At 64.5% G+C, this 57671-nt stretch carries 48 protein-coding genes and 1 tRNA gene (2 of these 49 cut by a window edge); 20 read left to right on the forward strand and 29 right to left on the reverse strand.

Translation table 11 applies throughout. The annotated features are described in order from the left end of the window. The 5 genes from iscR to E1N52_RS07115 all read right to left on the reverse strand — a co-directional run. Window positions 1-24 carry the 5' portion of a Fe-S cluster assembly transcriptional regulator IscR gene (gene iscR, locus E1N52_RS07095; protein WP_042264865.1) on the reverse strand. Its footprint begins 510 nt before the window's first position, so only the first 24 of its 534 coding nucleotides appear in the window; its start codon is at window positions 22-24; its stop codon lies beyond the left edge, outside the window. A 155-nt stretch (window positions 25-179) separates the two neighbouring features. Next, window positions 180-662 carry a low molecular weight protein-tyrosine-phosphatase gene (locus tag E1N52_RS07100; protein ID WP_133181455.1) on the reverse strand — a complete coding sequence of 161 codons (483 nt, stop codon included), beginning with the start codon at window positions 660-662 and terminating at the stop codon, window positions 180-182. 107 nt (window positions 663-769) lie between these two features. Beyond that, entirely contained in the window at window positions 770-1000 is a 231-nt protein-coding gene (locus E1N52_RS07105) for a hypothetical protein (RefSeq protein ID WP_069265523.1), read from the reverse strand. A gap of 159 nt (window positions 1001-1159) precedes the next feature. Then, a complete protein-coding gene (locus tag E1N52_RS07110; RefSeq protein WP_133181457.1) occupies window positions 1160-2596 on the reverse strand; it encodes a lactate utilization protein B in 1437 nt (478 codons plus the stop codon). A 101-nt stretch (window positions 2597-2697) separates the two neighbouring features. Beyond that, window positions 2698-3420, reverse strand: a complete 723-nt coding sequence (locus tag E1N52_RS07115; protein WP_133181459.1) for a (Fe-S)-binding protein — start codon at window positions 3418-3420, stop codon at window positions 2698-2700. Between the two features lie 190 nt (window positions 3421-3610). Here E1N52_RS07115 and E1N52_RS07120 point away from each other — a divergent pair, with 190 nt between their 5' ends. After that, entirely contained in the window at window positions 3611-4411 is an 801-nt protein-coding gene (locus E1N52_RS07120) for an IclR family transcriptional regulator (protein ID WP_028204180.1), read from the forward strand. A 69-nt stretch (window positions 4412-4480) separates the two neighbouring features. Here the strand turns inward: E1N52_RS07120 and E1N52_RS07125 are convergent, their stop codons facing one another. The 3 genes from E1N52_RS07125 to pbpG all read right to left on the reverse strand — a co-directional run bounded on the left by E1N52_RS07125 (window position 4481) and on the right by pbpG (window position 6722). Next, window positions 4481-5005: a helix-turn-helix transcriptional regulator gene (locus tag E1N52_RS07125; protein WP_133181461.1), complete on the reverse strand. Its 525-nt coding sequence runs from the start codon at window positions 5003-5005 to the stop codon at window positions 4481-4483. A 3-nt stretch (window positions 5006-5008) separates the two neighbouring features. Continuing rightward, the gene (locus E1N52_RS44805) at window positions 5009-5296 is read right to left on the reverse strand and encodes a hypothetical protein (RefSeq protein ID WP_133181691.1); all 288 of its coding nucleotides are present in this window, start codon (window positions 5294-5296) and stop codon (window positions 5009-5011) included. Between the two features lie 241 nt (window positions 5297-5537). After that, window positions 5538-6722 carry a D-alanyl-D-alanine endopeptidase gene (pbpG, locus tag E1N52_RS07135; RefSeq protein WP_133181462.1) on the reverse strand — a complete coding sequence of 395 codons (1185 nt, stop codon included), beginning with the start codon at window positions 6720-6722 and terminating at the stop codon, window positions 5538-5540. A 714-nt stretch (window positions 6723-7436) separates the two neighbouring features. Here pbpG and E1N52_RS07140 point away from each other — a divergent pair. Further along, complete coding sequence (locus E1N52_RS07140) at window positions 7437-8009, forward strand: phasin family protein (protein ID WP_133181464.1); 573 nt, start codon at window positions 7437-7439, stop codon at window positions 8007-8009. 230 nt (window positions 8010-8239) lie between these two features. On the opposite strand, the gene lpdA is transcribed toward E1N52_RS07140, so the two are convergent. The 3 genes from lpdA to aceE all read right to left on the reverse strand — a co-directional run bounded on the left by lpdA (window position 8240) and on the right by aceE (window position 14550). Then, the gene (gene lpdA / locus E1N52_RS07145) at window positions 8240-10009 is read right to left on the reverse strand and encodes a dihydrolipoyl dehydrogenase (RefSeq protein WP_133181466.1); all 1770 of its coding nucleotides are present in this window, start codon (window positions 10007-10009) and stop codon (window positions 8240-8242) included. A 95-nt stretch (window positions 10010-10104) separates the two neighbouring features. After that, window positions 10105-11775 carry a dihydrolipoyllysine-residue acetyltransferase gene (gene aceF, locus E1N52_RS07150; protein WP_133181467.1) on the reverse strand — a complete coding sequence of 557 codons (1671 nt, stop codon included), beginning with the start codon at window positions 11773-11775 and terminating at the stop codon, window positions 10105-10107. Window positions 11776-11853: 78 nt separating this feature from the next. Beyond that, window positions 11854-14550 (reverse strand): pyruvate dehydrogenase (acetyl-transferring), homodimeric type, encoded by a 2697-nt coding sequence (aceE, locus tag E1N52_RS07155; RefSeq protein WP_133181469.1) that lies wholly within the window; start codon window positions 14548-14550, stop codon window positions 11854-11856. Window positions 14551-14845: 295 nt separating this feature from the next. Here aceE and fixL point away from each other — a divergent pair, with 295 nt between their 5' ends. The 4 genes from fixL to E1N52_RS07175 all read left to right on the forward strand — a co-directional run bounded on the left by fixL (window position 14846) and on the right by E1N52_RS07175 (window position 21429). Next, window positions 14846-17359, forward strand: a complete 2514-nt coding sequence (gene fixL / locus E1N52_RS07160) for an oxygen sensor histidine kinase FixL (protein ID WP_133181471.1) — start codon at window positions 14846-14848, stop codon at window positions 17357-17359. Then, the gene (gene fixJ, locus E1N52_RS07165) at window positions 17356-18003 is read left to right on the forward strand and encodes an oxygen response regulator transcription factor FixJ (protein ID WP_042264842.1); all 648 of its coding nucleotides are present in this window, start codon (window positions 17356-17358) and stop codon (window positions 18001-18003) included. Before fixL ends, fixJ begins: the two co-directional genes overlap by 4 nt. Before the next feature lie 225 nt (window positions 18004-18228). Continuing rightward, complete coding sequence (gene folD, locus E1N52_RS07170) at window positions 18229-19083, forward strand: bifunctional methylenetetrahydrofolate dehydrogenase/methenyltetrahydrofolate cyclohydrolase FolD (protein WP_133181473.1); 855 nt, start codon at window positions 18229-18231, stop codon at window positions 19081-19083. A 246-nt stretch (window positions 19084-19329) separates the two neighbouring features. Further along, window positions 19330-21429, forward strand: a complete 2100-nt coding sequence (locus tag E1N52_RS07175) for a M3 family metallopeptidase (protein ID WP_133181475.1) — start codon at window positions 19330-19332, stop codon at window positions 21427-21429. 83 nt (window positions 21430-21512) lie between these two features. Here the strand turns inward: E1N52_RS07175 and E1N52_RS07180 are convergent, their stop codons facing one another. Together E1N52_RS07180 and dinB are read right to left on the reverse strand one after the other, a co-directional pair. Next, the gene (locus tag E1N52_RS07180; RefSeq protein ID WP_133181477.1) at window positions 21513-22799 is read right to left on the reverse strand and encodes an amidohydrolase family protein; all 1287 of its coding nucleotides are present in this window, start codon (window positions 22797-22799) and stop codon (window positions 21513-21515) included. Between the two features lie 113 nt (window positions 22800-22912). Continuing rightward, complete coding sequence (gene dinB, locus E1N52_RS07185; protein WP_133181479.1) at window positions 22913-24109, reverse strand: DNA polymerase IV; 1197 nt, start codon at window positions 24107-24109, stop codon at window positions 22913-22915. A gap of 141 nt (window positions 24110-24250) precedes the next feature. Here dinB and E1N52_RS07190 point away from each other — a divergent pair, with 141 nt between their 5' ends. Further along, window positions 24251-24958, forward strand: coding sequence for an aspartate/glutamate racemase family protein (locus E1N52_RS07190; protein WP_133181481.1), 708 nt, complete (start codon window positions 24251-24253; stop codon window positions 24956-24958). Between the two features lie 95 nt (window positions 24959-25053). On the opposite strand, the gene E1N52_RS07195 is transcribed toward E1N52_RS07190, so the two are convergent. Beyond that, window positions 25054-25130 (reverse strand) — tRNA-Met (locus tag E1N52_RS07195). Window positions 25131-25268: 138 nt separating this feature from the next. Next, window positions 25269-25811, reverse strand: coding sequence for a PadR family transcriptional regulator (locus E1N52_RS07200; RefSeq protein ID WP_133181483.1), 543 nt, complete (start codon window positions 25809-25811; stop codon window positions 25269-25271). Between the two features lie 188 nt (window positions 25812-25999). Between E1N52_RS07200 and E1N52_RS07205 the strand changes: the two genes are divergently transcribed. Beyond that, window positions 26000-26989 carry an NAD(P)H-dependent flavin oxidoreductase gene (locus tag E1N52_RS07205; RefSeq protein WP_133181485.1) on the forward strand — a complete coding sequence of 330 codons (990 nt, stop codon included), beginning with the start codon at window positions 26000-26002 and terminating at the stop codon, window positions 26987-26989. Window positions 26990-27053: 64 nt separating this feature from the next. Here E1N52_RS07205 and E1N52_RS07210 read toward each other — a convergent pair whose 3' ends face one another. After that, a complete protein-coding gene (locus tag E1N52_RS07210) occupies window positions 27054-27674 on the reverse strand; it encodes a 2-hydroxychromene-2-carboxylate isomerase (protein ID WP_133181487.1) in 621 nt (206 codons plus the stop codon). A 100-nt stretch (window positions 27675-27774) separates the two neighbouring features. On the opposite strand from E1N52_RS07210, the gene E1N52_RS07215 reads away from it, so the two are divergent. After that, entirely contained in the window at window positions 27775-28503 is a 729-nt protein-coding gene (locus E1N52_RS07215; protein ID WP_133181489.1) for an SDR family oxidoreductase, read from the forward strand. 83 nt (window positions 28504-28586) lie between these two features. Next, complete coding sequence (gene xth, locus E1N52_RS07220) at window positions 28587-29372, forward strand: exodeoxyribonuclease III (RefSeq protein WP_028204196.1); 786 nt, start codon at window positions 28587-28589, stop codon at window positions 29370-29372. Window positions 29373-29381: 9 nt separating this feature from the next. Here the strand turns inward: xth and E1N52_RS07225 are convergent, their stop codons facing one another. From E1N52_RS07225 to glnA, 4 genes are all read right to left on the reverse strand, one after another. Continuing rightward, complete coding sequence (locus E1N52_RS07225; RefSeq protein ID WP_133181491.1) at window positions 29382-31475, reverse strand: prolyl oligopeptidase family serine peptidase; 2094 nt, start codon at window positions 31473-31475, stop codon at window positions 29382-29384. A 117-nt stretch (window positions 31476-31592) separates the two neighbouring features. Then, window positions 31593-33173, reverse strand: a complete 1581-nt coding sequence (gene ntrC / locus E1N52_RS07230) for a nitrogen regulation protein NR(I) (protein ID WP_133181492.1) — start codon at window positions 33171-33173, stop codon at window positions 31593-31595. 75 nt (window positions 33174-33248) lie between these two features. Further along, the gene (gene glnL, locus E1N52_RS07235) at window positions 33249-34391 is read right to left on the reverse strand and encodes a nitrogen regulation protein NR(II) (protein WP_133181494.1); all 1143 of its coding nucleotides are present in this window, start codon (window positions 34389-34391) and stop codon (window positions 33249-33251) included. A 231-nt stretch (window positions 34392-34622) separates the two neighbouring features. Continuing rightward, complete coding sequence (gene glnA, locus E1N52_RS07240) at window positions 34623-36038, reverse strand: type I glutamate--ammonia ligase (protein ID WP_133181496.1); 1416 nt, start codon at window positions 36036-36038, stop codon at window positions 34623-34625. 465 nt (window positions 36039-36503) lie between these two features. On the opposite strand from glnA, the gene E1N52_RS07245 reads away from it, so the two are divergent. Then, window positions 36504-36968, forward strand: a complete 465-nt coding sequence (locus E1N52_RS07245) for a rhodanese-like domain-containing protein (protein ID WP_133181498.1) — start codon at window positions 36504-36506, stop codon at window positions 36966-36968. Between the two features lie 106 nt (window positions 36969-37074). Here E1N52_RS07245 and E1N52_RS07250 read toward each other — a convergent pair whose 3' ends face one another. The 4 genes from E1N52_RS07250 to hrpA all read right to left on the reverse strand — a co-directional run bounded on the left by E1N52_RS07250 (window position 37075) and on the right by hrpA (window position 44782). Continuing rightward, the gene (locus E1N52_RS07250; protein ID WP_133181500.1) at window positions 37075-37932 is read right to left on the reverse strand and encodes a competence/damage-inducible protein A; all 858 of its coding nucleotides are present in this window, start codon (window positions 37930-37932) and stop codon (window positions 37075-37077) included. Window positions 37933-37967: 35 nt separating this feature from the next. Next, a complete protein-coding gene (locus E1N52_RS07255) occupies window positions 37968-38801 on the reverse strand; it encodes an EI24 domain-containing protein (RefSeq protein ID WP_133181501.1) in 834 nt (277 codons plus the stop codon). 195 nt (window positions 38802-38996) lie between these two features. Next, the gene (locus tag E1N52_RS07260; protein ID WP_133181503.1) at window positions 38997-40022 is read right to left on the reverse strand and encodes a YVTN family beta-propeller repeat protein; all 1026 of its coding nucleotides are present in this window, start codon (window positions 40020-40022) and stop codon (window positions 38997-38999) included. A gap of 146 nt (window positions 40023-40168) precedes the next feature. Continuing rightward, window positions 40169-44782 carry an ATP-dependent RNA helicase HrpA gene (gene hrpA / locus E1N52_RS07265; protein ID WP_133181505.1) on the reverse strand — a complete coding sequence of 1538 codons (4614 nt, stop codon included), beginning with the start codon at window positions 44780-44782 and terminating at the stop codon, window positions 40169-40171. 23 nt (window positions 44783-44805) lie between these two features. Here hrpA and argA point away from each other — a divergent pair, with 23 nt between their 5' ends. The 3 genes from argA to proP all read left to right on the forward strand — a co-directional run bounded on the left by argA (window position 44806) and on the right by proP (window position 48629). Further along, window positions 44806-46197, forward strand: coding sequence for an amino-acid N-acetyltransferase (gene argA, locus E1N52_RS07270; RefSeq protein WP_133181507.1), 1392 nt, complete (start codon window positions 44806-44808; stop codon window positions 46195-46197). Window positions 46198-46239: 42 nt separating this feature from the next. Beyond that, window positions 46240-46515, forward strand: coding sequence for an oxidative damage protection protein (locus tag E1N52_RS07275; RefSeq protein WP_069268157.1), 276 nt, complete (start codon window positions 46240-46242; stop codon window positions 46513-46515). 656 nt (window positions 46516-47171) lie between these two features. Next, window positions 47172-48629, forward strand: a complete 1458-nt coding sequence (gene proP / locus E1N52_RS07280; RefSeq protein WP_425468023.1) for a glycine betaine/L-proline transporter ProP — start codon at window positions 47172-47174, stop codon at window positions 48627-48629. A gap of 68 nt (window positions 48630-48697) precedes the next feature. On the opposite strand, the gene E1N52_RS07285 is transcribed toward proP, so the two are convergent. The 5 genes from E1N52_RS07285 to E1N52_RS07305 form a co-directional block, all read right to left on the reverse strand. Then, entirely contained in the window at window positions 48698-49186 is a 489-nt protein-coding gene (locus tag E1N52_RS07285; protein WP_133181511.1) for a metallophosphoesterase family protein, read from the reverse strand. Window positions 49187-49227: 41 nt separating this feature from the next. After that, window positions 49228-49602, reverse strand: coding sequence for a cupin domain-containing protein (locus tag E1N52_RS07290; protein ID WP_133181512.1), 375 nt, complete (start codon window positions 49600-49602; stop codon window positions 49228-49230). 10 nt (window positions 49603-49612) lie between these two features. Then, window positions 49613-51016, reverse strand: coding sequence for an FAD-containing oxidoreductase (locus tag E1N52_RS07295; RefSeq protein WP_133181514.1), 1404 nt, complete (start codon window positions 51014-51016; stop codon window positions 49613-49615). 376 nt (window positions 51017-51392) lie between these two features. Then, window positions 51393-51602 carry a hypothetical protein gene (locus E1N52_RS07300; RefSeq protein WP_133181516.1) on the reverse strand — a complete coding sequence of 70 codons (210 nt, stop codon included), beginning with the start codon at window positions 51600-51602 and terminating at the stop codon, window positions 51393-51395. 238 nt (window positions 51603-51840) lie between these two features. Beyond that, window positions 51841-52455: a glutathione S-transferase family protein gene (locus E1N52_RS07305; protein WP_133181518.1), complete on the reverse strand. Its 615-nt coding sequence runs from the start codon at window positions 52453-52455 to the stop codon at window positions 51841-51843. Here E1N52_RS07305 and E1N52_RS07310 point away from each other — a divergent pair. From E1N52_RS07310 to E1N52_RS07335, 6 genes are all read left to right on the forward strand, one after another. Then, window positions 52439-52690 carry a hypothetical protein gene (locus tag E1N52_RS07310; RefSeq protein WP_133181520.1) on the forward strand — a complete coding sequence of 84 codons (252 nt, stop codon included), beginning with the start codon at window positions 52439-52441 and terminating at the stop codon, window positions 52688-52690. The genes E1N52_RS07305 and E1N52_RS07310 overlap by 17 nt on opposite strands. 254 nt (window positions 52691-52944) lie before the next feature. Beyond that, a complete protein-coding gene (locus E1N52_RS07315) occupies window positions 52945-53193 on the forward strand; it encodes a hypothetical protein (RefSeq protein WP_042264780.1) in 249 nt (82 codons plus the stop codon). Window positions 53194-53665: 472 nt separating this feature from the next. Next, a complete protein-coding gene (locus E1N52_RS07320) occupies window positions 53666-53938 on the forward strand; it encodes a hypothetical protein (RefSeq protein ID WP_028204216.1) in 273 nt (90 codons plus the stop codon). A gap of 1022 nt (window positions 53939-54960) precedes the next feature. Next, entirely contained in the window at window positions 54961-56028 is a 1068-nt protein-coding gene (locus tag E1N52_RS07325) for a LacI family DNA-binding transcriptional regulator (protein ID WP_133181522.1), read from the forward strand. Between the two features lie 196 nt (window positions 56029-56224). Beyond that, on the forward strand, window positions 56225-57259 hold the full coding sequence (locus tag E1N52_RS07330) for an ABC transporter substrate-binding protein (RefSeq protein WP_133181692.1): 1035 nt from the start codon (window positions 56225-56227) through the stop codon (window positions 57257-57259). A gap of 20 nt (window positions 57260-57279) precedes the next feature. Continuing rightward, window positions 57280-57671, forward strand: the beginning of a protein-coding gene (locus tag E1N52_RS07335; RefSeq protein ID WP_133181524.1) for an ABC transporter permease. It continues 433 nt past the right edge of the window; only the first 392 of its 825 coding nucleotides appear in the window; it begins with the start codon at window positions 57280-57282; the stop codon falls past the right edge of the window.

Genomic DNA, 57671 nt, shown 5'->3' on the forward strand with positions numbered 1-57671 from the left:
ACGGCCTTTGGTGGTGAGTCTCATGATGTATGGGAACCGCAATTCTCGACAATTTTCGTCAAGTATAAATACATGACTAGTTTAGTCAAGTATCAACGTCGCGATCTGGGTTATTAGGTGCGCAGCGAATCGCAAAAAATGGCGCGATTTCTGCATTCGGCAGATCCGCGCCGCTCATCTCAATCCGCCAGTTGCGGACGCAATGCGGCGAGCAGACCCGCGCAGGCGGCCTCGCACTGATCGAGCACCGTTTCGAAGCCCGCGTCGCCGCCGAAATAGGGATCGACCACGACGCGCGTTTCGGCCTGCGGCGCGAATTCCATCAGCAGGCGGATCTTGTCGCGCTCGCTCGCCGGGCAAAGCACCTGGAGCGCGGAGACGTTGGCGTCGTCCATCGCCACGATCAGATCGAAACGGCGAAAATCTTCCGCGGCGATCTGCCGGGCGCGCAACGGCGCGAGCTCGTAGCCGCGCTGACCGCCTGCACGCTGGGCGCGCTCGTCGGGCGCCTCGCCGATATGCCAGTCACCCGTGCCTGCCGAATCGATCTCGACGCGCCCCACCAGCCCCGCCTCGTCGACGAGACGCAGCATCACGGCCTCGGCCGTGGGCGAGCGGCAGATATTGCCAAGACAAACGAAGCAGACAGAAACCTTTTTCATTCGTGGGGGCTGGGCAGCGAGAGGCGTTCAGCGTGCGGCGGCGAATCTCAAATTATACAAAGCACGCGAGGTACGCGCTGCGCGGCGCGTTGGCGCCGGCGCGATCATCAGATCGCGTTCGAGCGCGGCAGCGTTGCGATGCCGTTCATCGCCTTCACCGGCGTCTTGCCTTCGCTACCCACGAGACCATACGACACGGCGCGCGCGAGTTCTGCCGTTACCTGATCGGCAGCGAGCGGCATTTGCTGCTCGGCGGTCTTCCACGCATGGATCCATGCGATCACCGCGAGCGGCACGATCAGCGCCAGCGGCCAGTACACCGTTATTTTCTTTCTCATGATGCGACTCTCTATCGACTGTGAAGCGACAGGTGCGGACGCACTATCGCCAGTCGAGATGATATAGAGAGTCGCAATCAGGAAAAACCCGGTCCGGATGAACACACTGTTGCGCCAGATTAAATAGTCGGCAAACCAGACTTGACCGATGCGCGCCCGTCAGGCCTGCTCGGGGCGCTTCGTCGTGTCCAGATGCGTGTGCCGCGCCGCGTACAACTCGCGAAACGTGCGGCCGACCGGCGCGGGCATGTCGCGCCCGTTGCTCCAGCCGTGCGCGAATGGCAGCTTGCGAATGAGCCTGGCCTGGCCGCCCATGCGCTCCAGTATCCGCACGCCGAGTTTGGTGAGCAGCGCGTAGGCAGTCGGGTGCAGCGCGAGCCAGCCCCAGGCCGCAAGCGCCGCGCGCTCGCGCCACGGGCGCAGATGCCGCTCCGTCTGCTTCTCGCGCAGTTTGCGCAGCAAGTCCGAAAGCGGGATGCCCACCGGGCAGACACTGTTGCACTCACCGCAGAGCGTAGCGGCCTGCGGCAGATCGAGCGTCTTTTCGAGACCGACGTAGCTTGGCGTGAGCACGGAGCCCATGGGCCCCGGGTAGACCCAGCCGTACGCATGGCCACCCACCTTCTGATAGACCGGGCAGTGATTCATGCACGCCCCGCAACGGATGCAGCGCAGCATCTCCTGGAATTCGCCGCCGATCAGGCCCGTACGGCCGCCGTCCACGAGCACGACGTACATGTGCTTGGGGCCGTCCCGATCTTCGGGGCCGCGCGGGCCCGTGAGAACCGAGAAATAGTTCGACGTGGCCTGCCCCGTCGCCGAACGCGGCAACAGACGCATCGCTGTGGCGAGGTCTTCGAGCGTGGGCAGCACCTTCTCGATGCCCGTCACCGCCACATGCACGCGCGGCATCACCGTGCACATGCCCTCGTTCCCCTCGTTGGTCACCAGCACGACCGAGCCGGTTTCCGCGACGAGGAAGTTGCCGCCCGTCACGCCCATGTCCGCCGACAGAAAATGCGGGCGCAGCACTTCGCGCGCCTCGCGGGTCATGTCGGGGATTTCGGTCAGGCGCGGCTTGTCGTGCGTCTTCGCGAAGAGATCGGCGATCTCGTCTTTGTCCTTGTGGACGACGGGCGCAATGATGTGGCTCGGCGGCTCGTTGTCGTTGATCTGCAGGATGTACTCGCCCAGATCGGTCTCGATGGACTGCACGCCCATCTCCGCGAGCACCGTATTGAGCCGCATCTCCTCCGAGACCATCGACTTGGTCTTGATGACCTTGCGCACGTCGTGGCGCCGCGCGATGTCCGCGACCAGTTTCGCCGCATCTTGTGCCGTTTCCGCGTACAGCACGGTCACGCCGCGCCGCGTTGCCTCGGTCTCAAACTGCTCGAGCCAGACATCGAGACTTTCCAGCGCACGGTTGCGGCGCGCCTTGAGCGCCGCGCGCGTGGCGGGGAAATCGATCGCGGTGATCGCCTCGGCGCGCGCCGAGACGAACTTGGTCGAAAGCTTCTTGAGGTTGTGCTGCAGACGCTGATCGGCCAGCTTCTGACCGGCGCGCGCCTTGAACTGCATCGATTGGACTTGCATGGCGTGAGGGCGATGTTGAGCGGTGTTCGGCGAGGTTTGGGGTCGAAGTCTGGGCTATTTGCGCATGCCGGGCGAAAGGAGCGACGGCAGCCGCCGGCGCATCACACGTCGCCGGCCAGCACTTGCGCGATGTGCAGCACGCGCGTGGCGGTGTCGCCGGTGCGGCGCAAACGCCCTTCGATATTCAACATGCAGCCGAGGTCGCCGAGCACCACCGCGCCCGTGCCGCTCGCCTGAACATTCGCGCATTTCTCGTCTGCAATGGCCGTCGAGATGTCGCCATACTTCACCGCAAAGGTGCCCCCGAAGCCGCAGCAGTGCTCGCAGTCCTTCATCTCGCGCACTTCAATACCGCGCTGGGCGAGCAACGCGCGCGGCTGCGCCTTGACCCCAAGTTCACGCAGCCCCGAACACGAGTCGTGATAGGTCACCGGTCCGCTGAACTCCCCCTGCGGCAGCGTGACCTTGGCGACGTTCACGAGGAAATCCGTGAGTTCGTAGACGCGCTCGCGCAATTTGCCATAACGCGCCATCAATTCCGGGTCGTCGCGAAACAGATCGCCATAGTGCACGCGAATCATCCCGCCGCAAGAACCCGAAGGGACGACGAGATAGTCGAATTGCTCGAATTCGCGCAGCGTCTTTTCCGCGAGATCACGCGCAATGGCGCGCTCGCCGGAGTTGTACGCCGGCTGGCCGCAGCAGGTTTGCGCAGGCGGCACGATGACTTCATAGCCCGCCTCTTCGAGCAATTTGAGCGTCGAAAAGCCAATTTCCGGACGCATCGTGTCGATGAGGCAGGTGACGAACAAACCGACTCGCATGGGGACTCCTCGTTAAAACCGTCCCCGATTATCCGCTGTTTCGCCGCCATGACCAACGCCGGTCTGCTCCTCCCTCGCCGGTTGCGCGCGATGCCGCAGCGCAGCGCGAGTCTTGGTCCTGGCGCTTACTTTTTTCACAATACGAGATACAATGCATTTTCCGCCTCACGCGTCAAACGAATCTGAACTCATGAGCGACACCCATCCAGATCCGAAGACCTCGATTCAGGTGATCGAGCGCATGATGCGTCTGCTGGACGCGCTGGCCGCGCACAGCGACCCTGTCAGCCTGAAGGAACTTGCGCAGCGCACCGAACTGCATCCTTCGACTGCGCACCGCATCCTGAACGATATGGTGAGCTGCCGTCTCGTCGACCGCTCCGATCCCGGCACTTACCGGCTTGGCATGCGGTTGCTCGAACTCGGCAACCTCGTGAAGGCGCGGCTTTCGGTGCGTGACGCGGCGCTTACGCCGATGCGCGAACTGCACCGTCTCACGGGCCAGACGGTCAACCTCTCCGTGCGCCAGGGCGACGAGATCGTCTATATCGAACGCGCCTATTCGGAGCGCTCGGGCATGCAGGTGGTGCGCGCGATCGGCGGCCGGGCGCCGCTGCACCTCACTTCGGTCGGCAAGCTCTTTCTCGCCGCCGACGAAGCGAACCGCGTGCGCGCCTACGCCACGCGCACCGGCCTGTCGGGCCACACGCGCAACAGCATTACCGACCTTGGACGCCTCGAGCGCGAACTTGCCCACGTACGCCAGCAATTCTGCGCACGTGACAACGAGGAGCTTGAACTGGGCGTGCGTTGCATCGCCGCCGGCATCTACGACGACACCGGCAAGCTGGTGGCGGGCCTTTCGCTCTCGGCGCCCGCGGACCGCCTGCAGGATTCGTGGCTCGGCCAGTTGAGCAAGACGGCGCTCACGATTTCGGAGTCACTGGGCTATCACCCGGAGCCCGCTGAAGGCAACGTGCAACCCGCCTGAAGTCGGGCCGAAGCTGAATCGAGAAGAGCGGAGGCGTGGCCTCCGCTTTTTTTTGGCTCGCCGTCGGCCTCACGCAACCACTTCACCGAGCTTCCGGTTCAGCTTCGTATCGAGGTGGCGCGCCTCTTTCGCCAGATTCACCTGCTTTGCCGTTTGCGCCGTTTCCAGCAGCGCCGAGTCGATGCTGTATGCGTCGCGCCCCGCCAGCCAGGCCAGGATGTCGCTCAGATGCCAAAGCGACGAATTGCCCTCGTGCACGGGCTGAGGAAATTCCGCTGCGTGCCCGAGCATCAGCTTGCGCATGTTCTGGCGGGACATGCCGGTCAGGTCGGCGGCATCGGTCAAGCCGACAAAGTCCGGTGCGGCTTCCACGAGGCGCGCGGTAGGCACCGCCTGCTTGACGTCCTGCAGCGCCGAGTAGATTGCCGACCATGCGCTCGCGCTCTCGCGCGAGAACGTCAGCGCGATGCGACCGGGCAACCCCACACCGATCGTCGCGTCGTCGCAGCCTGCAACGGCGAGGCGCTCCACGAGATCTTCGTGATCGCTGTCTTCGGTTGCCAGTTGGTACTTGAGAGTGAACAGGTAATTCATGAGCTACTCCGGCGCTTCGGCGGCCGCACACGCAGTTGCCGCGTTGATACGATGTGTCGTGCAATTGTCGACCACGCGTTTGAGCACATAGGCGTGATTGCCCGCATTACGCGGCGTGCTCCAGATGCTCGTGATGCAGAATTCCCCGCAACGACAGGCAGCATCGTTGTATGGGCAGTACATTCGTCCCCACGCGTGCCGATTGCCCTTACCTGGTTGAACTAACCAACCTCGTTTCTCCGCATGAACAAGCACGGCTTCGATCTCTTTTTTCGGGTGCGATCGCCTCATCGACAAACTCAGTGTATGAATCGTTAGGATGATTGTCAATTGACAACCATCAAAGCCTGGCATTGCCGCGCCTTGAAGTCAGGCGAGATTGGACGCCAGGTCACGTTTGTCTGAGCAATGTTGCCGATCAACCAAACGACGAGATAGTCCGCCGATCGTCATAGAACGAACGGCGCGCGACAGAAAGCAAAACGCCCCGCAGTTGCGGGGCGTTTGTCGGGTGAATCCGAAGAGGCGGAGATCAGGTACCAGCGCCGCCTGCATCGGCGCTCGTAATGCGCGGCTGCTGGTCGGCGCCGCCATTGTCGAGCCACGTGCGCACGCGCGTTGCATCCGCGAAGCGCGAGTACTTGCCGCTCGAATCGAGCAACACCATGATCACCGGACGATTGTGAATCGTCGTCTGCATGACGAGGCACTCACCCGCTTCGTTGATGAAGCCCGTCTTCTGCAAACCGATGTCCCACGACGCATTGCGGACCAGCGCATTCGTGCTGTTGTAGGCGAGATTGCGCTTGCCCGTGAACACGTCGTAGCTGCGGTCGGTCGAGAACTGGCGAATCATCGGGTACTGGTAAGCCGCGTTCACCATCTTCACGAGGTCACGCGCCGTCGAGACGTTGTGGCTCGTGAGCCCCGTGGAATTCTCGAAGTGCGTATCGGTCATGCCGAGTTGCTTCGCCTTCGCGTTCATCGCCGCGATGAACGCCGGACGGCCGCCCGGGTAATAGCGCGAGAGCGCCGCCGCCGCGCGGTTTTCCGACGCCATCAGCGCGATGTGCAGCATGTCCTCGCGCGAAAGCACCGAACCCACCGAAAGACGCGAGCCCGTGTTCTTCTCGTAGTCGCGGTCTTCGTCCGTGACTTCGATCTGTTCCGAGAGCGATTCCTTCGAGTCGAGCACGACCATCGCGGTCATGAGCTTCGAGATCGAGGCGATCGGCACGACGGCGCGCGAGTTCTTGTCGAACAGCGGCTCGAGCGTGTTCTGGTCGACCACGTACGCCACGCCCGAACGCAGCATCAGCGAGTCGGGCGTCTCATGCAGACCGAACGCCTGACCGACGGTCGGCTGGCGCGGTTCGAACGCGACACGGCGCACCGCCGAATGATGGCGGCCGTTCATCGTGTAACTGACGCGGCGTTTCTTGGCCACCGGACGCGCATCGTCGTCTTTTGCGGCGACGGTACGGGTTGCGCCCGCCTTCTTGGTGGCCTTTGCCGTTTCCGGCTCAGCCTTCGCAACCTTCTTGGTGGCTTTTTTCACCTTGGCCGTTTTGGCCGGTGCAGCGTCTTGCGACGCAGCAAAGGCGCCCTCAGGCGCCACGAGCGTCGCACTGATCGCAACGGAAATAGCAACCGACAATGCGGTGCTGATAACCGACGACGGCATCAGTGAGAACGACAGGAGCTTGTCGGATTTCATTGGTGTTCTTGATGGAGCGGCGGGATCGTTCGCCAAGTGTAGTAAAACCACGAAAAATTCGCAAATTGAAGCACTTATAGGCGCTCATTAAACCGAAGTATGACCTCCGATTGAGCTTGCCAATGCACTTCCCGCATTCGATGGAGTCAGACAATTGCCAAGCCACTCCTCTCGCCGCGACGCCGCTCACTGATAACGTTTGCGGCACACGCAAAATGCGCTTGCTGCGTTAACGGCGTTCGTCGTAGGAACTTGAACTGAGGAAAAAACGGGTGAGATTTGTCTGACCACCAGTGCCGCCGTGCCGCGCGACGCGCGTTCGACCGCAATGGATCATTAACGTTCCATGTAGGAATTCGGTGGACGCACCCAGGTGAAATCCCATAGACACGTTCATGCGATCCATGCCGCATCTTGCCAGAAGCGGCGTCTGCGCGCTTGCCCCGCCCTGCTCGCCGCCTCGCCAATTCGCCGCGAGCCCTACGCAGCGGGGCATTGGCGCGGTTGTCGCAGCTGCGACATGCGCGAAGCATAAGTGTTTGTTTAATAATAAATTATCGACATTGTGCGACGCACCAAAAGACCTTGACTTTCTTCTGGAGCATCCTAAAATCGAGTCAATGTTGCGACGCACAACGCGAGCGACAGAGCACCAGCGCCGTGCCACTTACTTCAGGCGACCCACGAAGGCCGCCGACATACAGGAGCGTAAACATGAGTCTGCTGACCCCTGAGCAATTCGCCGCTGCCCAGAAAGCCAACTTCGAAACCCTGTTCGGCCTCACCAACAAGGCATTCGAAGGCGTGGAAAAGCTCGTCGAATTGAACCTTCAGGCCGTCCGCTCGAATCTGGCGGAATCGCAGGAACACGCCCAGCGCGCACTGTCGGTGAAGGACGCGCAGGAATTCCTGGCCCTGCAAACGAGCTATGCCCAGCCGCTGACCGAAAAGCTGCTGTCGTATGGCCGTCATGTGTATGAAATCGCCTCGGCCACCCAGGCTGAGTTCGCGAAGGTTGCCGAAGCCCACTACGAAGAGCAGAACCGCAAGGTTCAATCGCTCGTCGACAACGTCGCGAAGAATGCGCCGGCTGGCTCGGAAACCGCGGTTGCCGTGATCAAGTCGGCCATCAACGCCGCGAACACGACCTACGAAACGGTTCACAAGGCCACGAAGCAAGCCGTGGAAATGGCGGAAAGCAACTTCAACGCCGCGACCGCTGCTGCGAGCAAGGCTGCCGCCCAGGCATCGCGCTCGGCTGCCGCTTCGGCCAAGAAGACTGTCTAACGTTGTCGATTGAACCGGTGCGTGCGCTGAAGCAGCGGCGCACCGGGCGCCGGGTCTGAACGCTCCGGCATGCCGCCCGGCATGTCACTTGCCCGGTCGCCGACCGGGAATCTTTTTTACGCTCCGGCGCCTCTCGTAGCACATACCGCAGAACCCAAAAGCAAACGGCGCACCCCTCGCGGAGTGCGCCGTTTCTTCATGCGCGCCGCAACGAGCGGCGCGGCACGAACTTACTTCTTCTTCTGCGGCGGCAGATCGGTACAGACGCCTTCGTACAGCTCGGCGGCCATGCCGATCGACTCGCCCAGCGTCGGGTGCGGGTGAATCGTCTTGCCGATGTCGGTCGCATCCGCGCCCATTTCCACCGCGAGGCAGACTTCGCTGATGAGGTCGCCCGCATTCAGGCCGACGATACCGCCGCCGATCACGCGATGCGTCTCTTCGTCGAAGATCAGCTTCGTGAAGCCTTCATCGCGGCCGTTGGCGATCGCGCGGCCCGACGCGGCCCACGGGAACACCGCCTTGCCGTACTTGATGCCTTCGGCCTTGCACTGGTCTTCGGTCTTGCCGGCCCACGCCACTTCCGGATCGGTGTAGGCCACCGAAGGAATCTGCAGCGCGTCGAAGTAAGCCTTCTCGCCGTGCGCCGCTTCAGCCGCCACGTGGCCTTCATGCACGGCCTTGTGCGCGAGCATCGGCTGGCCGACCACGTCGCCGATCGCGAAGATGTGCGGCACGTTGGTGCGCATCTGCTTGTCGACTTCGATGAAGCCGCGATCCGTCACCGCCACGCCGGCCTTGTCCGCGCCGATCTTCTTGCCGTTGGGCGAGCGGCCCACGGCGACCAGTACGAGGTCGTAGCGCTGCGGCTCGGCCGGCGCCTTCTCGCCCTCGAACGACACGTAGATGCCGTCGTCCTTCGCCTCGGCCTTCGTCGTCTTGGTCTTGAGCATGACGTTCGCGAAGCGCTTCGCGTTGTACTTCTCCCAGACCTTCACGAGATCGCGGTCCGCGCCGGCCATCAGGCCGTCGAGCATTTCCACGACCTCGATCTGCGCGCCGAGCGTCGCGTAGACGGTAGCCATTTCCAGACCGATGATGCCGCCGCCGATCACAAGCATCTTCTGCGGAATCTGACGCAGTTCCAACGCGCCGGTCGAATCGACCACGCGCGGATCTTCCGGCATGAACGGCAACTTCACGGCCTGCGAGCCCGCAGCGATGATCGCCTGCTTGAACTTGACGATCTTCTTGCCGTTCTCGCCCACCACTTCCATATGGTTCGGATCGAGGAACGCGCCCACGCCCGTCACGACTTCGACCTTGCGCGCCTTCGCCATGCCGGCGAGGCCGCCCGTGAGCTTCTTGACGACGCCCGACTTGAAGTCGCGCAACTTGTCGAGATCGATCTGCGGCTTGCCGAACGTGATGCCGTGCGAGCCGAGCGCTTCGGCTTCGTCGATCACGAGCGCCGTGTGCAGCAGCGCCTTCGAAGGAATGCAGCCCACGTTCAGGCACACGCCGCCGAGCGTCGAATAACGCTCGACCAGCACGGTCTTCATGCCGAGGTCGGCGGAGCGGAACGCCGCCGAGTAGCCGCCGGGGCCCGCGCCGAGCACGAGCATGTCGCATTCGACATCGGCGCTGCCGCTGAAGCTGCCGGCTTGCGGTGCCGGCGCTGCTGCCTTGGGTGCTTCAGCCGCCTTCGGTGCTTCGGCAGCCTTGGGCGCTTCAGCCTTCGGAGCCGGCGCAGCCGCAGCTTCCGACGCTTCGACCAGCGCGATCACCGTGCCCTGCGAAGCCTTGTCGCCGGCCTTGATTTTCACTTCCTTGACGGTGCCCGCGACGTCGCTGGGCACTTCCATCGTGGCCTTGTCCGATTCGAGCGAGAGCAGCGTCTGCTCCTTCTCGATGACATCGCCCGCCTTGATATTGACTTCGATGACGTCGATGTCCTTGAAGTCGCCGATATCCGGCACTTTCACTTCGACGAGACTCATGGTGTCCCCTACCCCTAAAGGATGACCGGCCGCGCCTGCCGCAGCGCGCACGTCGTGGACGTGCGGCGCGGCGGCGCGAGCCGGTCAGATCGGTTTTACAGAATCACGCGGCGGAAATCGCCGAGGATCGAAGCGAGGTACGCGTTGAAGCGCGCGGCAGCTGCACCGTCGATCACGCGGTGATCGTACGAGAGCGACAGCGGCAGCGTGAGGCGCGGCACGAACTGCTTGCCGTCCCACACCGGCTTCATCGCGCTCTTCGACAGGCCGAGGATCGCCACTTCCGGTGCGTTGATGATCGGCGTGAAATGCGTGCCGCCGATGCCGCCGAGCGACGAGATCGAGAAGCAGCCGCCTTGCATCTGGTCCGGCTTGAGCTTGCCTTCGCGTGCGAGCTTCGACAGATCGGCCATTTCCTTCGCGATGTCGACGAGACCCTTCTTGTCCGCGTCGCGGATCACCGGGACGACGAGGCCGTTCGGCGTGTCGGCGGCAAAACCGATGTGGTAGTACTGCTTGAAGACGAGGTTGTCGCCGTCGAGGCTCGCATTGAACGCCGGGAACTTCTTGAGCGCCGCGACGCAGGCCTTGATGACGAACGCGAGCATCGTGAACTTCACGCCCGCCTTCTCGTTTTCCTTGTTCAGCTGAACGCGCAGCGCTTCGAGGTCGGTGATGTCCGCTTCGTCGTTGTTCGTGACGTGCGGGATCATGACCCAGTTGCGGTGCAGGTTCGCGCCGGAGATCTTCTTGATGCGCGACAGCGGCTGCGTGTCGATCGGGCCGAACTTCGTGAAGTCGACCTTCGGCCACGGCAGCAGGTTCAGGCCCGCGCCGCCGGCAGCCGGTGCGGCTGCTGCGCCGGCCGGCGCTGCGAGCGCACCCGTCATCACGCCCTTCACGAACGCGGTGACGTCGTCCTGGGTGATGCGGCCCTTCGGACCCGTACCCGACACGCGGGCAACGTCCACGCCGAGTTCGCGCGCAAACTTGCGCACGGACGGCGATGCATGGCTCGGACGGCGCGTGCCGCCTTCGCCTGCCGGAATGATCGGGGCTTGCGCGAGTGCCGAAGGCGCTGCGGCGGCGGCCTTGGCCGGCGCTTGCTGGGGCGCGTCCGACGGCTCTTCGACGTGCTTCGCAGCCGGTGCGGCGGCGGGAGCCGCGGCGCCTTCTGCTTCGACGACGACGATCTCGGTGCCTTCCGACACGTTATCGCCGACCTTGACCAGGATTGCCTTGACGACGCCGGCCACGGGGCTCGGCACGTCCATGGTCGCCTTGTCCGATTCGAGCGTGACGAGCGACTGCTCCTTCTCGACGCGGTCACCGACCTTCACGCCGATCTCGATGACCGGCACATCCTTGTAGTCGCCGATGTCGGGGACCTTGACCGACTGCACGCCGCCGCTCGCGGCGGGCGCTGCAGCGGGGGCCGGCGCAGCCGCTTGCGCGGGCGCGGCGGCAGGAGCGGCCTTCTCCGCCTTCGCGGCGGGCGCGGGAGCAGCGGGCGCAGCAGCTGCGCCGGCGCCGTCCAGCACCAGCACGAGCGAGCCTTCCGACACGTTGTCGCCGACCTTGACCTTCACTTCCTTGACCGTGCCCGACGCCGGGCTCGGCACGTCCATGGTCGCCTTGTCCGACTCGAGCGTGACGAGGGACTGCTCTTTTTCGACGGTATCGCCCGCCTTCACCAGCACCTCGATCACAGGAATGTCCTTGTAATCGCCGATGTCCGGCACCTTGACTTCGATCGCTTGACTCATTGTTAGTGTCTCCGGGGCCGCATACGACACGCCTCCCCGCTTCGGGGAGGCGCACATGCCATGCACAGGGGTGATGGGTTAGACGGTCATCGGGTTGGGTTTGGACGGATCGAGGTTGTACTTGGCGATCGCCTCGCCAACCACCTTGCGCTCGATCTTGCCTTCGTCTGCGAGCGCATTGAGCGCCGCAACCGTGGTCCAGTAACGATCGACTTCGAAGAAGTGACGCAGCTTCTCACGCGTGTCCGAACGGCCGAAGCCGTCGGTGCCGAGCACCACGAACTTGCGCGGCACCAGACCGCGGATCTGGTCGACCAGCGCACGGACGTAGTCGGTCGAAGCGATGATCGGACCTTGCGTGTCCTTGAGCAGCTTCTCGACGTGCGATTCGCGGCGCGGCTCGCTCGGGTGCAGCAGGTTCCAGCGCTCGACTTCGTGGCCTTCGCGGGCGAGTTCGGTGAAGCTCGGCACGCTCCAGAGGTCGGCTTCGACGCCCCAGTCGTTCTTCAGCAGGTCGGCGGCAGCGATCACTTCGTTGAAGATCGTGCCCGCGCCCATCAGCTGAACACGCGGCGCCTTGGCGTTCGCGTCGGCCTTCCTGAACGAATACATGCCCTTGATGATGTCGGCCGCCACGCTCTCGCCCTGCGGAATCGCCGGGTGCTCGTAGTTCTCGTTCATCACCGTGACGTAATAGAACACGTCTTCCTGGTCCTGCACCATGCGGCGCAGACCGTCTTGCATGATGACCGCGAGTTCATAGCCGAACGTCGGGTCGTAGCTCACGCAGTTCGGCACCGAAGCCGCCCACAGGAGCGAGTGGCCGTCTTCGTGCTGCAGACCTTCGCCGTTGAGCGTCGTGCGGCCCGCCGTGCCGCCCAGCAGGAAGCCGCGCGAACGCATGTCGCCAGCGGCCCATGCCAGGTCGCCGATACGCTGGAAGCCGAACATCGAGTAGAAGATGTAGAACGGGATCATGATCTCGCCGTGCGTCGAGTATGACGTCGCAGCTGCGATCCAGTCCGACATGCCGCCGGCTTCGTTGATGCCTTCCTGCAGGATCTGACCGGTTTCCGATTCCTTGTAGAACATCAGCTGATCGGAATCTTCCGGCACGTACTTCTGGCCTTGCTGATTCCAGATACCGATCTGGCGGAACAGGCCTTCCATACCGAAGGTACGCGACTCGTCCGGCACGATCGGCACGACGCGCTTGCCGAGCGCCTTGTCCTTCAGCAGGATGTTCAGGATCCGCACGAACGCCATCGTCGTGGAGATCTCACGGCCTTCGCCCGTGCCCTTGAGCAGCGGCTCGAATGCGTCGAGCGCCGGCACCGGCAGCGACTCGGCCTTCTGGCGGCGAGCCGGGAGGTAACCGCCGAGGTCCATGCGCTTCTGGCGCATGTACTCGAGTTCCTTCGAGCCTTCCTCGAACGTGAGGTACGGCACGTCGACGATCTGCTCGTCCGTGATCGGCAGACGGAACTGGTCGCGGAACTTCTTGAGCTGATCCACCTGCATCTTCTTCTGCTGGTGGGTGATGTTCATGGCCTGGCCGGCTTCGCCCATGCCGTAGCCCTTGATCGTCTTCGCGAGGATGACGGTCGGCTGGCCCTTCGAGTTCGAAGCTTCGTGGAACGCCGCGTAGATCTTGTGCGGGTCGTGGCCGCCGCGGTTCAGGTTCCAGATGTCGTCGTCGGACCAGTCGGCGACCAGCGCCTTCAGTTCCGGCGTGTTGAAGAAGTGCTCGCGCACGAACGCGCCCGACTCCGACTTGTACGTCTGGTACTCGCCGTCGACCACTTCCATCATGCGGCGCATCAGCGCGCCCGACTTGTCGCGTGCGAAGAGCGCGTCCCAGCGGCTGCCCCAGATGACCTTGACGACGTTCCAGCCGGCGCCGCGGAACTCGCTTTCGAGTTCCTGGATGATCTTGCCGTTACCGCGTACCGGGCCGTCGAGGCGCTGCAGGTTGCAGTTGATGACGAACACGAGGTTGTCCAGACGCTCGCGGCCGGCCATGCCGATCGCGCCGAGCGATTCCGGCTCGTCCGTTTCGCCGTCGCCGAGGAAGGCCCAGACCTTGCGGCCGTCGGTCTTGGCGATGCCGCGCGCCTGCAGGTACTTCATGAAGCGCGCCTGGTAGATCGCCATGATCGGGCCGAGACCCATCGAGACGGTCGGGAACTGCCAGAAGTCCGGCATGAGCCACGGGTGCGGGTACGACGAGATGCCCTCGCCGCCCACTTCCTGGCGGAAGTTGTCGAGCTGCTTTTCGGTCAGGCGGCCGAGCAGGAACGCGCGCGAGTAGACGCCCGGCGACGAGTGGCCCTGCACGAACACGAGGTCGCCGCCATGCTCAGCCGAGGGCGCGCGCCAGAAGTGGTTGTAGCCGACGTCATAGAGCGTGGCCGCCGATGCGAACGAAGCGATGTGGCCGCCGACGTTCGTGTGCTTGCCCGCGCGCAGCACCATGGCCATGGCGTTCCAGCGCGTGTACGAGCGGATGCGGTGTTCGATGTCCTGGTCGCCCGGGTTCTTGGCCTGGTTGGCGACGGGGATCGTGTTGATGTACGGCGTGTTCGCCGAGAACGGCAGATGCTCGCCGTGCACACGGGCGAATTCGATCTGCTTTTCGATCAGGTAGTGGGCGCGATCAGGACCGACAGTCGAAATGACGCCGTCCAGCGCTTCGAGCCATTCGGCGGTTTCCTGGGGATCCTCGTCCTTGTCGGCGGCAACGTACTTGAGGACTTCGTCGGGTACAGCGGACATGCTCGTCTCCTGGATGTAGGGGAACGCTGTTGATCGGATCATGCGGGCGGCGACGCTTAAGACGTGACCGGGCCAACCGCAGCAGCTTCGGGGCGATTGTAATGACCCCCCTGGCTATCGCGCAACAAAATTTTCGAATTGCGAGATGCGATTTTATAATGCGAAAAATTGCTGCAGCGCACGCTTAATCGTTCGCGCCCCTGAGCCGATAACGGCCAGTTTGCACCCGTTTATCGGCGATTTACGGCTTTTTTCGCGGCATTTCCGTGTCTTACGCTGAGCTACAATCCTTGCCATGTTGACCGAACGGCTTTTCGCACGCTCGGCGCGGCCGCCCGGAACGCCCGGCGAGTCGTCGCCATCTCGCTGGCACCACGGACCCTGGTGGTCGAATTCCTATTTGCTGACGCCGCTCCTGTCGATCCTCGTGTTCCTGATCGTCATGAGCCTGATCTTGTGGAGCCTGAACCGCCGCGAGCAACAGCAGCAGGAAGACACGCTCTACCGCAACGTCGCATGGGCCCAGCAGCAAATCCGGCTTTCCATGACAGGCGCGCAGGAGCAGCTGCAGGCGCTCGCTCGCGACCTCGCCGCGGGCCACAGCGATCCGCAGTATTTCCAGACGTCCACCACGGACATCATGCAGGGCCATCCGGAGATCCTCTATCTCAACTGGTACACGAGCCAGGAGGAGCCGCGCTGGCCCAACACGGCGATGCCGGTATTCGGCCAGCGTCTGGCGAAGCCCAACGACTCGCAAATGGACGAGGCCGTGAAGGCCGCTTTCGCCGAGGCGCGCGCCACGCGCCGCCAGGTGTATTCGCCGCTTATTTACGACGACGTCGGTAACGGCTACATCACGCTGCAAACGCCGGTATACCGCGATCGTGAATTTCTTGGGTCGATCGCGGCCGTGTTCTCGGTCGAAGGCATCCTGAAGCACGACATCCCGCCCGAGCTCTCGGCCAAGTACAAGATTTCGATTCTCGACGCGAACAACCGCGAGCTCGCCACCACCTCGACGCGTCCGCGCCTGCCGCGCGACGTCTACTACGATCTGCCGCTCGACCCGCCTGGCCAGGGCGTTTCGGTACGCGTGTATTCGTATCCGCAGATGACCAACTTCACGAACAACACGCTCGTGTGGCTGGTCGCGGGGCTGTCGTGCTTCGTGCTGTGGAGCCTCTGGAGCCTCTGGAAGCACACGCGCCAACGCTTCGAGGCGCAGCAGGCGCTCTACGCGGAGGCGTTCTTCCGCCGCGCGATGGAAAACTCGGTGCTGATCGGCATGCGCGTGCTCGACATGCACGGCCGCATCACGCACGTGAACCCGGCGTTCTGCCGCATGACCGGCTGGGACGAAAGCGACCTCGTGGGCAAGAACGCACCGTTCCCCTACTGGCCGCGCGACGCGTACCCCGAAATGCAGCGCCAGCTCGACATGACGCTGCGCGGCAAGGCGCCCTCCTCGGGGTTCGAACTGCGCGTGCGCCGCAAGGACGGCTCGCAGTTCCACGCGCGGCTCTATGTCTCGCCGCTCATCGACAGCTCGGGCCGCCAGACCGGCTGGATGTCGTCGATGACCGACATCACGGAGCCCAAGCGCGCACGCGAAGAACTCGCCGCCGCGCACGAGCGCTTCACCACCGTGCTCGAAAGCCTCGACGCCGCCGTCTCGGTGCTCGCCGCCGACGAAGCCGAACTGTTGTTTGCGAACCGGTACTACCGCCACCTCTTCGGCATCCGCCCGGACGGCCATCTGGAACTCGCGGGCGGCGGCGGCTTCGATTCGGCCAGCGCCTCTTCGGACTCGATCGACATGGTCGACGCCTTCGCCGGCCTGCCCGCCACCGCGCTCACCGAGAGCACGGCGGACGCGCAGGAGGTCTACGTCGAGAGCATCCAGAAGTGGTTCGAAGTGCGACGCCAGTACATCCAGTGGGTGGACGGCCATCTGGCGCAGATGCAGATCGCGACCGACATCACCACGCGCAAGCAGGCGCAGGAGCTGGCCCGCCAGCAGGACGAGAAGCTCCAGTTCACGAGCCGCCTGATGACGATGGGCGAAATGGCCTCGTCGCTCGCGCACGAACTGAACCAGCCGCTCGCCGCAATCAACAACTATGCCTCGGGCACCGTCGCGCTCGTGAAGTCGGGCCGTGCCGCGCCCGACAACCTGCTGCCCGTGCTCGAAAAAACGGCGCAGCAAGCCGTGCGCGCGGGCATGATCATCAAGCGCATCCGCGAGTTCGTGAAGCGCTCCGAACCGAAGCGCCAGGCCACGCGCGTAGCCGACATCGTCGCCGACGCAGTGGGCCTCGCCGAGATCGAAGCGCGCAAGCGCCGCATCCGCATCGTGACCGACATGCGCTCGCGCATGCCCGTGATCTACGTCGATCCGGTGCTGATCGAACAGGTGCTCGTCAATCTCTTGAAGAACGCCGCGGAAGCCATGGCCGAAGCGCGCCCGAATGCGATCGACCCGGTGATCCGCGTGATCGTGAAGCGCGAAGGCGGCAACGTCTGCATCAGCGTGGTCGATCAGGGCCCCGGCGTCGACGAAGCCACGGCCGAGCGCCTCTTCGAACCCTTCTACAGCACCAAGTCGGACGGCATGGGCATGGGCCTGAACATCTGCCGCTCCATTATCGAATCGCACCGCGGGCGTCTCTGGGTGGTCAACAACGTCGAATCCGACGGCCACATCAGCGGCGCAACGTTCCATTGCAGTCTGCCTATCGGCGAATCGGACACCCCCTCGCGGAACACCGACGAACCGACTCCACAAACCGTTACGGGAGAGCCATGAACAGCCCAGTCACCACCCAGGAAACTGTCTTTGTTGTCGATGACGACGAGGCCGTACGAGATTCCCTGCGTTGGCTCCTCGAAGCGAACGGCTACCGCGTCCAGTGTTTCAATAGCGCGGAGGAGTTCCTCGAGGCGTACCAGCCGGCGCAACAAGCCGGGCAGATCGCCTGCATGATTCTGGACGTGCGCATGCAAGGCATGAGCGGCCTCGAACTGCAGGAACGTCTGATCGCCGAAAACGCCTCGCTGCCGATCATCTTCGTGACGGGCCACGGCGACGTGCCGATGGCTGTCTCGACCATGAAGAAGGGCGCGATGGACTTCATCGAGAAGCCCTTCGACGAAGCCGAACTGCGCAAGCTCGTGGAGCGCATGCTCGACAAGGCGCGCAACGAAAGCACCAACGTGCAGCAACAGCGTGCGGCCGCTGAACGCCTCGGCAAGCTCACGGCGCGCGAGCACCAGGTCCTCGAACGCATCATCGCGGGCCGCCTGAACAAGCAGATCGCCGACGACCTCGGGATCAGCATCAAGACGGTGGAGGCGCACCGCGCCAACATCATGGAGAAGCTCAACGTCAACACGGTCGCCGACCTGCTGCGTCTCGCGCTCTCCAACAAGCCGCAACAAGCGCAGCAGTAAGCGCGTCTTTCTCCGGCAGCATCCGCGTGCACAACGGCGCGCGAATGCTGCCGGCGGCGTCTCGCCGCAATTCTCCCCCTCCTCCATCGTCCGCTCAGGCCGGAGCACGCCCGCCGCGCGGGTATAATGTCGGCCTTCGAATGGCGCCCGCCCCACGCGCGCCAGCGCTCGCGTCCAAACGAGCCCGAACGAGCCCGCATTGCCCACTCTCGACCCCGACCGACCATGACTGCCACTATCATCGACGGCAACGCCCTCTCCAAGAAACTGCGCGCGCAAGTCGCCACGCGCGCCGCCGCCCTCACCGCCCGCGGCCATCAGCCGGGACTCGCCGTCGTGCTGGTCGGCGACAATCCGGCGAGCGAAGTCTACGTGCGCAACAAGGTCAAGGCCTGCGAAGACAACGGCCTCTACTCGTCGTACGACCGCTATCCCGAGTCGCTTTCCGAAGCCGACCTGCTCAAGCGCATCGACGAACTGAACCGCGACCCGAAGATCAACGGCATTCTCGTGCAGCTGCCGCTGCCCAAGCACATCGACAGCCACAAGGTGATCGAGGCCATCGCGCCCGAGAAGGACGTGGACGGCTTTCACGTCGCCAACGCAGGCGCGCTCATGACGGGCCAGCCGCTCTTTCGCCCGTGCACGCCCTATGGCGTGATGAAGATGTTCGAGGAATACAAGATCCCGCTCGAAGGCGCGAACGCTGTGGTGATCGGCCGCTCGAACATCGTCGGCAAGCCGATGGCGCTCCTGCTGCTCGAAAAGGGTGCGACGGTCACGATCTGCCACAGCAAGACGCGCGACCTCGCGAAGCACACTCGCGACGCCGATATCGTGGTCGCCGCGGTAGGCAAGCGCAACGTGCTGACCGCCGACATGGTCAAGCCCGGCGCGACCGTGATCGACGTGGGCATGAACCGCGACGACAACGGCAAGCTCTGCGGCGACGTCGATTTCGCGGGCCTGAAGGACGTGGCCGGCTTCATTACGCCGGTGCCGGGCGGCGTCGGCCCGATGACCATCACGATGCTCCTCGTAAACACGATCGAAGCCGCGGAGCGCGCGGCAGGCGCGTAAGCAACGCGCGACGGCGCGCCACAGCATGACGTTCCCGAAGCGGCCCACCACGGGCCGCTTTCTTTTTGCGGCGGCGCCCGCCTGAACGAGCGCAGCCGCGAATGCGGCACCGGCCCCCGACATCTGTTAATTTGCTCGGATAACCCGGTTGGAAAGCGCGCTTGGCGCCCCAATACTCTGGCTATCGGACGCGCGCATGCCGCGCCCCGGTCCCCTAACCCGCGACAGACAGGAACAGGAAGCATCATGGCTACTACCCCCTCCGACAATCCGCTCCTCGACTTCACCGGACTGCCGCGCTTTGGCGAAATCCGCCCCGAACACGTGACGCCGGCGCTCGACGTCCTGCTCGCGAACGCGAAGGCCGCAGTCGAGCGCGCCGCGCAACCCATGACGCCCTCGCAGTGGAGCGACGTGGTCGAGCCGGTCGAGCGCGCCAGCGAGCCGCTTTCGCGCGCCTGGGGCGTGGTCGGCCACCTGAACGCCGTCGCCGACACGCCGGAGCTGCGCGCCGCCCACGGCGAGAACCTGCCGCGCGTGACGGAATTCTGGTCAAGCGTCGGACAGAATCTCGAGCTTTTCAAGAAGTACAAGGCCATCACGAATCACAACTCGTTCGAGCTGCTCTCGGGCGAGCGCAAGAAGATCCTCGACAACTCGCTGCGCGACTTCCGCCTCTCCGGGGCGGAACTGCCCGAAGACCAGAAGCCGCGCTTCGCCGAACTGCAGGAGCGCCAGGCCGCGCTCGCCAAAGCCTTTTCCGATCACGTGCTCGACGCGACCAATGGCTACGCGTTCTACGCCACGACTGAAGCCGATCTCGCGGGCCTGCCCGAGGACGTGATCGCCGCCGCGCGCGAAGCCGCCGAGCGCGAAAACAAGGAAGGCTGGAAGTTCACGCTGCACTTCCCCTCGTACTTCCCGGTGCTGCAGTACTCGGAAAACCGCGCGATGCGCGAGACGATGTACCGCGCCTATGTCACGCGCGCATCCGAACTTGGCCCGGTCTACGGCGCCGGCAAAGCCGAATGGGACAACACGGCGATCATCGAGGAGCAACTGAAGCTGCGCGCCGAAGAAGCGAAGATGCTCGGCTACAACAACTTCGCCGAAGTCTCGCTCACGCCGAAGATGGCGGAAACGCCGGCTCAGGTGATGAGCTTCCTCGAAGACCTCGCCACGCGCGCGCGTCCTCACGCCGAAAAGGACTGGGAAGAACTGCGCGAATTCGCTGCGACGGAACTGGGCCTCACGCAGATTGAGCCGTGGGACATGGCGTTCGCCGCCGAGCGTCTGCGCCAGAAGCGCTACTCGTTCTCGGAGAACGAGGTGAAGCAGTACTTCCCGGAAGACTTCGTGCTGCAGGGCCTCTTCAAGGTCACGGAAACGCTGTTCGGCGTGCGCATCCGCCCGGATACCGCGCCGGTATGGAATCCCGATGTGCGCTTCTTCCGCGTCGAAAACGCGGACGGCACGCTCGTCGCGCAGTTCTATCTCGACCTCTACGCACGCGAAGGCAAGCGCGGCGGCGCATGGATGGACGACGCCCGCTCGCGCCGCAAGCTCGAAGGCAATGACGTGCAAACGCCCGTCGCGTACCTCACGTGCAACTTCTCGGCACCGGTGGGCGGCCGCCCCGCATGCTTCACGCACGACGAAGTCATTACGCTCTTCCACGAGTTCGGCCACGGCCTGCACCACATGCTCACGCGTGTGGACGAACTGGGCGTGTCGGGCATCAACGGCGTGGAGTGGGATGCCGTCGAGCTGCCCTCGCAGTTCATGGAAAACTTCTGCTGGGAATGGGACGTGGTGCGCGAAATGAGCTCGCACGTCGAAACCGCCAAGCCGCTGCCGCGCGAACTCTTCGACAAGATGCTCGCCGCGAAGAACTTCCAGAGCGGTCTCGGCACGCTGCGCCAGATCGTGTTCTCGATGTTCGACATGGCGCTGCACGTGGACTTCGACGCTTCGAAGGGCAAAAGCGCGAACGACCTGGCACGCGAGATCAACGAGCGCTACCACGTCATTCCGCAGGCGCCGTTCTCGCGCTGGCCGAATACGTTCAGCCACATCTTCGCGGGCGGCTACGCGGCCGGCTACTACAGCTACAAATGGGCCGAAGTGCTTTCCGCCGATGCCTATGCAGCCTTCGAAGAAGCCGCGCAAGCCGCGAAGTCGAGCGTGCTCGACGAAGCGACCGGCACGCGCTACCGCAAGGAAATTCTGGAAGTGGGCGGCAGCCGCCCAGCGATGGAGTCGTTCAAGGCCTTCCGCGGCCGCGAGCCGAACATCGACGCACTGCTGCGCCACAACGGCATGGAGCAGCCGCCGGCACAGCAGTGACGGCGTGATTTACTCGTAAGCGATCCGAACTAAAACCGCGCATGGGTGTGCAACCCATGCGCGGTTTTTTATTGCCCCGCGTTTTATCGATACAGCTTGAAATCGACGCTTTGCGGTCGTCCTTCGAGCGCAAGCGCCGCGCGTTGCGCGGGTTGCCGGCTCACCACCCTGCCCCGGCTCACGACCGCGAGCCGCGCCGCGCGCAGCCGGATCGCCTCGATGGAATCGCGTGCGTCGAGCACCACGAGGTTCGCCGCGCAACCGGGCGCCACGCCGTAGCCTTCGAGGCCGAGGATCGTCGCGGCATTCGCGGTCACCGCGTCGAAGCAGGCGCGCGAGGCCTCGGTGCCCGTCATTTGCGCGACATGCAGGCCCATATGCGCCACTTCGAGCATGTCGCCCGATCCGAAGCTGTACCACGGGTCCATCACGCAGTCGTGGCCGAACGCGACGGTCACGCCTGCCGCCATCAACTCAGGCACGCGCGTCATGCCGCGGCGCTTCGGGTAGGTATCGGCGCGTCCTTGCAGCGTGATGTTGATGAGCGGATTCGCAATCGCCGCGACACCCGACTCGCGCATCAGCGGAATCAGCTTGCTCACATAGTAGTTGTCCATCGAATGCATCGACGTGAGATGCGAGCCGGCCACGCGCCCATGCATGCCTAGCCGGTGCGTTTGCGCCGCGAGCGTTTCGATGTGGCGCGAGAGCGGGTCGTCGGATTCATCGCAATGCATGTCCACGCGCAGGCCCTTTTCGGCGGCGAACTCGCAGAGCAGACGCACCGATTCGGCGCCGTCGGCCATCGTGCGCTCGAAGTGGGGAATGCCGCCCACCACGTCCACGCCCATCGCGATCGCGCGCTTGAGATTGTCGAACGCACCGGGGCTGCGCAACACGCCATCCTGCGGAAACGCCACGAGCTGGAGATCGAGATACGGCGCGACACGGCGCTTCACTTCGAGCAGCGCCTCGACCTCTAGCAGCCGTGCGTCGCACACATCGACGTGAGAGCGGATCGCGAGAAGCCCGCGCGCGACGGCCCAGTCGCAGTACTGCAGCGCGCGCTCGACGAGCGCCTCCTGCGTGAGATGCGGCTTGAGCTCGCCCCACAGCGCGATGCCCTCCAGCAGCGTGCCCGACGCGTTCACGCGCGGCAGGCCATACGAGAGCGTGGCGTCCATGTGGAAATGCGCATCGACGAACGGCGCGCTCACGAGCGCGCCCGCGGCATCGATCTCCTCGCTCGCCGCCGTTGCGAGATGCGGCTCCACCGCGGTAATGCGCCCGCCCTCGATGCCGATATCCACGGTGGGATACCCAGCGGGATGCGCATGCGCGAGCACCGCGCGGCGAATGATCAGGTCCATCTGCGACTCCTTGTTCTGGCGTGGCGGCGTGGCGCTTTCGTTTTGACTCGCGTCGATTCTATCGGCGCCAGAATCACGCCGCCAGCGGCGTGGCCCGCCTCCACGCGAAGGCGTCAGACGAGCGCGACCAGTCCGTCATCTTCCGCGGGATCGTCGTCGAAGAGCGCGAACTGCCCGCGCAACGCCGGATTCTCCTCTTCGAGCCGCACGCCCACGCCGAGCAGCCGCACCGCCAGCTTGCGCCGCGCGAGCCCTTTTTCGAGCATCAGCAGGAGGGTACGCACATCGGCGGCATCGGCCACGCACTCGACCGTCGTACGCTGAAAGTCGGCGAAGCGGATCTTCACGAAGAGCTTGCGCACCGCGTGCGCGCAACCCGCGCGTTCGATGCGCGCATCGAGCTGCACCGCAAGACGCTTCAGTTCCTCGCTGCACGCTTCGAGCGTGAGCAGATCGTTCAGGTAGGTCGTCTCGACGCTCACCGACTTGCGCTCCTGATCGGCGCGCACGGGCCGGTCGTCCATGCCGCGCGCGAGTTCGTAGAGCCGCTTGCCGAACACGCCGAAATGCCGATGCAGATCGAACAGCGACCACGTGCGCAATTGCGCACACGTGGTCAGCCCGAGGTTTTCGAGCTTCGCCGCCGTGACCTTGCCTACGCCGTGAATCTTGCGCACGGGCAGCGCGGCGACGAAGGCATCGACTTCAAGCGGACGCACGACGAAGAGGCCATCGGGCTTGTTCCAGTCGGAGGCGATCTTGGCGATGAACTTGTTCGGCGCCACGCCGGCCGATACCGTCACGCCAACGGTTTCGCGCACGCGCGCGCGAATTTCCTCGGCGATCAGCGTGGCGCTGCCCTTGCAGCGCGAGGCGCGCGTGACGTCGAGATAGGCCTCGTCGAGCGAAAGCGGTTCGACGTCGGGCGTGTAATCGCGGTAGATCGCCATGATCTCGCGCGAAGCGGTGCGGTACTTCTCCATCGCCGAGGGCAGGATCAGCAGTTCGGGACACTTGCGCATGGCGAGCGCCGACGACATAGCCGAATGAATGCCGAAGCGCCGCGCCTCGTAGTTGCAGGTGGCGATCACGCCGCGCTGGTCGGGCCGGCCGCCCACGGCGAGCGGACGGCCGCGCAGTGAGGGGTCGTCGCGCATTTCGACCGACGCATAGAAGCAGTCGCAGTCGCAATGGATGATCTTGCGAGCGGCGGCGGCAAGTGCGGCGGCGGAGCGCCCCGGGTCGGGCGCAGGCGGCGGCGCGAGGTCGGAAGAAGGCGCGTTCACGGTCCTGATACTGTACAAAAACACAGTACTATTTTCAAGACAAGTGTCCGCGCCCTTTATCGGCTCCCGTACCGCTTCGGATCGGCCAGACCGTCTCTGGACTGCTGGTTGCGCGGGCCTATACTCGTGCGGACTGAACCGTCCAAGAGAGTGAGGAACGAATCGATGAAAACGATCGGTGTGATTGGGGGGATGAGCTGGGAATCGTCGGCCGAGTATTACCGGCTGCTGAACCGCCACGCGAAGGCGCGTCTGGGCGGCCATCACAACGCGCGCAGCCTGATGGTGACCGTGGACTTCGCGCTGGTCGAAGCGCTCCAGCGCGCGGGCGACTGGGACGCGCTAGGCGTGCAGATGGCCGAGGCCGCGCAACAACTCGAACGCGGGGGCGCCGATATCGTGCTGCTCGCGACGAACACGATGCACCGCGTGCGCGCGGCGATCGAGGCGACGATCTCGATCCCCTTCCTGCATATCGCGGACCCGACCGGCCAGGCGTTGCGCGCCGCGGGCTTCACGCGCGCAGGCCTGCTCGGCACGCGCTACACGATGGAGCAGGACTTCTACGTGGGACGATTGCGCGAGGCGCATGGCATCGAAGCGATCGTGCCGAACGAACACGATCGCGCGGAAGTGCACCGGATCATCTACGACGAGCTATGTCACGGCAACGTGAATGGAGAGTCGCGGCGCGTGTATCAGCGCGTGATCGAAGACCTCGCGGCACGCGGTGCGCAGGCGGTCATTCTCGGCTGCACGGAAATCACGCTGCTAATCGGACAAAACGATTCGGCACTGCCCGTGTTCGACACCACCGCGTTGCACGCGCAGGCTGCAGTGGATTGGGCGATTGGAAGCGAGGCCGGCGCCTAGCGATGGCGCTCGTTGCAGCTTCGGGCTGCAGAAAACAAAAAACCCGCTGATAGCGGGTTCATTGATTGGCACGAGGCCTTGCTGCTTAAGACGTTTGGTTGCGGGGGTAGGATTTGAACCTACGACCTTCGGGTTATGAGCCCGACGAGCTGCCAGACTGCTCCACCCCGCGTCCGTCAGAGAAAAGAATTATAGGGTGCACGAATCGCTCCGTCAAGCGTCTTTTTCACGCGACTGAAACATCACGCGTTCGGACATCGTCGAGCTGGCGATCGCAACGCGAGAATTATTTCGGACAACCTGGCAAATCTCACTGCGCCTGCGCGGGTTCCACCAGCGCGCGCACCTCTTCCGCCCAGGCAAGCCACATCTCCTGCGTGTGAATGCCCGCCTTGAGGATCGCGTACTGCAACTGCTGCCCGCGCGTGAGCGAAGCCGCGCCAAAATCGCGCTGCTCGATCTCCCGATACGTCGCGAGACGCGCACGATTTTCTTCGATGAGCCGCGCGAGTTCCTCGGCAAGGCCGAGCGGCCCGATCACGGCATCGGCGCGCAGCTTGAGCAGAAACACGTTGCGCGAGTCGAGGTCGAGCGCTGTCTCGCGCACCCAGCGCGCCACTTCATCGCGCCCGACCGGCAACACGCAATACACCTTCTTGCGCGACGCGGCGGCCGTCTCGTCCTCGATGACCGATACCCAACCCGCCTCGACCATGCGGCCCAACTCGCGATAGATCTGCTGATGCGTGGCGTGCCAGAAGTAACCAATGGCGCGATCGAAGCGGCGCGCTAGGTCGTAGCCCGACGAAGGCTTTTCCAGCAAGGCGATGAGGATGGCATGCGGCGTCGACATGCGGCGATTCTAAACCACGCCCCGCCCGATGCCAGGTTTGTTGCGGATCGAATTTTTCCACTATGCAACTGGTTGCATAGTTTCGATGGCTTTGCTATGTTTGAGGCTGCCAGCCGGCTCGCACGCCGGCGCATCGAATCACGCGACGGCAGCCTCATCCGGCGGCCGCCCCAGTCAAGGAGATATGGATGTCCCTGCCCGCCGTGCTGCGCCGCGGCCTGTCGATTCCGGTCGTCGGCTCGCCCCTCTTCATCATTTCGAATCCCGATCTCGTGATCGCCCAATGCAAGGCGGGCGTCGTCGGCTCGTTCCCTGCACTCAATGCACGGCCGGAGCACGTGCTGGGCGAATGGCTCGACCGCATCACCACCGAACTCGCCGAGTACAACGCGAAGCATCCGGACGCCCCGGCGGCGCCCTTCGCCGTCAACCAGATCGTGCACAAGTCGAACGACCGACTCGAGCACGACCTTGGCGTGTGTGCCCAATACAAGGTGCCGATCGTCATCACGTCGCTCGGCGCGCGCGAAGAGGTCAACCACGCGATCCACGCATGGGGCGGCATCGTCTTGCACGACGTCATCAACAACACGTTCGCGAAGAAGGCCATCGAGAAAGGCGCGGACGGTCTGATCGCCGTGGCCGCCGGTGCGGGCGGCCACGCGGGCACGCTCTCGCCGTTCGCCCTGATCCACGAGATTCGCGAATGGTTCGACGGCCCTCTGCTGCTTTCGGGCGCGATCGGAAACGGCAATGCGATTCTCGCGGCGCAGGCGGCGGGCGCCGATCTCGCCTATATCGGCTCGGCGTTCATCGCCACGCATGAAGCGAATGCCGTCGACGCGTACAAGCAAATGATCGTCGAAGGCGGCGCGGGCGATATCGTGTACTCGAATCTCTTTACGGGCGTGCACGGCAACTATCTGCGCCAGAGCATCGTGGCGAGCGGCCTCGATCCGGAGGCGCTGCCGCAGTCGGATCCGTCGGCGATGAATTTCGGCTCGACGCGCGTGAAACCGTGGAAGGACATCTGGGGCTCGGGCCAAGGCATTGGCGCGGTGAAGAGCGTCCTGCCGGCAGCTGAACTCATCGCGCGGTTGAAGCTCGAATACGAGGCGGCGCGCGTGCGTCTGGGCGTGGTCGCGGCGCCGCAAGCCGAAGAACAAGCCGCGCTTTGATGCGCGGCGCGAGGCGGGAGCGACCATGCCGCGTCCGCCTCGCCTCGTGATGAACCGCCGCGCCTTATGCGCGCGACTTCATGCGCGCGATTTCCTCTTCGACATCGCGCAACTGATCCTTGCCGAAGTACATTTCCTCGCCGACGAAGAACGTCGGCGAACCGAACGCGCCGCGCTCGAACGCCGACTGCGTGTTCGCAAGCAGCGCGGCTTTCACATCGGCGTCCTGAATCGCCGTTTCGAACGCCGTGGCGTCGAGGCCGTCCGCCTCCAGCGCCGCGCGGATCACGGCAGGGTCGTCCATCTTGAGGCCCTCTTCCCACATATGCGCGAACATGCGGTCCACGTAACGATCGAACGTGCCGTTGCGCTGCGCCGCGATCGCGCCGCGCATGATCTGCAACGTGTTCACCGGGAAGTGCGGATTGGGCCGATAAGCGCTCAACCCATGCCGCTCGATAAAGCGCCGCATCTCGAGCATCATGAACTTGCGCTTGTTTTCGATGTCCGCGAAGGCCTCGGCCGGCGAGCGATTGCCGCTCAGTTTGAAAAGGCCGCCAAGCAGGATCGGCACATACTCGAAACGCACCTGCTGGCGCGCTTCGATGCCGCCGATCACCTTGTGGCACAAGTAAGCGTTAGGACTACCGAAGTCGAACAGAAACTGCACCTTGATGTCACCCATCGTGTCTCCCCTATGTAAATACGCGCACCTTTGCCCGGGCGCGTCGACGTCCTAAGATACCTGAAACCGGGCCGATGTAATCGACAGTGAGACAAGCACCATGACGCAAAAGAAAGCCGTACTGGTAATTGGCGCAGGCGACGCCACCGGAGGCGCCATCGCGCGCCGCTTCGCACGCGAGGGCTACGTTGCGTGCGTGACGCGCCGCAATGCCGACAAGCTCGCGCCGCTCGTCGCGCAGATCGAAGCCGAGGGCGGCGAAGCGCACGCTTTCGGCTCGGACGCGCGCAAGGAAGAGGACATGATCGCGCTCTTCTCGGAGATCGAAACGCGCATCGCGCCGATCGAGGTGGCGATCTTCAATATCGGCGCGAACGTGCGCTTCGGCATTACCGAAACCACGGCGCGCGTCTATCAGAAGGTCTGGGAAATGGCCTGCTTCGCCGGCTTTTTGATGGGCCGCGAAGCCGCAAAAGTGATGCTGCCGCGCGAGCGCGGCTCGATTTTCTTCACGGGGGCGACCGCGAGTTTGCGCGGGCGCGAGGGCTTCGCGGCGTTCGCGGGCGCGAAGCACGCACTGCGCGCACTCGCCCAGTCCATGGCGCGCGAACTCGGGCCGCAAGGCATTCACGTCGGGCAGATCATTGTCGATGGTGCGATCGACACCGAGTTCATCCGCGAGAATTTTCCCGAGCGCTACAAGCTCAAGGAACGCGACGGCATTCTGAACCCCGAGCACATCGCCGACGCCTACTGGACGCTGCACCAGCAGCCGCGCGATGCGTGGACGCACGAACTCGATTTGCGGCCGTGGCTGGAGCAATGGTGAGGCAACTGTCGCCCGCGTTGCGAAGCAGGCGATAATGGCGCCGAAGTGCACTGAAAGCACACCGTCACCCTATCGAGCCTCACATGAAAATCGCAACGTGGAACGTCAACTCCCTCAAGGTCCGTCTGCAGCACGTCATCGACTGGCTCAACGAGAGCAAGACTGACGTGCTCTGCCTCCAGGAACTCAAGCTCACCGACGACAAGTTCCCGCGCGCCGATCTCGAGGCGCACGGCTATCGCAGCTGGTTTGCGGGCCAGAAGACCTATAACGGCGTGGGCATCCTCGTGCGCGAAGGCCTCTTCGTCGACGAGGCCACCGTCGTGCGCAATATTCCGGGCTTCGAAGATCCGCAGCAGCGCGTGATCGCCACGACCATCGGCGATGTGCGCGTGGTGAGCGCATATTTCCCCAACGGCCAGGCGCCCGGCACGGAGAAGTTCGCGTACAAGCTGCAATGGCTCGACGCCATGCACGACTGGCTCGCGCAGGAGATGCAGCGCTACCCGAAGCTCGCGCTGCTCGGCGACTACAACATCGCGCCCGAAGACCGCGACGTGCACGATCCGAAGGCCTGGGAAGGCCAGAACCTCGTCTCGCCCGAAGAGCGCGCGCAGTTTCGTCGGCTGATCGAACTGGGTTTCGTCGATGCGTTCCGCCAGTTCGAGCAACCCGAAAAGCTCTTCACGTGGTGGGACTATCGCATGTTCGCGTTTCGTCGCAACGCGGGCTTGCGCATCGACCATATCCTGCTCTCGCCCGCGCTTGCCGGGCACCTCACCGCATGTGAAGTCGACAAGGTGCCGCGCAAGTGGGAACAGCCGTCCGATCACACGCCGGTGATCGCCACGCTCGATATTGCGGGCTGAACGCGCGCCTTACCAGTTGCCCGCGAGCGTGGTCCACAGAAAACGATAAACGAGCGCGTCGTACTCCGCGCGCTCGAGCGAATCGCTGCCGGGACCGTGACCGCCTTCGGTGTTCTCCAGATACCAGACGTTCGCATGCCCTTGCTTCTCCATGCGCGCGACCATCTTGCGCGCATGCGAAGGATGCACGCGGTCGTCGCTCGTCGAAGTCGTGAACAGCGACGGCGGATACACGACGCCGGGCTTCACATGATGGTAAGGCGAATAGGCGGCCAGCGCGCGCGATTCTTCGGCATCCTCAGGATCACCATATTCGTCGATCCATGACGCACCCGCATGCAGCAGCGGGTAACGCTGCATGTCGAGCAACGGCACCTCGCACACCACGGCGCCAAACAGCTCGGGGCGCTGCACCATGCAGGCGCCCACCAGCAGCCCGCCGTTGCTGCCACCCTTGATGCCTAGTTGCGCGGCGCTCGTATAGCCATCGGCGATCAACTGCTCGGCCACCGCGATGAAGTCGTCGAACGAACGCTGGCGATGTTCGCGCTGCGCCTCGACGTGCCAGGCGGTGCCGTACTCGCCGCCGCCGCGGATGTGCGCGATCGCCACCACGCCGCCCTGCTCCAGCCAGCCAATGCCCGAGCCCACGAGATATTGCGGCGTGAGTGCGATTGCGAAGCCGCCGTAGCCCGTGAGCAGGCACGGCGACGCCTTGCGCGACTCGCCTTCGAGTACGGCCTTCGGGCCGATCACGGTGAACGGGACGCTCGTGCCATCCGCCGAGCGCGCGTGCGAGCGGATGACCGTCAGCGGCCCGGAATCGAACTGCGTGGGCCAGCGGTCGAGCAACTCCCACTGCTGGAGATCGGTTTGCGCGAGATCGGCGAGCCAGTATTCGGGCGGCAGCAGGTAGTCGTCGACATCGACAAATACCTCGTCGTTGAGGGTGTCTTCGATAGGCGAGACGTCCACCTGCGAACTCGCACGCGCAGGAAACACGCGCGACTCCCAGCGCCACGCACCATCTTCCTGGTGCGGCTGCCAGAGCATCGTGCGGCTCTCCACGTCGTCGAGCCAGGAGACGATCAAGACGTTGAGCGTATTGGTCCAGTCGCATGCCGACGTCACCGGCGTGGGCGTGAAGAGCGCCGTGAACGCGCGATCGCCCGCGAGGAAAGCGTCTTCGCGGATTGCGAGCAACGCACCGCCCTTGTAGGTCACACCCGCAACGCTCCAGTCGAGGCGCGGCTCGAGCAGCAGCCAGCCATGCCACGCGCCCACCGAGACATGCGTAGGCACGTCGTACACCTGCCAGTCGCCGCGCTCATCCAGACGATAGGTGTATGAATCGAAGAAGTCGACGCTGCGCACCACGTCGTGGCGCTTCTCGACCGGATCGTAGTCGCCCTCCACGCTGATGTCGTCGAATTCGCCGCTGAATACCACAGGCGCGTCGGCGAGCGCGGTGCCGCGCGTCCAGCGGCGCACCTCGCGCGGATAGCCCGAGCGCGTGAGCATTTTCTTGCCGCTCTTGCCGCCCGCGTCCCATCCCAGATACACGGTATCGCGATCGATCCACGAAATGATGTGCTTGCCTTCCTTCGCGATGGCGAAGCCATCGTCGACGAATTCGCGCTTCACGATGTCGAATTCGCGCACGATGACTGCGTCGGAGCCGCCATCGGAAAGCTGGATCAGCGCACGGTCGCCGTCCGGATACAGGATGTCGATACCCGCGCACACCCAGGGCATGCCCTCTTTCGCGCCGAGCGCGTCGAAGTCGATGAGCGTTTGCCACTGCGGCTTGTGGGCGCGCCAGTCGGCCCAAAGCGCGCGGCGCCACAGGCCCTTGGGATTGTCCTCGTCCTCCCAGAGGTCGTAGGCCCACTCTTGCCAGCGGCTCGGAATCACGGGCCGCTCGCGCGGCAAATAGGCCTGCGCAAGGCGCTTCTCGAGCGCCTCGAAACGCGCACCGCCCTGCCACGCGGCGCGCGTGCGCGCGTTCTGCGACTCGACCCAGGCCATGACGGCGGGGTCGTCGAGCGATTCGAGCGAAAGGAACGGATCGGCCTCGGTGGGCCAGGGAGAAGTCACAGGCATGATCGGTCGTCGACAGGAAAACAGCGTCGATTATGCCCTGTGTGCGCGCCATTGCACTGCGCATCGGGCCGGCTCGCGTCGCGCGAGGCCGGCCCGATGCCACAGGCTAGTAGGCGCTCATTCCAGATTGAGTTCCTGGATCTTGCGCGTGATGGTGTTGCGGCCGATACCAAGACGCTCGGCCGCCTCGACTTTGCGCCCGCGCGTGAAGTCGAGCGCCTCGCGGATCACGGCGGCTTCGAAACGGCGCGAGAGTTCGTCCATGACGTCGGCGCTGTTCTCGCGCAGGAGACGCGCGACCTCCGTGCGCAGACCGCTCTCCCACACGCTCAGCGGCGAGACCGCGGCGGCGGCGCCGTTGGACGCGCCGAACGCGGGTGTGCCGAACACCACGCCGCCCGACACGCCGCCGATCGCGCCGGGCAAGCCCGCACCCGCCACGGCACCCGCAACCGGCGAGACGCCGCCCACGCCGTTGGCCGCTGCGCCCGCTTCGGAAGCGGACGAAGCATCGGCGAGATGCACCACCCCCGCCGAGCCGTGCGCAGGCACGAGGTCAGGCGGCAGATCCTTGATCTCGATGGTCTGCGCAGGCGCCATCACGGTGAGCCAGTTCGCGAGATTCTCGAGCTGGCGCACATTGCCCGGAAACGGCAGCGACGACATCCACGCAAGCGCTTCGTCCGATACGCGCTTGGGCTCCACACCCAATTCGCGCGCGCTTTTTTGCAGGAAGTGGCGAGTGAGCAGCGGAATGTCCTCGCTGCGCTCGCGCAGTGCGGGCAAACGCAAACGGATCACGTTGAGCCGGTGATACAAGTCCTCGCGGAACAGCCCCTGGCGCACGCGCGTCTCGAGGTTCTGGTGCGTCGCGGCGATCACGCGCACGTTCGCGCGCAGCGGGTTGTGCCCGCCCACGCGGTAGAACTGCCCATCGGAGAGCACACGCAAGAGGCGCGTTTGCAGATCGAACGGCATATCGCCGATTTCGTCGAGGAACAGCGTACCGTTCTCGGCCTGCTCGAAGCGGCCCTGGCGCATGGCCTGCGCGCCGGTGAACGCGCCGCGCTCGTGGCCGAACAATTCGGATTCCAGAAGATCCTTCGGGATCGCCGCAGTGTTCAGCGCAATGAACGGACCGTTCGCGCGTGGGCTATGTCGGTGCAAGGCGCGCGCGACAAGCTCCTTTCCGGTGCCAGACTCGCCGGTGATGAGCACGGTGGCCGCCGAATGCGAAAGCCGCCCGATGGCGCGGAACATGTCCTGCATGGCCGGTGCCTGGCCGAGCATCTCGGGTGCTTCGGCGGGACGCTCGTCCCACTGCTGCTCGCCGCGCATGCTTTCATCGACGGCGCGGCGAATCAGCTCGACGGCCTTGTCGACGTCGAACGGCTTGGCGAGATACTCGAACGCGCCGCCCTGAAACGCGGCGACCGCGCTGTCGAGGTCGGAGAACGCCGTCATGATGATGACGGGCAAGCCCGGCACGCGCTCACGCACGGTTTGCAGCAGCTCGAGGCCCGAGCCGCCCGGCATGCGGATGTCGGAGACGAGCACCTGCGGGCTGTCGTGATCGAGCGCGCTCGCGGCTTCGCGCACATTCGAAAAGCTGCGGGTGGCGAAGTTCTCGCGGGCAAGGGCCTTTTCAAGCACCCAGCGTATCGATTGGTCGTCGTCTACTATCCAGATCGGCTTCATAAGATCGGTCAGAAGTCCTGGTGGCGTGCGGTATCGGTAAATCCAGATTCAGGTCTAGCTATCGTTTCAACTGATTCAACTATCGAGCGGCAGCAATATCTGAAACTCGGTGTGGCCCGGCCGGCTATCCACTTCGATGAGTCCGTCGTGCTGCTGCACGAACGTCTGCGCGAGCGTGAGGCCGAGACCGCTGCCATCCTCGCGTCCGGAGACGAGCGGATAGAAGATGCGATCGCGAATATCCTCGGGAATGCCGGGTCCGTTGTCAGTGATATGCAAGTCCAATGCCAGCTTGCACAAGCGTTTGGAAATCGTGACCTTGCGCGCGATGCGCGTACGCAATTCAATGCGCGCGTCGCCCTGCGAGATGCGTTCGCGCAGCGCCTGCGCCGCGTTGCGCACGATATTCAGCAGTGCCTGGATCAGCTGCTCCTTGTCGCCGCGCAGGTCGGGCACGCTCACGTCGTAGTCGCGCTCGATGGTGAGGCCGCGCGGGAATTCCGCGAGGATCACGGCGCGCACGCGCTCGCACACTTCGTGAATATTCACGTCGCCGACGATATGCGGGTGCCGGTGCGGCTCGAGCAGCCGGTCGACGAGCGTCTGCAGGCGGTCCGACTCCTTGATGATCACCTGCGTGTACTCGCGCAGCTCGTCGCGCTCCAGCGCGCCGAGTTCGAATTCGAGCAGCTGCGCCGCACCGCGAATCCCGCCGAGCGGATTCTTGATCTCGTGCGCGAGATTGCGGATCAGATGCTTGTTCACCGCCGTGAGGTCGTGAATGCGCTCCTCGCGGTCGCTGCGCAAATGACGCTCGTTTTCGAAGAGTTCGAGCAGCACGTAATCGGGCGAGCTTTCGAGAAAACCCACGACGACGTGCACGTTCAGCGGTTCGCGCCCGGGGCGCTCAAGCGAAGCGTCGAGCCGCGTCGCGTGAAAACGATGCTCGGCGATCGATGCGATCGTCGAAAGCAGCTCGTCCGCATTCGAGAAGAGATCGGACCACGCCATCTGCGCGAGCTGACGGCGCGAGAGATCGAGCATCGCCTCCGCCGAAGGATTCGCGAAGGCGACACGCAGCGTGCGCTTGTCGAGCACGAGCACGACAGTGGGCAGCGCCTCGAAGCCGGGCAACAGGCCCGACTCGACGAGCGGCGCGTCGTCGGAGAGCGGTTCGGCGTGCCCCTTCCTTGCCTTGATCAGATTCTTGAGCACCATGTTTCAGGCCGGCTGCCATACGGCGCACCAGCAACAGTCCTGGTCGTTAATTCTGGTCAATACGCTGGTCAACAAGCGGGGCATTACGCCTCGTCGACAAGCGACAAGGCGGCCCAACGAAAAAGGGACGGCACCGCCGTCCCTTGGAGACCCAACGCCAACGCGTCCTGCGAGTCGAAGAAACTGAACTGGCGCTTCGCTGTGTAGCTTGCAGCGAAGCGCCATCGCCAATTACAGCGAGTAGTACAGTTCGAACTCGACCGGGTGCGTGGTCATACGCACGCGTTGCAGTTCGCTTTCCTTCAGCGCGAGGTACGCGTCGATCATGCCGTCGGTGAACACACCACCGCGCGTCAGGAACTCGCGATCCTTGTCGAGCGCTTCGAGAGCCTGGTCGAGGCCGGCGCAAACGGTCGGGATCTTTGCATCCTCTTCCGGCGGCAGGTCGTACAGGTTCTTGTCGGCGGCTTCGCCCGGGTGGATCTTGTTCTGCACGCCGTCGAGACCCGCCATCATCAGTGCCGAGAAGCACAGGTACGGGTTAGCGAGCGGATCCGGGAAGCGCGTTTCGATACGGCGGCCCTTCGGGTTCGACACGTGCGGAATACGGATCGATGCCGAACGGTTGCGTGCCGAGTAAGCGAGCTTGACCGGCGCTTCGAAGTGCGGAACGAGACGCTTGTACGAGTTCGTGCCCGGGTTCGTGATGGCGTTCAGCGCGCGAGCGTGCTTGATGATGCCGCCGATGTAGAACAGCGCGAATTCCGACAGGCCCGCGTAGCCGTTACCCGCGAACAGGTTCTGGCCGTCCTTCCAGATCGACTGGTGAACGTGCATGCCCGAACCGTTGTCGCCGACGACCGGCTTCGGCATGAACGTCGCCGTCTTGCCGTACGTGTGCGCCACGTTGTGGACGATGTACTTCAGTTGCTGCGTCCAGTCTGCGCGCTCAACCAGCGTCGAGAACTTCGTGCCGATTTCGTTCTGGCCCTGGCCCGCCACTTCGTGGTGGTGCACTTCGACCGGAATGCCAATCTGCTCGAGCAGCAGACACATTTCCGAGCGGATGTCCTGGAACGTGTCGACCGGCGCGACCGGGAAGTAGCCGCCCTTCGTGCCCGGACGGTGACCCGTGTTGCCGCCTTCGATTTCGCGGCCCGACGACCACGGTGCTTCATCCGAGCCGATCTTCACGAAGCAGCCCGACTGATCCGTGTTCCACTGGACCGAATCGAAAATGAAGAATTCCGGCTCCGGACCGAAGAAGGCGGTGTCGCCGAGGCCCGTGCTCTTCAGGTAGGCTTCAGCGCGCTTGGCGAGCGAGCGCGGGTCGCGCTCGTAGCCCTTGCCGTCGGCCGGCTCGACCACGTCGCAGGTCAGAACGAGCGTCGACTCTTCGTAGAACGGGTCGATGAAGGCCGTGTTCGGATCCGGCACGAGCAGCATGTCCGAGGCTTCGATGCCCTTCCAGCCGGCGATCGACGAACCGTCAAACGCATGACCCGACTCGAACTTGTCTTCGTCGAATGCCGACAGCGGAACCGAAACGTGCTGCTCCTTGCCGCGCGTGTCCGTGAAGCGGAAGTCGACAAACTTGACGTCTTCGTCCTTGACGAGTTGCATGACGTCGGCCACGGATTTACTCATAACCTATTCTCCTGATTAACGATTTCGGCGAACGCTGCCGCCGTCCAAATCTTGTTGATCCCCCGCCGGCCGCCTCCTTCCCAGGTCTGTCCTGCTGACCCCGGTTGGCCGGCTGCGAATCGATCGAGACGTATAAAGCAGCTTCCGTGCCATGCATGCGCCAACGTGGCGCAAAACCCTTTCGCGACGCGCACTTGGAATCAAAAATCGTGCGCTGCGCGATTGTGGAGCCGCCAGCGTGGCGGCTCATCGGCACCAAACTCGTGCAATCCCGAATTTGGCGCGCGAATCTCTCATCATTATGGTGCAAAACACCTTGCATGCACCAACTCGATGCATCCTGCCCTTTGTGCTGCCCGAAGCGTCGCGCGCGTGCCGCTTCAGCTTGTGTGAGCCACTCTCCCGCTCCGTCCCCACGCGCTAGAATGGTTTTTTGGTCCAACGCGTAACAGGAGATCCGTTGTCATGAGTACGCTCGAACAGTTGTACGCCCAGGCGGAGAAGCGCCGCGTCGAGAACCAGCTGCCCTACGCGGGCGCGGTATCGCCCGCAGAGGCATTCGAGCTTCTGCAGCTCGACCCGCGCGCGCGCCTCGTCGACGTGCGCACGCGCGCTGAACTCGACTGGGTTGGCCGTCCTGTCGTAGGCGACGGCCAATATTCGCACGTCGAATGGACTCGCTATCCGGGTGGCGTGCCCAACGCTGAGTTCCTCACCCAGCTCAAGAGCGCCGTGGAAGCCGACGCGCCGGTGCTGTTCCTGTGCCGCAGCGCCGCGCGCTCCAAGCTCGCCGCCATCGAAGCCGCAAAGGCCGGGTTCACGAAGGCCTACGACCTGCTCGAAGGTTTCGAAGGCGACAAGGACGGCCAGGGGCACCGCAAGACCGTCACCGGCTGGTGCTTCCGCGGCCTGCCGTGGATCGGCGCCTAAGACCGCTCTGCTTGAACCCAACGGGCCACTCTGAGCGCCCCGTGTGACACGCCGATGATGCGCCGCCGGCCCTCGAGCCGCACGCGGCGCACCTTCACACGCTGATTCAAAAACCGGCGCGCGGCCCGCTGCGGCGCTCGCGATCGGGCGTACCCTCGCCCGGCGCCGCCGGCTCGACCACATCGCCGCCCAGTTCGTGCACGCCTTCGCGCAGCTTCACGAAGGCGGCCGCCACGGCCTCGGGCTCGCCCTTCACGCCCAGATCGATATGCCGGCGCGCGTAAATGCCGCCGCGCTCCGTATCGCCCACGCTCGGCAGGCTGAAGACCCGCACGCCCGGGAAATCGCGCTCGATGCGCTCCATGAGCGGCGTGAGCGTCGACTCGGGCAGCTCGAACACGAGTAGCGACTTCTCCGCGTGCGGCGTCTGGTGATGCAGGTGCGCGTACTTCGTGTCGAGCACCCACTCGATCATCGGCCAGGCCATCACGGGGAAACCGGGCACGAAGTAATGCTCGCGAATCGAAAAACCCGGAATCTTGTTGTAGCCGTTCGGGATGATCTCGCAGCCCTGCGGGAACGTGCCCATCTGGAAACGGTGCAGATTCTCGGGCGACTGGAAGTTCACGGGATCGGCGCCCGTGTGCATGTCGCGGATGCGCTCGCGGATCGCCACCTCGGCGTCAGGATGCAATGCGAGCGGCACGCCCAGCGCCGCAGCCGCGCACTGGCGCGTGTGGTCGTCCGGCGTCGCGCCGATGCCGCCCGTCGAGAACACGATGTCGCCCGAAGCGAACGAGCGCCGCAGCGTCTCGGTGATGCGCTCGGGGTCGTCGCCCACGTACTGGGCCCACTCGAGCGAAAGGCCGCGCGCGCCGAGCAGTTCGATGACCTTCGGCAGATGCTTGTCGGAGCGGCGCCCCGAGAGAATCTCGTCGCCGATGATGATGACGCCAAATGCCATGGGTCGCCTCGCTGGATTGTCTTGATGAGTAAGCGTTAGTGCACGATCGTCACGTCACCGGACGCCTGTTGCACTTCGTGCGCGCGCATGCGCTGAAGCGCGCGCAGGCAGTAGTGCCCGAACCAGAGCGCCGTGAACACCAGAATGAACGCATAGATCCAGATGGTCACCGCCGCCAGCACCGGGAAGAACAGCAGCAGCCACGCGGACACGGCCCAGATCGCCGTAGGCAGCGAGCCCAGCAATCCGCTCACCACGCCGATCACGAGCAGCGGCAGGCGGTGGCTGCGCACGAGCGCCCGGCGCTCCTCGACGCTTGCGTGCAGCGCGAGCGCATCGTAGGTCATCACACGATACGTGAGCCAACCCCACAGGAGCGGCGGAATGAGCGCGAAGAACGGCGGAATGAGCCACAGCGGCAGCGTCACGATCATCACGATCAGGCAGACGATGGTCGTGACGAGCGAATAGAACAGGCTGCCGTACCAGGTGCCGCCGTGCCGCATCTCGAGCATCCCGTACTGGCGCTTCGAAAGATGGCGGATTACGCGCGGCATCGAGATCGCGACGATCAGCAGCAGCACCGTGATCACGATGAGCGGAATCGTCAGGATGATGACGAGAAACGGCGCGATCGTCGCGCGCAGCCAGCCGAAGCCGAGCGCGTCGAATAGATGATAGAGGTAGGCCGTCGACGACCAGTTCGCGAGCGCGCCGCGCATCAGGTCGAGCAGCGGCTGCCAGAACATATAGAGCACGGCGCCCCATACCGCCGCCGCCACGAGAAATGGCACGAAGGTGAGGAGCAGCATGGCGGGATGGAACACGCTCGCGAGCGCGCGTCCGAACGAGCGCAACAGGTCATTCATGCGAGCGGAATACGGCGAAAAGGACGGGTGGAGAACACGGTGTCGGCGAAAGTGGTGCGACCAAGCCGACAGCATAAACCACCGCGCGCACGGCGGGTAAGACGGGTGCGAGGGCGGGCAAGAACGCTGCCACGCCCCACGCGCCCTCCCTGAATCCGGGGTCCTTGAGTGCCCTGTGCTGTCCTGCGGTGACCTTTAGGCCCCGTTCGGTGCCGTGACGGGCGCGCGGTCGTAGAAGTAGATGCCATGCGGCGAGCGGCCCACGGCGATGGTCTTGATGAGCTTCCTGGTTTGCATGTCGATGAGGCCGATGTGCTTCGCGAAGCGGAACGTCACCCACAGGTAGCGCTTGTCGGCGGTCAGTTCCATGTCGTCGGGACCGGGCATCAGGCCGCTGATTTCGCCGGTCTTTTCGAGCGTGTCCTCGTCGATGATGCTGATGACGTTCGCCACGCGGCTCGACACGAGCACATGGTGGCCGTCAACGAGCGAGCGGAAGTTGTGCGCGGCCTTGCCGACCTGGATCGTCTTGACGATCTTCTGGTTGCGCCAGTCCACCACCGCCACGTAGTCGGCGCCCGTCATGCCGACGAGCAGGTACTTGTCGCCGGGCGTGAGCCACAGGCCGGCCGGTGCGGCGCCGACCTTCATCTTCCAGAGGACCTTCTGCGTCGGCAGATCGACCGCAGCGATTTCGCCCGAAACCTGCAGCGAAACGAACACCGTGCGGCTGTCGTTCGTGAACGCCAGGTGGCTCGGCATGGCCGAGAGCGGCAGGCGTTTGGCGAGCGTGATATTGCTGCCGCCCGCGTAGTTGTAGATGTCGAGGCGGTCGAGGCGCAGGCCCGTGGTCACGAACCACTTGCGGTCGGGCGAGAAGCCGAGCTGGTACGGGTCTTCGACGTTTTCGACCCAGCGCTGCGGCTTGCCGGTCTTCGGATCGACGAACAGGAGGTTGTTCGACACCGAGTTCGCGACGATCAGCGAGGCGTTGTCCGGCGTGGGAAAGAGGTGATGCGGCTCCTTGCCCGTGGGCACGGTGCCGACGACTTCGTGCGTCTTGTCGTCGATGAGGCTCAGCGTGGCTTCGCCCGAATTCAGGACGATGATGTTGTTCGCGTAAGCGGCCGTCGAGGCAAATGCGGCAACGGTCGCTGCGCAAGCGAGCGCAAACGTTGCGGCCTTGGCGGCGACGCGGCTAAAGGTGTTGTTGTTCGGCATGAAGAATCGTTCCCGGGCAGATTTGTGATTGTAGAACGTCTACCTGCACGCAAGGTTGACGTAGGGCCCTTGAAATATGAAAGGGGCGCAATTAAGCGCCCCTTTTTCGAACAATTTTGAAGAACTGTTATGGCCCGCAATGCGACTTATCGCTGCATCGACTCCCAAACCTTGTGGAGGCGCTTGACCGAGACCGGCATCGGCGTGCGCAATTCCTGCGCGAAGAGCGAGATGCGCAGCTCTTCGAGCAGCCAGCGGAATTCCGAAAGACGCGGGTCGAACACGCCACCGCGCTGCGAGAGCGCGCGCTGATACTGCTGCGCGAGCGGCTGAAATTCGGCGGCCTGGCGCGCGTCGCGTGCGGGGTCGGCGCGCAGCTTGTCGATGCGCAGCGCGACGCCCTTCAGGTAGCGCGGGAAATGCACGAGTTGTGCGTAGGGCGTGTCCAGAATGAAGCGCTTGCTGATGAGCGCGTCGACCTGCGCCTGCATGTCCGCTGCGGGCGCGCCGAAGGCCTTGGCCTGCACGAGCTTCTTCGCGAGCGACGCATATTCGGCAAGGATCTGCCCCACCAAACGCGCGATTTCCTGCGCGAGCAGCGAGAGACGTCCGCGGCCTTCGTCCTTGCGTGCGTGGAAGCTCGCGTCGTCGTCGGGCAGCGGATCTTGCAGGCAGGCGCGGTCGAGCGCGAGCTCGACCAGCTGGTCGCGCAGCTCTTCCTGCGTGGCGCGCGCCATGAACTGCATCGCCATCTCGCGCAGACCCGGCAGGTTCTTCTCGAGGTAGCGGATCGGCTCGCGCAACTGCAGCGCGAAGAGCCGGCGCAGCCCCGCGCGATGGATGCGTGCGGCCTCCTCCGGCGAATCGAACACTTCGACGTCGCAATGCGAGCCGCGATCGACGAGCGCCGGATAGCCGAATAGCGTCTGTCCGCCGCGACGGATTTCCAGCAGTTCGGGCAGCTTGCCGAAATTCCACGTCGTGAGGTTTTCGTAGAGCGCCGTGGCAGGCGCTGCATCGCCCGGTGCGGGCGTGTGCGGCGCGTTGCTCTTTTGCGGAGCGTCACCGGTTGCCTCGCGCTCGACCTGAGCGTTCTGAGGTGCACCGCTGCCCTGCGCGTGCGTTTCCAGCGCAGCCAGCGCCGTCGCGCTCGCAAGCTTCTGGAATTGCTGCTGCGCCTGCGCACCGAGTTCGGCGCGCAGTTGCGCAAGGTTACGGCCCATCGCGAGCTGGCGACCGTGCTCGTCGATCACCTTGAAGTTCATGAAGAGATGTGCAGGCAGCGTCTCCAGCTTGAAGTCGGCGGACTTCAGGGCGATCTGCTTTTGCTCGCGCACGTCGGCGATCAGCGCTTCCAGCAGGCCGCCCGCACCAAAACGCTCGCCGCCCACGCGCTCTGCGAAGCCGGCAGCGTACTCGGGCAGCGGCACACAGTGGCGGCGCAGCTTCTGCGGCAGCGACTTCAGTAGCAGTTGCGCCTTCTCCTTGAGCATGCCCGGCACGAGCCATTCGCAACGGCGCGCATCGACCTGATTGAGCGCGTAAAGCGGCACCGCGAGCGTCACGCCGTCGCGCGGCGAGCCCGGCTCGAAGTGATACGTCAGCGCCATCGCCACGCCCGACATCGTCATGCGCTTCGGGAACAGCTCGGTCGTCACGCCCGCTGCTTCGTGGCGCATCAGGTCGTCGCGAGAGAGGTACAACAGACGCAGCTTGTCCTCAGGCTCGCCGCCCTTCCTCACCTCGTCGCGATACCAGCGCTCGAACGACGCCCCCGAGTAAATGCCTTCGGGAATCGCCTGATCGTAGAAGCCGTAGATCAGTTCGTCGTCGACCAACACGTCCTGGCGGCGCGACTTGTGTTCCAGTTGCTCGATATCGGCGAGCAGCTTACGGTTGTGCGCGAAGAACGCGAGCTTCGTGTCGAACTCGCCTTCGACGAGCGCGCCGCGAATAAAGAGTTCGCGCGCACGCGACGGGTCCTGCTTGCCGAACGCCACGCGCCGGCGCTGATAGACCGGCAGGCCATACAGCACCCCGCGCTCGAACGCGCTCACCTGCGCAGCGCGTTTTTCCCAATGCGGCTCGGAGAGCGACTTCTTCAGCAAATGCGCGCCGACCTTCTCCAGCCACTCGGGTTCGATCTTCGCGATGCAGCGCGCGTAGAGGCGGCTCGTTTCGACAAGCTCCGCGGCCACCACCCAGCGCCCCGCCTTCTTCACGAGCGCCGAGCCCGGCCACAAGTGGAACTTGATGCCGCGCGCGCCGAGATAATGCGGCTCGTCGTCGGCCTTCAGACCGATATTGCCGAGCAGGCCCGTAAGCAGCGCGTGATGGATCTGCTCGTAGGTCGCATCGGATTCGTTGATGCGCCAGCCGTGCTCGCGCACCACCGTCAGCAATTGAGAATGCACGTCGCGCCATTCGCGCAAACGCAAGTGCGACAGGAAATTCGCGCGGCACGCATCGAGCAGCTGCCGGTTGGACTTCTTGTGCGCGACGGCGTCTTCGAACCATGCCCAGATCTTGAGCCACTGGAGAAACTCGGAGCGCTCGTCGGCAAACCGGCGATGCGCCTGGTCCGCCTGCTCCTGCGCCTCGATAGGCCGGTCGCGCGGATCCTGCACCGACAGCGCACTCGCGATGATGAGCACTTCGCGCAGTGCCTGCTCGTCACGTGCGCCGAGAATCATGCGTCCCACGCGCGGATCGAGCGGCAGGCGCGCGAGTTCGCGGCCGAGCGGCGTGAGCGCGTTGTCGTCGTCCACGGCGCCGAGTTCGTTGAGCAGTTGATAGCCGTCGGCGATCGCGCGGCCCGGCGGCGGCTCGATAAACGGGAACGTCTCGATCGCCGTGAGATGCAGCGACTTCATGCGCAGAATCACGGCGGCGAGCGACGAGCGCAGGATTTCCGGATCGGAGAAGCGCGGCCGCGCGATGAAATCTGATTCCTCGTAAAGCCGGATGCAGATGCCGTCCGCGACACGCCCGCAACGGCCCGCGCGCTGGTTCGCCGCCGCCTGCGCAATCGACTCGATCTGCAGCTGCTCGACCTTGTTGCGATACGAATAGCGCTTCACGCGCGCGAGGCCCGTGTCGACCACATAGCGGATGCCCGGCACTGTGAGCGACGTTTCGGCCACGTTGGTCGCGAGCACGATGCGGCGCGCGTTCGACGGCTTGAATACGCGCTCCTGCTCCTGCGCGGACAGCCGCGCGAACAGCGGCAGGATTTCCGTGTGCGGCGGATGATGCTTGCGCAGCGCTTCCGCGGCGTCGCGAATCTCGCGCTCGCCGGGCAGGAACACGAGCACGTCGCCAGAACCTTCGCGGCAGAGTTCGTCGACGGCATCGACGATGGCTTCCATCAAGTCGCGATCCGTGTCGCGTTGCGACTTTGCGCTTTTTTCGCGGCCCGTCGTGCCCTGCGCGTTCTTCACCGCCGGGCTGTCTTCCTGCACCGGCCGGTAGCGCACCTCGACGGGATACAACCGCCCGCTCACCTCGATCACCGGCGCGGGCTTTTCCTCGCTGCCGAAGTGGCGCGCGAAGCGATCGGCGTCGATGGTCGCCGAGGTCACGATCAGCTTGAGGTCGGGCCGGCGCGGCAAGATCTCCTTGAGATAGCCGAGCAGGAAGTCGATGTTCAGGCTGCGCTCGTGCGCCTCGTCGATGATGATCGTGTCGTAGGCCTTGAGCAGCGGATCGGTTTGCGTCTCCGCGAGCAAAATGCCGTCGGTCATGAGCTTGACCGAAGCGCCCGGCGAGAGATTGTCGGTGAAGCGCACCTTGTAGCCGACCACTTCGCCGAACGGCGTATTGAGTTCGTCGGCGATGCGCCGCGCCGTCGCCGAAGCCGCGATCCGGCGCGGCTGCGTATGGCCGATCAAACCCGTGCCGCCCGCGCCGAGGCCGCGGCCCAGTGCGAGCGCGATTTTCGGCAACTGCGTGGTCTTGCCTGAGCCCGTTTCGCCGCTCACGATCACGACCTGATTCTGTGCGATCGCACGCGCGATTTCTTCGCGGCGGCCGGAGACCGGCAGGGCTTCGGGGAACGTGATGGGCGGAACCTTGTTCGGCTCGACGTTCGTGCGCGGCGGCCGTGGCGGGCGCTCCTGGCGCTCAGCGCGTGGCGGGCGTTCGCGTTCGCCTTCGCTGCCGGGGCGCGGCGCGTGTTCTGACTTCGGCTTCGCGGGTCGCTGCGGGTTCTGCGGGTTCTGCGGCTTCGGCTGGTTCTGCGGGTTCGCCTGCTTCGGAGGTTGCTGCGCGCGCGGCGGGTGATTGCGCGGCGCCTCGGCGCGCGCGTCGCGCGATTCGCTCGAACGATCTCGTGGCTCGTTACGCTGCGCCGGGCGGCGATCGTCGCGCGCCTCGCGTGGCTTGCCCGGTTGCGCGGCGTTGCGCTGCGTGCGCGGTTCGTCTCGCGATGGCGATTGTGACTGCGACTGCGGCGCGGCCTTCGTTTCGCTTACCTGCTCGGCACGCTGCTCGGCACGCTGCTCGGGGCGCTGTTCTGCGCGCGGCGGCGTCGGCTGTTGCGTCTGCGGTTCTGTCTGCGCCGCACGCTTGTCCTGCACGCGCGCGCCGCCCAGCACGCCGCCGCCCATGAGCGCGGCAAGCTTGTCCGTCGACGCGAGCTTTTGCCCGTCGCCATACTTCTGCGACGCGCTTTTCGCCTTCGCGCCGTCTTGCGCCGTTTCCTTCCCGGCCGGGGTGTTGCTGCCCTGCGCCGAGGCAGGTCTTTTGGGTACATTCGACATGGGGGCGCATTATAATCCCGGGCATGAATTCCCAAACCGACCTCGTCCCCGCCACCGCCAGCGCGCCGGCCTCCGCCGCCGCTGCGGATTCCGACTCGCAGATCATGGCGCAGCACGCGCAGTTCGTCGACTGGATGCGATCGGTCGCGCCCTACATCCACGCGTTCCAGGGCAAGACTTTCGTCGTCGGTTTCGGCGGCGAGGTCGTGCACCAGAACCTGCTCAACGCGCTCGTCGCCGACATCGCGCTCCTGCAGGCCATGGGCATCCAGATCGTGCTCGTGCACGGTTCGCGCCCGCAGGTCGAGGAGCAGATGAGCCTGCACGGCGTCGAGTCCGAGTTCTCGCACGGCATGCGCATCACCAATGCCCGCGCGCTCGAATCGGCGAAGGAAGCGGCCGGTGAAGTGCGTCTCGACATCGAGGCCGCGATCAGCCAGGGTCTGCCGAACACGCCGATGGCGCACGCGCACATCAGCGTGGTGTCGGGCAACTTCGTGACGGCACGGCCGGTCGGCATTCTCGACGGCGTGGACTTCCAGCACACGGGCGTCGTGCGCAAGATCGACGCCGATTCGATCCGCCACTCGCTCGCGAGCCGCAAGCTCGTGCTGCTCTCCCCGCTCGGTTTTTCGCCCACGGGCGAGGCGTTCAATCTGTCGATGGAAGACGTCGCCTCAGCCGCGGCCATCGCGCTGCGCGCCGACAAGATCATTTTCCTCACGGAAACGCAGGGCCTGATCGACGAGGAAGGCGAGCTGATCCGCGAAATGTCGCTCGACGACGCCTACAAACTGCAGGAAGGCGGCACCGTGCTCGGCGACGAGGGCTTCTACCTGAAGCACTCCATTCGCGCCTGCCGCGGCGGCGTGGGCCGCGCGCACATCATCCCCTACGCGCTCGACGGCAGCGTGCTGCTCGAACTGTTCCTGCACGACGGCGTGGGCACCATGATCTCGTACGAGAATCTGGAAAGCCTGCGCGAAGCCACGCCTGATGACGTCGGCGGCATTCTCACGCTGATCGAGCCGCTCGAAACCGACGGCACGCTCGTGCGGCGCGGGCGTCACCAGATCGAGCGCGACATCGACCACTTCTCGGTGATCGAGCACGACGGCGTGCTCTTTGGCTGCGCGGCGCTTTACGCGTATTCGCAGGAGCGTATCGGCGAAATGGCGTGCCTTACGGTCTCGCCCGAAGCACAGGGCTCCGGCGACGGCGAACGCCTCTTGCGCCGCATCGAGCAGCGTGCACGGGCACGCGGCCTCACGCGCATTTTTGTGCTCACCACGCGCACCGAACACTGGTTCCTGAAGCGCGGCTTCGTCAAGGCAACGGTCGACGACCTGCCCGAAGACCGCCGCCGCCTCTATAACTGGCAGCGCAAATCGCTCGTGCTGATGAAACAGCTCTGAGCGCGCCGCCACCCACACATACGACTACAGGAGAAGCACAGCATGGCCCGTATGATCCAATGCGCGAAGCTCGGCAAGGAAGCCGAAGGTCTCGACTTTCCGCCGCTGCCGGGCGAGCTCGGCAAGCGCATCTACGAAAGCGTCTCGAAAGAGGCATGGCAGCAGTGGCTCAAGCAGCAGACCATGCTCATCAACGAAAACCGCCTGAACATGGCCGATCCGCGCGCGCGCCAGTACCTGATGAAGCAGACCGAGAAGTTCTTCTTCGGCGAAGGCGCCGACCAGGCTTCCGGCTACGTGCCACCGACCGAAGGCTAAGGCCTCGCGATGCGCACCGGGATCTGTCCCTGAGCTTCACAGACGCAGCTGATTACCCCGCAAAAACCGCGCCCCCGGCGCGGTTTTTTTATGCGCTTCATGCGCGTTCCAGGACGCAGAAACGGTTCCACCGAAACGGCGCAATCCCCCGCCACGTGGGGCTTCCAGCCCGCGCCCCGAATCCCCGCAGATGCCGGGGTTTGCGCGATCTTCCGTTATCGTGCTAACATGTGGCCTCGTTCAACAGGCATTAGCCATCAATTGCATTCGGTAGGCGGCCAAAGCGGCACCCCAAAACGCCATCATTCCGAATGCGCATATGACAAAAGGAACGCTCCGCCACGCGGGCTTCTTTTTCGTTTCAGCGGCGCTTCACTTTGGCACCTCGTGCCGGTCCAGCGTCCTCATGCGCCCTGCCCCCCATCCACGGCCACGCAGGCGCAACGTTAAACACAATTTGTCCGAGTGTCGTTTCGCGACACTTCAGCATTGCTTTCGTGCGCCGCTCGCCTTGTGCGATGCACCATCGGCCCGCCCTCGTCTCTGACGCAAAGTGACGTGCCGAGCGCGAAATGTCGCCGCTATCGCGAAACGGTACTCTCCGGCAACCGTGGCGGGCCCTCGTGGGTTCGTCGCAGTCATTGGAGATGCAGACCTTGACCGCTTCCACTTCCGGCGCGTCGGCCCAGACCGACCTTACCCTCGACGACATCACGATCGTCGACAAAAGCCTCCTCAAACGCGCCGTCGGCGCCATGGCGCTCGGCAACGCCATGGAATGGTTCGACTTCGGCGTGTACAGCTACATCGCCGTCACGCTCGGCCAGGTGTTCTTCCCGTCGAGCAGCCCGTCGGCGCAGCTCATCGCCACGTTCGGCACGTTCGCGGCCGCGTTCCTCGTGCGCCCGATCGGCGGCATGGTGTTCGGGCCGCTCGGCGACCGTATCGGACGCCAGCGCGTGCTCGCGATGACGATGATCATGATGGCCTGCGGCACCTTCGCCATCGGCCTGATTCCCTCGTACAAGTCGATCGGTATTGCCGCGCCCGCGCTGCTGCTCGTGGCGCGGCTGGTTCAGGGCTTCTCGACTGGCGGCGAATATGGCGGCGCGGCCACCTTCATCGCCGAATTCGCCACTGACAAGCGCCGCGGCTTCATGGGCAGCTTCCTCGAATTCGGCACGCTGATCGGCTATGTGTTCGGCGCGGGCACGGTTGCTGTCCTCACCGCCGTGCTCTCGCACCAGCAACTGCTCGACTGGGGCTGGCGCGTGCCGTTCATGATCGCGGGTCCGCTCGGCCTCGTGGGTCTCTATATCCGCATGAAGCTCGAGGAAACGCCCGCGTTCAAGCGCGAAGCGGAACTGCGCGAAGCCGAAGAGCACACGCGCCCGAAGCTCACGCTGCATTCGCTCCTCACGCAGCATCTGCGCCCCTTCCTGCTGTGCGTGGGTCTCGTGCTGATCTTCAACGTGACCGACTACATGGCGCTGTCGTATCTGCCGAGCTATCTCTCGGCGACGCTGCACTTCAACGAGACGCACGGCCTCTTCCTCGTGCTGATCGTGATGGTGCTGATGATGCCGATGACGCTCGCGTTCGGCCGCCTCTCGGACGCCGTGGGCCGCAAGCCCGTGATGCTCGCCGGCTGCGTGGGCCTGATCCTGCTGTCCATCCCGTCGCTCACGCTGATCCAGACGGGCGCGCTCGTGCCGGTGTTTTTCGGTCTCCTGATTCTCGGCGCGCTGCTCTCGTGCTTCACGGGCGTGATGCCCTCCGCGCTGCCGGCGCTGTTCCCGACCGCGATCCGCTATGGCGCGCTCGCCATCGGCTTCAACGTGTCGGTGTCGCTGTTCGGCGGTACCACGCCGCTCGTGGCGGCATGGCTCGTCGAGCACACGCAGAACCTCATGATGCCCGCGTACTACCTGATGGGCGCAGCCGTGATCGGCATCATTTCGGTGCTGACGCTGCATGAAACGGCGCGCCGCCCGCTGCCGGGCTCGGCGCCGAGCGTGAGCACCAAGGCGGAAGCGCACGCGGTGCTGCGCGGTGTGCGCCTCGCGCGCGAACTCGACGAGGAATACGCCGTCGCCAACGCCGTACGCGCCTGATACCGCACCACTGAAACGCAAAAAGGCCAGCTTCGTGCTGGCCTTTTTTCTTGCGCGCTCGCTTGGGACTATTCGACGAGATTGACGTGCTCGACGTCCAATGCGCCGTCGCTGGCGATCGTCAGCATTGCCGCCGAGATCGGCAACTTGAAGCGGCGCGGCCCCGCGCTGCCGGGGTTCACGTACAGCACGCCGTCACGCGTTTCGAGCGCGGGCTTGTGCGAATGCCCGCTCACGACCACTGCAATGCCTTCGCCAGCAGGATCGCCCTGCAGGTCGGGTAGTTCGTGGACCACCGCAAGCCGGACGCCAGCGAGCGCGACGGTCGTTTGCACCGGCAACGCATCGGCCCATGCGCCACGATCGTTGTTGCCGCGCACGGCGGTGAGCGGCGCGATGGCCGCGAGCGTGTCGAGCACCTGCTGATCGCAGATGTCGCCTGCATGCACGATGGCGTCCGCGCCCTCGACGAAGGCGAGCAGCTCCGGGCGCAGCAGATTGTGCGTGTCGGACACCAGTGCAACACGTAGAGGACGTGGCGGATATTTCGCGGGCATGACATTGCGTTTCGATTGAATACTGCCGATTATCGCCGCCCTCACGCCTCGCCGTCGCCTTCCTCAGGCGCTGCGCCGACATATACCGCGAGCCACACGCTCGGCACGGTCGGATCGGTCCACGACACGCGATGACGGCAGTGCGCCGGGATGTGCACGTAGTCGCCGGGCAGCAGGCGTCGCGGCGCCTGCGCCGTGTCCTCGAATTCCAGCGTCGCCGCGCCGGCAAGAAGCGCCACCCACTCCTCGCGCGCGTCGTCGTACCAGAAGCCCGGCGGGCTCGCCTGGCCCGTGGAGATGATGCGCTCGATCAGCACGCCGTCGCGCGAAACGAGCGTATCGAAGCGCTCTTCCTCGGCGTTGCAATCGATGCCCGTGAAGAGATTCCCAAATGCAACCGTGTGCGGTTCGTTCATGCAAAAGCGCTCACTTGAGAGGTTTCAGGCCGTCGAGCAAGGTCGGCACCAGCTCGCTCACGGTCGGGTGGATGTGCATCGCGTATTGCAGCGTCGTATAGGGCGCATCGGCCGTCATCGTGTCGATGAACGTGTGGATCGCCTCGTCGCCCTCGATACCGAAGATGGCCGCGCCGAGAATCCGTTGCGTCTGCGGGTCCACCAGCGCCTTCATGAAACCATCCGTCTCGCCGCGTTCGCGCGCGCGGCCCACGCGCGACATCGGCATGGTGGCGATGAGCGCGGGTTTGCCGCGCTCGCGCACTTCGCGCTCGCTCATGCCGACGCGCGCGAGCGGCGGATCGACGAACACCGCGTAGGCGGGAATGCGTGTGTCGGCGGTGCGCGATTTCCCGTCCAGCAGATTCGCCGCGACGATCTGAAAGTCGTCGTATGAGGTGTGCGTGAACGCGCCGCGGCCATTCACGTCGCCGAGCGCCCAGATGCCCTGCACGCGCGTGCGCAATTGCCCGTCCACGGCGATGAGCCCGTGCGCGTCGCGCTCGATGCCTGCAGCCTCCAGCCCCAGATCGTCGGTGTTTGGCAGGCGGCCGGTCGCGAAGAGCAGATGCGAAACGTCGAGCGGCCCGCTGTCGAGCGCGATGCGCACGCCCGTCTGGCCATCCAGCGGCGCGACGCTGCGCGGCTCTGCCCCGAAGCGAAATTCCACGCCTTCGCGTGCGAGCACGTCCTGTACCGCGCGCGAATAATCCTCGTCCTCGCGCGCGAGCACGCGTTGCCCGCGCACGAGCACCGTCACGCAGCTGCCGAAGCGGCGGAACATCTGCGCGAATTCGAGCGCCACGTAGCTGCCGCCGCAGATCGCCAGATGCTCGGGTAGTTGCTCCAGCGCGAGCAGCGTCGAGTTAGTCTCGTAGCGGATTGTTTCGACGCCGGGAATGGCAGGAATCAGCGCACGCGTGCCCGTGTTGATGAAGATCTCGGGCGCTTCGAGATCGACCTGCGCACCGTCGTGCGCAGCCACGCGCACCGTGTGCGCGCCCGTGAAGCGCGCGTGTCCCTTGAACACGCTGACGTTCGGCGCATGGCGCAGCCACTGCTCGACGCCATCGCGCGACGCCGCGATGATGCGCTCCTTGCGCGCCTTCACGAACGCGAGATCGACGCGAACGTCGCCCGGTTGCGTACCCTTGCCGATTTGCACGCCGAAATCCGCCGCATGGCGCGCCACGTGCGCGGCACGTGCGCAGGCGACATACGCCTTGGTCGGCGTGCAGCCCACGTTCACACAGGTCCCGCCGAATGACGCGCGCTCGATCACCGCGGTCTTGCGGCCGCTCTTGCCAAGCCGCACCGCGAGAGGCGGGCCGCTCTGCCCCGTGCCGATCACGATCGCATCGAAACGTTGTGCCATGCCGCTCTCCTTTGCCGTTGACGCGGGTTGAGCCACGGGTTGAGCCGATTCGCCGGGCGGGTCGCCGCGAGTCGCGAAAGGCGGCCGATCGCGCCATCTTACGCGCGACGAATGGCCATCGCCCGCAGCGTGAATCTGCGAATCGGGTACGCATCGGCGCGCATTGCGAAAAGGAACGAACGCGCAAAAAAAGAGCCGCCTCGCACGTCGAGGCGGCTCACAGGGTGACGTCACAACAGCAAACGGGCGAAGCCGCTGCGCGTCAGGGGGATCGTCGAACACCGGACGCGCTTGCGTCCGGCGCTCGGTGAATCTGTGACTGGAAATTCAGTCGTTAAAGTGTGGGAAATTCAGTGCGCGCGTTGTCAGTACACGATCAGTGCACGCAATCGGTGGCCGCACATTCTCCATGGCCCGCGTTCCAGAGTTCGCGCGAGCGCAGGAATGCGGCGCGCGCGCCGCGCGTCGCCATCATCAGGCCGACTTGCCCCATGTTGAAGTCGTGCGACACCATCAGCTGCATCAGGTCCACCATCGGCAGGACCAATGCTGGCTGATATAACTGTCGTTCGATAAAGGATTTCATGACCGCTCCCGCTGCATGCCCCACGTCCTCCTGACGCAAGGTCATTCAATGGTTGTCATTCTAGGAATGCAGCGTGCTCGGATAAATGGGCTGCCCGCGAAGTCACTTGTCGAAAATCGCCAACAATCGAAACGGGTGCGGCGGCAGGGGGGCGGCGGCGCGCCCGCCGTGCACGGCCGGGCATCGCGCGCAGCCGCGCCAGACGGGGCTCTGCGCAAATCGCAGTCGCGCGGACGCTTTAGTCGAGGGGCGTGGCAACGAATTCCGGGAGCGTCTCGGCGCGCGCGGAAAGCGCCGCAATAGCCGGATATCGGGCGGGATCGGCGCAGCCGGGCAGCATGTACTGGTTAAAACGCCATGCAACGGCCGCAGTGATGTCGGCCTGCGTGATGCGGCCCGCGCACAGCCAGCCGTCGCGGCCAGCGACAAGCTGGTCGAGCACAACCCAGGCCGCATGCATCTGGGCGTTCACGCGGTCGAACCACGGCTCGTGCTGGCGCTCGGCTGGGCGCAACTGGCGCTCATAGACCTGCTGCACCGTCTTTTCCATGGCCGCGAGCGCGAAACCGTTCACGCGCAGCGCGAAGGTCCGCTCCTGCGTCTCTTCCGGCATCAGCCGCCGCGCGGCGGGCACTTTGCGGTCCAGGTAGTCGAGGATCAGCGTCGAGTCGATCAGCTGGGTGCCGTCGTCGTCGATGAAGGTGGGCGCCTTCACGACGGGATTGATCTGAGCAAATTCGTCGTACTGCCGAAAAACCGAAATGCTGCGGTGCTCGAACTCGAGCCCGAGCACATGGAGCGAAATCGCGACGCGACGCACATAGGGGGAGTCCATCATGCCGATCAACTGCATGGGTTCACCTCGTACAGGAAAAAGGGGATCGGGCGTCGATCTTGCAGGAAGCCCCGCCGCATTTCAAGCCGTGTTGCGCGCCCCCGGATCGGCGCCATGGCGCATTGCATTTTCACGTTTCCCGTGGGCGGAAAAAACGGTGTCGCATGCTGTTTTGCCGCGGCCCGTTGTGCAAAAACACACCGTGTCGATGTGCCACGTCCTGTCCGCCGCGCAACAGGACTACATTTGTTAGCAGACGTCGAATCTGACGCGTCGCGGCATTGTTGCGACGCAGCGCCCAGCCCCGCGTACGTGCGCTTTTTTAGCGTTCCGCGCTGCTCAAGGCGCAGCGGCGCGCAAGGGGCAAGCGAAGGATGCCGAAGCATTACGCAGACCGCATGAAAGCGCGTTTTTGCGCGCCACATGTGCTGCAGTGCATCGCCGGGAAACTCCTGGATTCGGACGCCGAACGGCTGAGATAGTCTCAATGCACAAGGAGACGAAATCATGAGACAAGCATTCAATGTTGGTGTTGTCATCGTCCTCGCACTCCTCCTCGCGAATCGTGCCATGACACGTGTGCAGGCTCACGAGGCTGGCTCGCTTACCTGTGCCCAGGGCTCTGCACTCGTCAAAGCCGAAGCGCTCGTACGCGGATTCGGCGAACGCGGCGCGAGCGCCCAGAGCGAAAACTTCCTCTCTTCCTGTCTCGTTTCGGGCCAGGGCCAAGTCGGCGACCTGATCGCCCACGACTGAGCGCCCTGCGCGCCGCGACCGCCCAGGCGCGTTTCGCGGCGTGGGCGCCGTTCAACGGCGCGGCGCGTGGTGCTGCGCTCGCTCGCGGACGCAGCGTCCGATGAGCGCTCATCATCAGCCCGCGCGACGCCGTACATCACCCGGCTGAACCGGGCTACGCGCCCGGCACCGCTCACTTTCGCGGGGCGGCCGCCCCGATTGCCGCCCGACGTAAGCGCCTGGCTGCGCGACCCACCCAGCCTTGGCCCCGGGCGCTGGCACCCGTAAATTCACGCGCCGCCTGCTGGAAACCGGCTCGCGCCTGATTGCCGCCGAGCCCGTGGCCGCGACGCGCGTGAAGTTCGCCGTCGCGCTACCCCAACTCGACACCCGCTCCGAGACCCCTTAGTCGCTCTCGCCGACGCAGCACATCGCTTTGGGTTGCCAATTCCCCGGGTTGGCGGCGAGAATGCTCGCGGACCACGGAGAATCTATGAAAGGTTGCATCCTGTTGTTTGGAGTCAGCATGCTGGCGGCGTGCACATCGGTAACCGCCGTCAATTCGAGACAGGATGGTCATCTCACCGTCACGAGCCGCGCGCGCTGGGATCTGGTTTCGTGGAACCACGTGCGCGCAGCCGGGCTCAGCGAAGCCGAAGACTACTGCGAAAAACAGAAGAAGCAGCTGCACACGGTCGAGATCCACAGCGAGGGCCTGCGCGGTGTAACGTCCCAGACAGTAGAGGTAATCTTCGACTGCATCTGATGGGTTCCGCACGGTTTCTTCGCTCATCCGCGCCGAACGGGCGTTGCGCGCCGTTACCCCCGCTGCTACAGCCCACATTCCTTGCAAAAGCGCAATAGTTTGTTGTCGTTCACCCTGATACCCAAATCGCATGACCGCGCTAAACTGACGATACATTTTGTTACGTTTAGGACCGAGTCATGTTGACCGCATTCTTTATCGCCTGCCCCTTCGGCATCGCGGCATTGTTCGGGTTCGCAAGGCTGATCAATCCGCTGACCGGGAAGATCGGTAATCGTTGAGTGCGCAAGCGCCTTCTTGCGGCACAGCGCTCCACTGATCCTCGCGCCGCCATTCTGCGCGGCTGCTCCAGGTTTCCCCCGCCCTCTCCCGTTTTTTCCTTCGCCGTAGCCAGATCCCTTCGTGCGCCCGCACGGATTTAGCCATGCAAATGAAAAACCCGCGAAGCCTGACGCTATCGCGGGTTTTCGGAATCCAGCGGAAGTTGCTGGAACAAGCACTGGAACAACATCTGGTGCCGGGGACCGGACTCGAACCGGCAAGCCGTTAGGCGGCGGATTTTCGTCACACCACGTCTTTCGACGCCACGCGCCCCTGTATGGACGCGCGTTCGTGCGCTGGACTATGCCTTCGCCGTCGCCAGGCGCCGCGTGTGTCACGCCGCGCTCAGCCTTAGGCGCCCCCCGTCTAGTCTCTACACCTTCCTGAGCGCCGCTTTGCGCGGCAACCGGCTTGGCTCGGCGTTGCCTCGGCGCCTCGCGCGCAACGCGCTTCAAGGCCCAGGGGGTTCGCCGAATTTGAGGGGTTCTGCACCGGCCGTTTCCGGTCGGGCACTCAATCGTTTCTTAAGTCCGCTATGTTTACCAATTTCATCACCCCGGCAGGGCGGACGCGATTCTACCATTGCCCGGCGCGCGTCCCAAAGGCGTGACGGGGGACCGCATCCGTCATCTGCCGGTCATACGCATTTTTCATAATCGGCCCCATCGAAAACGTTTACATACGACGCCGGGGCCGATCGCATGACGCCAACCATCAAGGATGTCGCCGCACACGCCGGATTCTCGATCGCCACGGTGTCACGCGCGATCAACGCGCCTCACACCGTCAACCCCATCACGCTCGCGCGGGTGCGCGAAGCGATCGATGCGCTGAAGTTCCGCCCCAACCCGCTCGGCCGCCAGTTGCGCGGCGAGCGCACGCGTCTCATCGGCGTGGTGCTGCCCACGCTCGCCAATCCGGTGTTCGCGGAGTGCCTGCAGGGCATCGACGAACTTGCCGCGGCGCAGGGTTTCCGCCTCATGCTGATGACCACGCAGTACGACGCCGACCGCGAGCGCCATGCGATCGAGACGTTGCGCGCGCAACGTGTCGAGGGCCTGATCCTGACCGTTGCCGACGCCGACACGCACCCCCTGCTCGACGAACTCGACGCTGACGGACCGCTCTACGTGCTGATGCACAACGACACGAAGCGCCGCCCGTCGGTGTCGGTGGACAACCACCAGGCCGCCTGCGACGGCGTACGCACGCTCATCGCGCATGGCCATCGCCGCATCCTCATGCTGGCCGGCACGCTCGCCGCCTCCGATCGCGCGCGCCAGCGCCATGCCGGCTACGCCCTTGCGATGCAGCAGGCCGGCCTCACGCCCGCACCGGCCCTCGAAGTCGATTTCAACGCGCAAGAACTCGCGCCTTCGGTGCTCGCCCATCTGACGAGCGGGCCCGCGCGCCCCACGGCCCTCTTCTGCAGTAACGACCTGCTGGCCATGGTCGTGATGCGCGGACTGCGCCGCGCCCGCCTGCGCGTGCCGCAGGACATGTCGATTCTCGGCTTCGACGGCCTCGCGATGAGCGAACTGCTCGCGCCGCCGCTCGCGAGCATCGGCACGCCGAACCGCGAAATCGGCTGCGAAGCGTGGCAATGCCTGATGGCGCGCATCGGCGGCCAGTACGCGGGGCCGCTCGCCAATACGCTGCCGCACACCTTGCGCGCAGGCGGCACCATCGCGGCGATCGCGCACGCTCCGCTCGGCGCACGTGGAAGCGCGATCGATCGCGACCTCGAACTCGGCGGCGCGCTTTCGTGAGTTCGCGGCAAGCCTGAAGAACGAACCGAACAAGCTAAACAATCCGGACCGCGCACGCACGCGGCCCTCATCCACCAGAACGCTCTCGCAACCGACCTGGAGACCTGCCGTGACCAGCCGACTCGCCTTTGCCGGCCCGCTTTCGCTTGTGCCCGTGCGCGCCGCCCTGCGCGCGCTAGCCGCGCCCGTACGGCGCTTGACCCGCCTAACGCGCCTGCGCCGCGCGCTCCCGCTCGCTGCGAGCGCCGCCGCCCTCGCAGCCGGTCTTGCCGCGCCGCTTGCAGCACAGGCCGATCAGACCGCAATCTGCTACAACTGCCCGCCCGAATGGGCCGACTGGGCAAGCCAGATCCAGGCGATCCAGAAAGAGACCGGCATTCGCGTGCCGTTCGACAACAAGAACTCCGGCCAATCCATCGCACAACTGATGGCCGAGCAGAAGAGCCCGGTGGCGGACGTCGTCTACCTCGGCGTGTCTTCGGCATTTCAGGCGAAGGACAAGGGCGTGATCACGCCGTACAAGCCCGCGCACTGGAACGACATTCCCGCCGACCTCAAGGACCCGCAAGGCTACTGGTTCGCCATCCACTCGGGCACGCTCGGCTTCTTCGTCAACAAGGACGCGCTCGAAGGCAAGCCGGTGCCGCGTTCGTGGGCCGATCTCCTCAAGCCCGAGTACAAGGGCATGGTCGGCTACCTCGATCCGTCGAGCGCCTTCGTCGGCTATGCGGGCGCGGTGGCCGTGAATCTCGCGTTGGGCGGCACGCTCGACAACTTCCAGCCCGCGTTCGAATGGTTCAGCAAGCTCAAGGCCAACCAGCCGATCGTGCCGAAGCAGACCGCTTACGCGCGCGTGCTGTCGGGTGAGATTCCTATCCTGCTCGACTACGACTTCGACGCCTACCGCGCCAAGTACAAGGACCACGCGAACGTCGAGTTCGTGATCCCGAAGGAAGGCACGATTTCGGTGCCCTACGTGATGAGCCTCGTGAAGAACGGCCCGCACGAAGCGAACGGCAAGAAGGTGCTCGACTTCGTGCTCTCAGACGAAGGACAGAAGCTCTGGGCCAATGCTTACCTGCGCCCGGTGCGCGCAAGTGCGCTCTCGCCGGAAGCGGCATCGAAGTTCCTGCCCGCGAGCGACTACGCACGCGCAAAACCGGTGGACTTCGCGAAGATGGCGGCGCAGCAGCAGGCGTTCGGCGAGCACTATCTGCAGATCATGCACTGATACCCCAGCCGATCACTTCCATGCATGACCTCACTTTTCCGCTGCGATGGCGTGTGGCGCTAATCGCGCCCGCGCTGGCGGTGTTCCTCGCATTCTGGCTGCTGCCGATGATCGCGCTCGTACAGGTGAGCGCCGACGGGCACTTCGTCGAGACTTATCGCGCACTCCTGACGAATGGCCGTTACATGAGGAGCCTTGGCGCGACCATCGCGCTCTCGGCCGCCGTGACCGCGGCGACGCTCGTGATCTCCACGATCTGCGGCCTTCTGCTCGCGCGGCGCACGTTCGCCGGGCGCCGCGCGCTCGTCGCGTTGCTCACGTTTCCGCTGGCGTTTCCGGGCGTGGTGGTGGGCTTCATGGTGATTATGCTCGCCGGCCGTCAGGGGCTCATCGGCGCGCTTTCGCTGCGGCT

This window comes from Paraburkholderia guartelaensis (genome assembly GCF_004353905.1).
GTDB lineage: Bacteria > Pseudomonadota > Gammaproteobacteria > Burkholderiales > Burkholderiaceae > Paraburkholderia > Paraburkholderia guartelaensis.

What these genes read in the sequence shown, in the direction of transcription:
- E1N52_RS07315 (WP_042264780.1), top strand. Translation starts at nt 52,945, where the DNA reads ATGAGACAAGCATTCAATGTTGGTGTTGTCATCGTCCTCGCACTCCTC.
- E1N52_RS07175 (WP_133181475.1), top strand. Translation starts at nt 19,330, where the DNA reads ATGGCTACTACCCCCTCCGACAATCCGCTCCTCGACTTCACCGGACTG.
- aceF (WP_133181467.1), bottom strand. Translation starts at nt 11,775, where the DNA reads ATGAGTCAAGCGATCGAAGTCAAGGTGCCGGACATCGGCGATTACAAG.
- E1N52_RS07255 (WP_133181501.1), bottom strand. Translation starts at nt 38,801, where the DNA reads ATGAATGACCTGTTGCGCTCGTTCGGACGCGCGCTCGCGAGCGTGTTC.
- E1N52_RS07100 (WP_133181455.1), bottom strand. Translation starts at nt 662, where the DNA reads ATGAAAAAGGTTTCTGTCTGCTTCGTTTGTCTTGGCAATATCTGCCGC.
- E1N52_RS07245 (WP_133181498.1), top strand. Translation starts at nt 36,504, where the DNA reads ATGAGTACGCTCGAACAGTTGTACGCCCAGGCGGAGAAGCGCCGCGTC.
- E1N52_RS07125 (WP_133181461.1), bottom strand. Translation starts at nt 5,005, where the DNA reads ATGAATTACCTGTTCACTCTCAAGTACCAACTGGCAACCGAAGACAGC.
- E1N52_RS07210 (WP_133181487.1), bottom strand. Translation starts at nt 27,674, where the DNA reads ATGGGTGACATCAAGGTGCAGTTTCTGTTCGACTTCGGTAGTCCTAAC.
- E1N52_RS07120 (WP_028204180.1), top strand. Translation starts at nt 3,611, where the DNA reads ATGAGCGACACCCATCCAGATCCGAAGACCTCGATTCAGGTGATCGAG.
- argA (WP_133181507.1), top strand. Translation starts at nt 44,806, where the DNA reads ATGAATTCCCAAACCGACCTCGTCCCCGCCACCGCCAGCGCGCCGGCC.
- folD (WP_133181473.1), top strand. Translation starts at nt 18,229, where the DNA reads ATGACTGCCACTATCATCGACGGCAACGCCCTCTCCAAGAAACTGCGC.
- ntrC (WP_133181492.1), bottom strand. Translation starts at nt 33,173, where the DNA reads ATGAAGCCGATCTGGATAGTAGACGACGACCAATCGATACGCTGGGTG.
- E1N52_RS07250 (WP_133181500.1), bottom strand. Translation starts at nt 37,932, where the DNA reads ATGGCATTTGGCGTCATCATCATCGGCGACGAGATTCTCTCGGGGCGC.
- E1N52_RS07310 (WP_133181520.1), top strand. Translation starts at nt 52,439, where the DNA reads ATGCCGATCAACTGCATGGGTTCACCTCGTACAGGAAAAAGGGGATCG.
- fixL (WP_133181471.1), top strand. Translation starts at nt 14,846, where the DNA reads ATGTTGACCGAACGGCTTTTCGCACGCTCGGCGCGGCCGCCCGGAACG.
- lpdA (WP_133181466.1), bottom strand. Translation starts at nt 10,009, where the DNA reads ATGAGTCTCGTCGAAGTGAAAGTGCCGGATATCGGCGACTTCAAGGAC.
- E1N52_RS07225 (WP_133181491.1), bottom strand. Translation starts at nt 31,475, where the DNA reads ATGCCTGTGACTTCTCCCTGGCCCACCGAGGCCGATCCGTTCCTTTCG.
- E1N52_RS07295 (WP_133181514.1), bottom strand. Translation starts at nt 51,016, where the DNA reads ATGGCACAACGTTTCGATGCGATCGTGATCGGCACGGGGCAGAGCGGC.
- E1N52_RS07190 (WP_133181481.1), top strand. Translation starts at nt 24,251, where the DNA reads ATGAAAACGATCGGTGTGATTGGGGGGATGAGCTGGGAATCGTCGGCC.
- E1N52_RS07320 (WP_028204216.1), top strand. Translation starts at nt 53,666, where the DNA reads ATGAAAGGTTGCATCCTGTTGTTTGGAGTCAGCATGCTGGCGGCGTGC.
- E1N52_RS07200 (WP_133181483.1), bottom strand. Translation starts at nt 25,811, where the DNA reads ATGTCGACGCCGCATGCCATCCTCATCGCCTTGCTGGAAAAGCCTTCG.
- E1N52_RS07285 (WP_133181511.1), bottom strand. Translation starts at nt 49,186, where the DNA reads ATGCCCGCGAAATATCCGCCACGTCCTCTACGTGTTGCACTGGTGTCC.
- E1N52_RS07325 (WP_133181522.1), top strand. Translation starts at nt 54,961, where the DNA reads ATGACGCCAACCATCAAGGATGTCGCCGCACACGCCGGATTCTCGATC.
- glnA (WP_133181496.1), bottom strand. Translation starts at nt 36,038, where the DNA reads ATGAGTAAATCCGTGGCCGACGTCATGCAACTCGTCAAGGACGAAGAC.
- fixJ (WP_042264842.1), top strand. Translation starts at nt 17,356, where the DNA reads ATGAACAGCCCAGTCACCACCCAGGAAACTGTCTTTGTTGTCGATGAC.
- E1N52_RS07215 (WP_133181489.1), top strand. Translation starts at nt 27,775, where the DNA reads ATGACGCAAAAGAAAGCCGTACTGGTAATTGGCGCAGGCGACGCCACC.
- E1N52_RS07115 (WP_133181459.1), bottom strand. Translation starts at nt 3,420, where the DNA reads ATGCGAGTCGGTTTGTTCGTCACCTGCCTCATCGACACGATGCGTCCG.
- E1N52_RS07140 (WP_133181464.1), top strand. Translation starts at nt 7,437, where the DNA reads ATGAGTCTGCTGACCCCTGAGCAATTCGCCGCTGCCCAGAAAGCCAAC.
- E1N52_RS07105 (WP_069265523.1), bottom strand. Translation starts at nt 1,000, where the DNA reads ATGAGAAAGAAAATAACGGTGTACTGGCCGCTGGCGCTGATCGTGCCG.
- E1N52_RS07205 (WP_133181485.1), top strand. Translation starts at nt 26,000, where the DNA reads ATGTCCCTGCCCGCCGTGCTGCGCCGCGGCCTGTCGATTCCGGTCGTC.
- E1N52_RS07300 (WP_133181516.1), bottom strand. Translation starts at nt 51,602, where the DNA reads ATGAAATCCTTTATCGAACGACAGTTATATCAGCCAGCATTGGTCCTG.
- pbpG (WP_133181462.1), bottom strand. Translation starts at nt 6,722, where the DNA reads ATGAAATCCGACAAGCTCCTGTCGTTCTCACTGATGCCGTCGTCGGTT.
- E1N52_RS07275 (WP_069268157.1), top strand. Translation starts at nt 46,240, where the DNA reads ATGGCCCGTATGATCCAATGCGCGAAGCTCGGCAAGGAAGCCGAAGGT.
- glnL (WP_133181494.1), bottom strand. Translation starts at nt 34,391, where the DNA reads ATGGTGCTCAAGAATCTGATCAAGGCAAGGAAGGGGCACGCCGAACCG.
- E1N52_RS07260 (WP_133181503.1), bottom strand. Translation starts at nt 40,022, where the DNA reads ATGCCGAACAACAACACCTTTAGCCGCGTCGCCGCCAAGGCCGCAACG.
- E1N52_RS07305 (WP_133181518.1), bottom strand. Translation starts at nt 52,455, where the DNA reads ATGCAGTTGATCGGCATGATGGACTCCCCCTATGTGCGTCGCGTCGCG.
- E1N52_RS44805 (WP_133181691.1), bottom strand. Translation starts at nt 5,296, where the DNA reads ATGAGGCGATCGCACCCGAAAAAAGAGATCGAAGCCGTGCTTGTTCAT.
- E1N52_RS07290 (WP_133181512.1), bottom strand. Translation starts at nt 49,602, where the DNA reads ATGAACGAACCGCACACGGTTGCATTTGGGAATCTCTTCACGGGCATC.
- hrpA (WP_133181505.1), bottom strand. Translation starts at nt 44,782, where the DNA reads ATGTCGAATGTACCCAAAAGACCTGCCTCGGCGCAGGGCAGCAACACC.
- xth (WP_028204196.1), top strand. Translation starts at nt 28,587, where the DNA reads ATGAAAATCGCAACGTGGAACGTCAACTCCCTCAAGGTCCGTCTGCAG.
- E1N52_RS07180 (WP_133181477.1), bottom strand. Translation starts at nt 22,799, where the DNA reads ATGGACCTGATCATTCGCCGCGCGGTGCTCGCGCATGCGCATCCCGCT.
- aceE (WP_133181469.1), bottom strand. Translation starts at nt 14,550, where the DNA reads ATGTCCGCTGTACCCGACGAAGTCCTCAAGTACGTTGCCGCCGACAAG.
- E1N52_RS07110 (WP_133181457.1), bottom strand. Translation starts at nt 2,596, where the DNA reads ATGCAAGTCCAATCGATGCAGTTCAAGGCGCGCGCCGGTCAGAAGCTG.